This window comes from Amycolatopsis sp. lyj-23, assembly GCF_046549135.1.
Classification (GTDB): domain Bacteria; phylum Actinomycetota; class Actinomycetes; order Mycobacteriales; family Pseudonocardiaceae; genus Amycolatopsis.
In genome coordinates this window covers 230,110-287,780 of sequence record NZ_JAJPWN010000002.1, presented here as the reverse complement: position 1 = coordinate 287,780, position 57,671 = coordinate 230,110, and the positions used below count along the sequence as shown (strand labels likewise).

Here is a 57,671-nt window from a genome sequence, read left to right as displayed (position 1 = left end):
GCGAGCGAGTCCCGGTAGGTGGCGAACACGGCCGGGACGTCCGCATCCGGCGACAGGTAGTGCCCGACCGCCACCGCGAGCAACCCGACCGGCTGGGTCAGGTCCAGCAGTGCGCGGACTGGCTCGGAGCCCAGTACGACGCCGGGGAGGGTGACGTCGGCTTGCACCACGTCGGCGTGCGGATTGCCGGCCAGCAGGAGCCTGCTGTGGGTGACCGCGACCGGTTCGTAGTCGACGTAGACGACCCTGGCACTCTCGTCGACGTCTTGGGCCACTTCGTGGACGTTGCCGACGGTCGGAATGCCGGAGCCGAGGTCGAGGAACTGACGGACCCCGGCGTCGAGCATGAACCGCACAGCTCGGCGCAGGAACGCGCGGTTGCGTCGAGCGACCTGCGCTACCTGCGGCTGGATGGCACTCAGCCGGTCGGCCACCGCGCGATCGGCAGCCAGGTTGTGCGCACCGCCGAGCAGGTAGTCGTAGATTCGCGCGACTGAGGGGATGGCCCGGTCGACATCCGGCGGCAGCCAGCCCGCTTCGTCGATACCCGTCACCGTGGTCCTCCCTCCGCAGTTCGAACAGGATCCCACACCGCGTCGACGCCGTCCGCACCGGTGAAATCGCCGCGCGCCGAACCGTCATCCCGGCGGCTGGACCCGCGCCTTTCGCAGCGTCTGTCCGGCGCGGTCAGCGGCGACGAAGGCGGCGCACCATCACCGCCGATCGGCGGCGGGGATGTGGGCGGCGAGCACGACGACGTCGTCGTCGTCGTGCGGCGTACCCTGCCCCAGCATGCTGCGGATCGTGTTGTCGACGAACCGGGGGAGGTCGGCCGGGTCCGCGGCCGCGACGGTGTCCCGCAGGCGGCGGATGCCGACATCCAGGTTGCTGCGGCGGCGCTCGACCAGCCCGTCGGTGTAGAGCAGCACGGTGTCCCCCGGCCGCAGCCGGAACCGGTGGTCGGTGATCGGGGCCTTCCGCAGCTCGGGATAGCCGAACATCAGGTCCCCGCCCTCCAGGACCGTCGTGGTGCCGCCCTGGTGCCGCACGACCGGCGGGAGGTGCCCGGCGCAGGCCCACCGCATCAGCCAGCACCCCTCCGCCTCGGGGCGCAGGTGGGCCTGCAAGACGCTTCCGGTCGCTCCGACCCCCGTGGCGACGCAGGCTCGCTCGACCGCGGCGAGCACCGCCGAGGGCGGCCCGTCGGGCCGCTCCCAGGTCGCCTGCCTGCCCATGTTGCGCACCTGGCCCATCAGCGTGGTGGCGTGGATGTCGTGCCCGGTGATGTCGCCGACGACCAGGGCAAGAGCGTCGTGGCCGGCCCCGCCGGCCGCACTGAGATCGATCGCGTCGTACCAGTCGCCACCGACCCGCTCCAGGCGGCCGACGGGCAGGTACCGCGCAGCCAGGCGCACCCCGGGGAACTCCGGCAGCCGGGTCAGCATCGCTTCCTGCAGCTTCCGGGCGACCGCCACGCGACCTTCCAGGAAACGGGCCCGTTCCAGTGCGTGTCCCACGTAGCCGGCCAGCGTGGTGATCACGGCTTGCTCGTGGACGTCGACCTCGTGCGGGGTGTCCCACCCGAACAGCAGCACCCCGGCGACCCCGTCGGGCCCGGGCAGGGGGACGCAGGCGATCGAATGCAGGCCCAGCTCGGCGTAGCGGCGTTGTGCGGACTCGGGAAACGCCGCGGCGATCGCTTCGGGCTCGGTGAAGACCTGTAGGCTCCCCTCGCGCGCAGCGAGCGCGATCGGCGTGTCATCTTCGACGTGGGAGTGCGCGTCACCGGATTCGGGCCCGAGCGCCTGCAGGGGGTCGTCGATGCGGCGCAGGTTGCCGGCCCCCTCGGCGAGCGTGAGACCGATGTAGCCGGGTTTCAGGTCACCGGAGACCAGGTCGGTGACGATCTCCCGCAGCTGGGAGATGTCGTCGGCGTGGGCGAGGGCCTGCGACGCGGTCAGCAGCAGCTGGGAGCGGGCGAACGCTTCGCGCAGCATCGCCTCGGCCGAGCCGGTGCGGGCGCGTTCCCGCTGAGCGTCGCGCGTGGCGATGCGCAGGCGCAGGTCCAGCGAGCACGCGTGCGCGAGGTCGGCGAGCGCCGTCAGCTCCTCCGCGCGCCACCGGCGGGGGCGGTGATCGATCACGCACAGGCTGCCGAGGACGCGTTCCGATGCGTCGGTCAGCGGGAAGCCGGCGTAGGCGACGAGCGCGTTCTCCCGCGGCCGGGCATCAGCCGCCACGTCCTCGACGATCAGCGGCGCGCCCGTCACCACCTCGCGACGACCCCACGGCGACGAGAAGGACGCACGACGGGTACGCGCCCACGGCTCACCGAGACCCACCAGGCCGGGGAAGACCTGCTCTCGCTCGGTGACCAGCGAAACCAGCGCGATCGGCGTACCGAGGCGCCGGCTTGCGCGGGCGGCCAGCGCGTCGAGCGCCACATCGGGCGCGCCGCCCAGCCCGGTCTCGGCCAGTGCCGCCAGCCGGCCCGGATCGGCCAGCGCCGCCGTGTCGTCGTCTTCGGTCATCGCACAAGCCCCCGCACCGGCCCACTCCCGCCTCCGAGCTGTTGTCGAGGCCTAACTACCCAACGGTCGGCCCAGCCACCCACGAATCAGCCATCGCGCTCGGCACCAACCCGGCGGCCAACCGGACAACCAGCCGCTGGCGATCACGGCCCTGCGCGTCGGCGGCCTCGACCTGGTCCGTGAGCACGCCTCGTCCGGCCAGGTGCCGGTGCGGCGTGCCTGCTCGCCATCACACCCCCTGATCCCGTGCGGTCACTGAGGCGATCGGCGGTGACGCCGGCCGGCTTCCGGGCGGGGTGTCCTCGTGCTGGAGGTGGAGATCGGGGTGGATACCTGCCCGGGAAATCTCCACCGCGGTTCCCACCGCGAACCGACGACACACCCGGTCGGTGTTCGTAGCGTCGTCAGAAACGGTTGTGCCGTCCCGACAGTGACCATCGAAGGAGCATCACCCATGTTGATCGGATCCCTGCTGACCGCCGCCGGCCTGTTGTCCGGTCTGCCGACCGCGGTGTGGCTGACCGTGGCCGTCCTCGCCGTGGTGGGCGTGATGGCCTTCAAGGTGCGAAGGCGCCGACGGCGTTGACGACCGCTGTCGTTCTCGCTCGGTGCGCTGTGGCCGCTCGGGTTGAGGGACATCGGTCCGCCACGGCAGACGCAGACAAGGAGCAACGACGGTGGTGGCGACGGGGCCATGGGTGCCACGGCGATGGTGGCCGGCGCGGCTGGGTGCACGCCTGGCCGGACTCGGCGGCGCCGTCCCGGGGCCGCTTCAATCTCGCGAAGCGCAAGCAGCCGTGCGGTTCACCTACGCGTGCCCAGTGCGCCGTTGGCTTTCAGGGTCCGCTCCTCGCTACAGCACGACGTCGGGCCCGCCGGTCGACGACGGCCCCGCGGGGTAGTCGAGACCGGCGGACAGCAGGTCGAACGCCTGCCCGACCAGCTCGGACTCCGACTCCTGCCGGCCGGCTGCGCGCCAGGCGGCGACGGCCGGCTGGACCGCGCAGAGCGCCACCGAGGCCACCAGGTGCGGCCGCGGGTCCACGGTGGGGTCGACGCCCATCCGGGCGCCGATCAGGCTCGCCACCTCGTCGAACCGGGCGGTGGCGCGCTCGATCCGGGCCGCCGTCAGCGCCGGGCTGACCGAGATCAGGTTCTGCAGGTCGAGGAAGCGCGGGTCGCTCTCGTACGTCCGCATCACTTCGGTGGCCGCCGCCTGCAGCGCGGTCAGCACGGGCAAGCCGGCCGGTTGTGCGGCGAACGCCTCGAGCACCGCCGTGATCTGTTCGTCCGCGAGGGCCAGCGCGACGTCCTCTTTGGAGGCGAAGTACCGGAAGAACGTCCGTGTGGAGACTTCGACCGCTTCGGCGATCTGCTCGATCGTGGTGGCCTCGAAGCCGTGGGTGCAGAACAAGGCCCGAGCCGCGTCGATCAGGGCCTCTCGCGTGCGCTGTTTCTTGCGTTCCCGCAGGCCGAGCTTCTCCATGCCGGCCAGCATACGACCTTCGCGTCACCCTCGGACTCTTGTCAGTTGACGACACTTGTCACCAAGTGACACTATTGGGCTCATGCCCAAGCCTCCCCCGCCGACGTCCCGTTACTGGAAGTTCCAGCGACAGCTGACGCGGCTGAACACGTTCCTGTTCCGCAAAACCGGCGGCAAGGTGGGCGGGTCGTTCTTCGGCGGCGCGCCCGTGCTCCTGCTCCACCACGTCGGCCGCAAGTCCGGCGAGGCCCGGATCAGCCCCCTGATCTACCTCGACGACTCGCCGCGCCTGGTCGTCATCGCCTCGAAAGGCGGCATGGACGCCCATCCGGCGTGGTTCCACAACCTGACGGCCATGACGGCCACCGAGGTCGAGCTGCCGGGTGGCGAACGCCGACGGGTCCGCCCGCGCGTCGCCGACGGCGCGGAACGGGCGCGCTTGTGGGAGCGAGCAGTGGCGATCTACCGGCCGTACGCGGCCTACGCGAGCTACACCACGCGGGAGATTCCGGTGGTCGTCCTCGAACCCGCCGACGCCGCAGCGACCGAGTAGACGCGCGGTCGCTGCGGCGGCGGGCGCTCCTCAGGCGCGCGGACCCTGCCTCCGGCCGACCGAGCGGCCGATGAAGTAGCCGAGCAGCAGACCGACGACCAACCCGATCGCGATGAAGAAGACGACCGTGGCCGCGGCGATCTTGCCGACCGTGCCGAGGAAGCCCTTGGCTTCGAGCTCCTGCGCCGTCACCACGGCGTGGACGAGCAAGTGGTGCACCATGGCCCCAGCGTGGCAGGTCCGGCCGGACTGCGCACGGCAAAACCCGGCGACGGTCGCGATCGCCCCGACCCTCAGCTCCCGAGGATTTCCGCCACCGGTTGCCCCGGGTCGTACACGGCCCAGCCCGGATTACCGGTGCGGGCGAACGCGACCCAGGCGGTGTGCACCCGGGCCGCGAGCCCCTCCGGGACGGGGCCGGGGCCGAGCAGGCCGTTGTCCCCGTGCAGCCACGGCTCGCCGGCGACATCGAAGACGAAGGGCAGCTCGACGGTGTGGGCGGCGCCGAGGCGTCCGCCCAGGGCCGTCGAGCGGTGTCCGAACGAGTAGACGTGGGTGCGGCCGCCCGAGATCCGCGCGTGGGCGCGGGCCATGCGGGCCGTACCCGCTCCGAACAGGACCTCTCCGAGGATCGCCGAGCGCAGCTCGCCCGGTGTCGCCTTCGGCCGGGCCGCGCGGTGGGTGGCGATCGCCGTCTCCGGGTCGGGGTGCACCCGGGCGGCGAGCGCGCGCACGTCGGCCTCCGTCGTGGCCTCCAGGTTCCCCTGCGGTACGACGTAGAGGTGCCCTTCTTCGGTGTTGGTGCCGATGAGCAGGTCGACGTCGCCGGCCGGGCCGTCGGCCAGGTCGTCGGCGGGCTGGACCGGCAGGACCAGGCTGAACGGGCTGAGGCCGGCCAGCGGATCCGTGGCGGTGCCGGTACGCAGGTCGAGTCCCGCCAACGCGGGCAGGACCTCCAGGAAGCGCTCGTCCGGGATCGCCGCGAAGGCCGCGGCGGTCGGTTCGACGCCGAGGGCGGCGGCCGCCGCGATCGTGACCCGGTGGGCCTGTTCCGGGGTGAACGCGCCGGTGCCGCTGCCGCTCTGCATGATCGCCCGCCGGAACAGGCCGTCGGCCTCCGGCCGGGCGAGCAGCGCTCCGACCAGGGTGGCGCCCGCCGACTGGCCGAAGACCGTGACGTTGCCCGGGTCGCCGCCGAACGCCGCGATGGTGGCGCGCACCCAGCGCAGCGCGGCGAGCACGTCGAGCAGCCCGCGGTTCGGCGGCGCGCCCGCGAGGTCGAGGAAACCGGGAACGCCGAGGCGGTAGTTCACCGTCACCAGGACGATCCCGTCGCGGGCGAACGCGCTGCCGTCGTAGAGCGCGGCACGGGCCGAGCCGGTGACGAACCCGCCGCCGTGCACGAAGACCATGACGGGCCGCCTGCCGTCGTCGGCGGCCGGCGTCCGGACGTCGACGGTCAGGTACTCCGCACCCCGGACCCACCCCGGTCCGAAGTAGGGAGCCAGGTCCAGCCGGCCGAAGTCACGGGCCGGCTGGGGCGCGGTGGGCGGGGGTTGCGTGCCGTCGCGGACACCGGACCACCCCGGGTGCGGTGCGGGCGCGGTGAACCGGTCCGCGCCGAGCGGTGCCGCCGCGTAGGGGATGGCGCGGTAGAACTCCCCGGCGCCGTCGCGGACACCGCGTATGGCGCCCGCCGGGGTTTCGACGACCGGGTCTGCGTGGTGGGTCACGGGAGAACGTCCTTTCCGGGTCTCAGGAAATGCGCGAGAAGGGCGCCCACGCCTTGATCGCGAACTTCGTCCCCTGACGTTCGACTTCGGCGGCGCCGTGGCCGCCGAAGTGCGCGGGGAAGACGAGCGCGTTGCTCTCGGCGGCCTCGCCGAGCAGCCGGTGGCGGGTGGCCCGGGCCTCGGCCGGGTCCTCGCAGAAGCAGGAATTGGTCTCCGGCTCTGCGATCTGCAGCGGGGCGTGCACCAGGTCCCCGACGAACAGGGCCCGGTCGCCGCCGGAGTCCAGGCGCAGCACGGACGAGCCGGGGGTGTGCCCGGGCGCGAGGTCGAGCCGCAGGTTGCGGTCGATCCGGTAGGAGCCCTCCCACAGGTGGGTCAGGCCCGCCCGGTGGACCGGGGTGACGCTGTCTTCGAACACGTTCTGGTTGCCGCGGCCCAGCACGGGTTCGTGCTCGTTGGCCGGGTCCCAGAACTCGAAGTCCCGCCGCGTCATCAGGTACGTGGCGTTCGGGAAGGTCGGCACCCAGTCGCGGCCCGCCAGCCGGGTGTTCCAGCCGACGTGGTCGACGTGCAGGTGCGTGTTGACCACGACGTCGACGTCCTCGGGCCGCACCCCGGCGGCCGCGAGGTTGTCGAGGTAGCCGGTGTCCCGGCGGCTCCACACCGGCGCGTACGGCCGGTCCTTGTGGTTGCCGACGCCGGTGTCGACGAGGATCGTGCGTCCGTCGCTGCGCAGCAGCCACGACTGGATCGCCGAACGGCACTCGTCGGTCTCCGGGTCCCAGAAATCGGGCGCCAGCCAGCCGCGGTGCTCGTCCCACGAGCCGGCGGGACTGTCCGGGAAGAACCGGCTCGGGGTCAGTTCGACCGAACCGTAGTACTCCTTGACGCGGGTAACGGTGACGTCGCCCAGGGTGATCTGCTCGGGGTGCCGATCCATGTGGTCCGTCCTCGGTTCGGGGCAGGTGGCCGATCGACACCGAGCCTGGCCACGCGGACGGGCACGAACCACTCCCGCCTGGTCCTACCCCTCACAGGGGGTGGCTCGGCTCCGGGCGTCCCGCCGATACTGGGAAGATGGACGGACCTGGGCCGCTCGGCGACTTCCTGCAGGCCAGACGGGCGCTCCTGCGCCCGGAAGACGCCGGCCTGCGCCACCTCGGGCCCCGCCGGCGCGTCACGGGGCTCCGCCGCGAGGAACTGGCGCAGCTGGCGGGCGTCAGCGTTTCCTACTACACGAGGCTGGAACAGGGGCTGTCCCGCGGCGCCTCGGCCGAGGTGCTCGACGCGATCGCCCGCGCGCTGCGGCTCGACGACCACGAGCGCGAGCACCTCGACCGGCTCGCCGGCGCCGCCCGCCACACCCCCCGGCCCCGCCGCCCCCGGCCCGAAAAGCTCGCCGACGAAACGCGAGACCTCCTACGCGCCGTGGACGGCGTCCCGGCGCTGGTGCTCGGCCGCCGCACGGACGTGCTGGCGTGGAACACCCTCGGGCACGCCCTGCTGGCCGGCCACCTCGGCTTCGACGACCCCGCCGACCCGGCGCGGCGGCCGAACATGACCCGCCTGCTGTTCCTGGACCCGCACTGCCGGGAGCTGTACACCGACTGGAAGCGCAAGGCCCGCGCGGTCGTCGGCAACCTGCGGGTCACCGTCGGCCGGCACCCGGAGGACCCCCTGCTCGCGGAGCTGATCGGCGAACTGACGATGAAGAGCCCGGAGTTCGTCGCGCTCTGGGGCGATCACCGCGTGGCACCGTGCGACGCCGCGTCCTACGAACTGCACCACCCCGTCGTCGGCGCGGTGACCGTGACGCAGCAGACGCTGTCGATCGCCCGGTCACCGGAGCAGGTGCTGATCGTCTGCACGACCCGCGGCGCGTCCCCGTCCGAGGAAGCTCTCGCCCTGCTCCGGCAGACGACGTCCCCGGCGGACGACGTCGTGCTCCGCGGGAACCGCGCCGGTCAGGCGTAGACCTCCAGGCGGGCGAGCTGTCCCGCCGGCCAGCCGGTGTTCCCGGTGAACGTGAGCCGGACGTAACGCGTGCCGGTGGCGGGCACGCTCACCGTCACGCTGTTGTCGTGGGCCGGGTCGAACACGTACCCCGCCGGGCCCGCCAAAGTGCGGAACGTCGTCCCGTCGACCGATCCGGCGACCGCGATCGTCTGGGTCCGGGTGCTCCAGGCGGCCGCCGGCGGGAGGCCGAGCACCAGCCTGCTCACCGTCACCGCCGCGCCCAGGTCGACCTGGATCCACTGCGGGAACGCGTTGTTGGCGCTTTCCCAGTAGGTGCCCGGGTTTCCGTCGACGGCATTGCCGCCGACGTAGGCCTGCGTGTGGCTGCTGTCGGCGGTGGCCCTGCCCCGGGCCAGGTCGGTCGAGCCGCCGCCGGGGAGCACCGGCGGGGTCGGACGGGTCGCCGTCAGGGGCAGCTGGCCCTTGAGCATGCGGCCGCCGTCGGCCGTCAGGCGGAGGTAGTAGTCCGACGAGCACGCCGTCCCGTCTTCGTCGAGGGCGAGCAAGCCCGAGCCGACCGGGGTCATCGCGGCGTTCTCCGCGGTCTTCGCGATCTGGTTGCCTTCGCCGTACTCGTCGAACATCGAGATGTAGATGCCCTGGGCGCCGGCGCGAACCATGTTGTAGAACTGGCGCCACATGAAGTCGCCGTGGGCCCGCTGGCGCCCGGAGACGTCGCCGGGCAGCACGCACGGCTGGTAGTCGATGCCGTGGGCCGCGCAGTCGGCGGCGTCGGGCACGTTCATGTTCGCGTACATCCAGTCCGAGTCCGCCGCGGTGCCGATCGCGCCGACCATCCACGGCGAAAGCATGTCGAAGGCGTGGTAGACGCCGCCGAACCCCGGCCGCGACCCACCGTCGCTCGTCCGCCACTCCCGCGGCACACCGCCGATGAGGTAGCAGCCCTGCGCCTTGAACCAGTCGACGACGTCGAGGCAGGTGTTCGCGTCCCACGGGTGGTTGCCGTCGTTGTAGCCGAAACCCCAGATGCAGACGACGGGTTTGCCGTTCTGGCGGGCGTAGGCCGGTGACGCGACGTGGGCGGACATCTTCGCCGTCCAGTCGGTCTTGATCTCGGGCTGCATGGCCGTCCAGCCGGTGACGTCGTACATGATGTAGAACTTGCGCCCGTACGCCTCGGCGGCACTGCGCACCTTCGCGGCCATCGCGTCCCGCGTCGGCCCCTCGCTGCTGTTGGGGTTGAAGCGCTGCAGCGCGGCGGTGTCGCAGCCGTTCTGCTGCATCCACCGGAAGTGCGTGTCGACGGTCTGCTGGTCGTACGAGGAGAAGAGCGTCGCCGGTTCGCCGTTGCCCAGGTTGGCGTACGACGTTGGGTACTTGCGCGCGTATTCGCGCATGTCGGGCCAGGCCCTGATCACGTTGTTGCCGGGCGACGGCGTCCGGCTCCAGTCCTGGCCCCAGTGCCACCAGGCGTTGATGGGGGCACCGTCACCGGGGCAGGCGAACCAGCCCTGGTAGCCGACGGTGATCTTGCCGACGACGTCCCCCGGCGAGCTCGCCGCCGCAGCTCCGGGCGCACCGGCGAGAGAAAGCGCTCCCCAGGCCGACGCCGCGGCCGCCGAGCCGATGAAGGTCCTACGGGAGATTTCCATGACCGTTCCTCTCGCCCGGTGGCTGAGCACGTGGCGAGAAATGTAGGGCGCCGGACCATGGCTGGCAATAGACAGACAGATTTCTGAAATTTGCGTACATGTTCACGCAAGAGTGCCCAGGAAGCGGGCTTCAACCTGAGGGCCGTCGGGCGGATCGAGCAGCCACGACGCGGCCACGGCGGCGCCATCGGTCCGCATCGCGGCCGCGACCGCCCGAGCCCGGGCCGCGGTTTCCGGCGTCAGCGCCCGAGCGAGCGCGCTCGAAAGCGACTCCGCCGTCGGCGTCGGACCGTCGTGGGCCACCCCGATGCCCAGCTCCGCCACCCGCCCGGCCCAGTACGGCTGGTCCACCATCTGGGCGACCACCACCTGCGGCGCCCCGGCCCGCGCGGCCACCGTCGTCGTGCCGGCGCCGCCGTGGTGCACCACCGCGGCCGACCGCGCGAACAGGGCGTGCAGGTTGACCTCGCCGACCGCGCAGCAGTCCGGCCCGTCGTCGGTCAGCGACAGATCGGCCCAGCCGCGCCCGACGACCACCCGGCGCCCCTGGGCCCGGATCGCCTCGATGGCCACCTTGGCGACGTCGGCCGGGGCACGCATGCTGCCGAACCCCACGTACACCGGCGGGTCACCGGCGTCGAGGAACGCCGTGACCTCCTCGGGCAGCGGGCGGTCGTCCGGCAGGATCCACGAACCGGACTGCCCGACGTCGAGGTCCGACGAGCCGGGCCACGGCGCCAGCACCGGATCCGCGGCCAGCCAGGGCCGGTCGGTCAGCACGTGGCGGCGGACGTCGTCGACGGCGGGCAGGCCCAGCGCCGCCCGGTGGGCGTTGAGCGCGGCGCCGAACACCGCGTTGTAGTTGCGGGCGTCCAGCTCCCACCGCGCCTCGTGGCCGGTCGCCTCGGGCGGGAACGGCCGGTCCGCGAACGGCACCGGCGAATGGTGCGGCGAGGGCAGGATGATCGGGCAGTAGCTCGCGTACCGGTACCGCAGACCCAGCTTCTCGGCCACCGATCGGGCCGCGACCGGCATCAGCCCGGCCGCCACCAGCGCGTCACACCCGTGCGCCGCCGCGGCCAGCGCGTCGAACTGCGCGGCGATCAGCTCCGCGACGCGCTGGGCCCGGTCGCCGGCCGGCGGTGGCACCGCCCCGTGCAGCACCGGTCGCACCGGCCAGCCGACCGGGACCAGCTCCACGCCGACGCCGGCCAGGCGCTCCGCGAAATCGGGCGGCGCGCACACCCGCACCTGCGCGCCCCGTTCCCGCGCCCGCACGGCCAACCCGACCAGAGGCTCGACATCCCCGCGCGACCCGTAGGTCGACAACAACACGCGCACGTGGCCGCTCCCGTCTCCGGCCGCCATTCTGGCCACGGGAGCGGGGATCGCGGGTCCGCAGTTCTACCCACGACCCCCGCGCGCCGGGTGTTCAGGCGCCTGCCACGAGCAGGCTCACTGGTGCGCCCAGGTGACCGCGAAGTTCTGGCCGTTGCGGCTCGCGTCGCCGGTTGTCGCGTACGTCGTCGTCGCGTCCTGCTCCTGGATCTTGGTGCGCTGCCAGGTCGAACTCGCCGTCATCGAGCCGCTGTGGCCCGCGTCGTCGGTGGCGACCGTGTTGCCCATCAAAGCCCGGCCGTAGTTCGCCAGCGGGAAGAAGTCGCTGGTCCCGAACCGGCTCGGTACCTCGACGATCCACTCGGCGCTGGTGCGGGAGCAGACCAGACCGGCGGCGCACGTCTGGGTCGTGGTGAAGCTGGTGTGCTGGGTGGCGTCGGCGACCGTGATCGTGAACTGCCCGGTCGCCGCGCTGTAGCCGACGTCGGCGCTCACGGAGTCGCCCGGGTTGATCGTCAGGACCGGCTGGATCGCGTTGGTCGGGAACATCTCCCACCAGAGCTGGTAGACCGGCGTGCCGTCCACGCACCGGGCCGAACTGCCGCCCTGCTCGACCGTGCCGTTGGTCCACCCGTCGAAGCCGGCCCAGAACACCGCCCAGGCGTCCGCGGCCGGGCACGTCACCGGCTGCTGCGTCCACGACGCGTGCACATGGGTGAACGTGGCCGCGGGCGCGGACAACGAGGTGATGGCGTAGCCGGCCCAGTTCCGCGAGGTCGCGTTGACCAGTGGACCGGCGACCGAGGGAGCGTGCCCGGTGTGCCGGGCCGCGGTGGCGGCCGGGCTGCCGGCGTAGCCGGTGAGTGCGCTCGCGGGCGCCGCCGCGCCCGCGCCGACCACGACCGCCACCGCCGCGAGGGCGGTGAGCGGCAAAAGCCGTCGAAGTCTCATGGGAATTCCCCCCTGCGAGGATCGGTGTCCGCGGCCGACTCTGGCACCGGCCGCTGCGACCGCGCTGATGCCGCGCTGAAAACGCCAGGTCAGACCGCCAGCAGCCGGAGGGCGAGCGCGGACTCCTCCAGCACCGGGTCCTGCCGCAGGATCGCCGTCTCCAGGGCACGCAGCCGCTGGTGGGGATCGATGCCCAGGTTGTCCGCCAACGCCGCGCGCAGCCGGCGGTACACCCCGAGCGCGTCGGCCTGGCGTCCGGCGCGGTACAGCGCGAACATCAGCTGCGCGTGCACCTGCTCGTCGAACGGGCGCGCCGAGGCCAGCCGCTGCAGGTCCGGCTCGAGCCGGGCGTGCTCGCCGAGGGCCAGCCTCGCCCGGATCAGCGCCAGCTGGGCCCGCGTGCGCAACCGTTCCAGACCGGCGGCCTGCTCGTCCAGCCAGGCCACGCCGCCGACGTCGATCAGCGAACGGTCCCGCCACATGGCCAGCGCCGCACGCAGCGTCGACGCGCTCTGCGCCGGGTCGTCGCCGTCCGTACCCCGCTCGACCAGGCGCCGCGCCTCGGCCACGTCGGTCTCGCCGGTGCCGAGGTCGAGCAGGTAGCCCGGATCCCGGGCGAGGATCGCGGTCCGGTCGCCGAGCACGCGCCGGAGCGCGGACACGTGGCTTTGCAGGGTGTTGGGCGCCACCCCCTTCGCCCGGGCACCCCACACGGCCCGGATGAGCCGGTCGGTGCCGGCTATTCCTTCGCCGTGCAGGGCGAGGACCGCGAGCACCGCTCGGCGCCGCAGTCCGGACACCGGTACCGGCACACCGTCGACGACGGCGTCGACGGGGCCGAGCAGTCTGACGCGCATGGGACCTCCCGTCCATCGCGGGGACGTTCCGGTCCCCCCGATCGACGGTCGCACGGTCCGTCGACAATCCGTCGACAGTCCGGCGGCGGTGGCACCCCGGGCCACCCGTACGTGCCGACGATGATCGCCGGCTCGCCGCGGCCGTCGGAACCTGCGGGTGACGAGCGTGTGCAGCCCCTCCTCGACGGTCGTCACCGGCGAGCCCGCTCGTCCGTGGTGCGCCGGGTGGTTTCGGCGGGCCGGCCGGGCGCGGCGGGCGCCGGGCGGACGGGCTCGGGCGGTGTCCCGCCGCCGCGCGGGTTTTCGACCCAGCGCACGGTCACGACCGCCGCCGCGGGCCGGTGGCGGCGGTGGCGCGAAGACCGGACACGGATCCTCCCTCGGTTCGGTGCAGCGGACCAGCCTTCCCGAGCGGGCTCCGCCGCCGGATTCCCGCGGGAGGGGAGTTTTCGCCGGATTTTCCGCGGACTGCCACCGGCTGCGGTGATGCGCTACGGTGACCGACCGTCGGCGGTGGGATCGCTTGTCGGGAGCGGCGTCATGGGAACCAGCGGGGCGAAGCCCGGGAGCAAGCCCGAGCGCGAACGGCTGCGGCACCAGCTGCTCGCCGGCGGCTGCGAACCGGCGCGGATCGCCGCCGAAATGGCGCGGCGCTGGCAGTTCAACCCGCGCCAGGCCTGGCGCTACACCCACGGCCTGTCCCAGACCGCGGTCGCGGCGCGCTGCAACGACCTGCTCGGCGACGGCCGCGCCCCGATGACCGGCAAACGGATCAGCGAATACGAGGCGTGGCCGCGGCGGGGCACCCGGCCCACCGTGCACGTCCTCGCCCTGCTCGCCCGCGTCTACGGCACCGTGCCCCGCGTCCTGCTCGGCGACGACGAACTGCCGCTGCTGCCCGAGCCGGAACGGCTGGTGTTCGACCAGCTCCCGCCGGCCGAGCCGGCCACCGCCACCGCTCCCCCGGCCGCCGCCTCCGGGCCCCTCAGCGCCGCCGCGGTCCGCGCCGCCGCCCACGCGTCCGGCGCGCACGCCGAACGCGCCGAAGTCACCGAAGTCGGCGCCATCACCCTCGAACAGCTCGACCACGACGTCGTCCAGCTCGCCCGCACCTCGATCCGCGCCCGGCCCGCCGAGACCTTCGGCGAGCTCGTCCGCGTGCGCGACCGCGTCTACCAGCTGCTGGGGCGGCGCGCCCACCCCGCCCAGCAGTCGCACCTCTACCTGCTCGCCGGCCAGACGTGCGGGCTGCTGGCCAACGCCAGCATGGAGCTGGGCTGCTACGGCGCCGCCGCCGAACAGTCGCGCGCCGCCTGGGTCTACGCCGAGATCACCGGCCACAACGGACTCAAAGCCTGGCTGCGCGGCACCCAGGCGCTCATCGCGTTCTGGTCGGGCAACCCGCGGGAGGCGGCGAACCTGGCCCAGGCCGGTCGCGAGCTCCTGCGGCACGGCACCGGGTTCGTGCGGCTGTGCAACATCGAAAGCCGCGCCTGGGCCCACCTCGGCGACGTCCGCGAGACCCGGAAGGTCATCGGCATGGGCCACCGCGCCCGCGACCACGCCACCGAGCCCGAGCAGCTGCACGACCTCGTCGGCGGCGAGTTCGGGTTCGACGAGGCCCGGCAGTCCTTCTGCAACGCCGGCGCCTGGGTGCAGCTGGGCGAGCCGGCGCTGGCGATCGAAGCCGCCGAACGCGCACTGCGGCTGTACACCACCGACGCCGAACGCCACCGCCGCTACGGCGGCGAGGCCTCCACCCGGCTGGAGATGACCGACGGGTACCTGGCCGCGCGGGAACTGGACGCCGCCGACGTCGCACTCGACCCGGTGATCAGCACCGCCGCCACCGCCGGTGTCGCCCACTTGGCGACCCGGCTCTCCGGCATCTGCGCGACCCTCGACACCCCGCCCTACCGGAATTCCCGGGAAGCCAGGGAGCTCGCCGAACGGATCCGCGCCCACCCGGTGCTCACGGGGGCCTGAACGGCGACGCCGGGCGGCAGGCGGGTGCGGGTATCGCCATTCGCTCGTACGAGGACGCGGGACCTCCTACGCTCACTGGTGTGGACGGCATAGACAGCCTTCGGCACGCCATCAAGACCATTCCCATCCCCGGTGCTCCGCCCCGCCTGTCCCGGCAGGGGGCCGCCGTCGGGCTCGCGCTGCTGGACACCTCGCTGCGGCTCAACCACGTGCGCCGGCTGACCGAACGGCTGACCGTCGTCGAGCACGGCACCGCCCGGCGCAGCACCGAGGTCGACGTCAGCCTCAAACTGCTCGACGAAGGCCAGCGCCAGGCCGGCACGCAGCTGCAGGACCTCATCGGCCGCGAACACGGCGAGCGGGCCACCTCCAGACCGGACCGCCAGCGTTCCCTGTGGGTGCCGCTGGCCCGGCTGCCGCGCCGGGACGCCAGCCCCGTCGACGTGTTCGACAGCGCGGGGCAGAAACTGCCGCGGCTGACCCAGCACGAAGCGTCCCGGCTGGTCGCGGCCGGGCTCTACCGGCTGCTGCGCGGGATCCTGGCCGGCGACGAGAACGCCCAGACCGCCAAGCACGAGCTGAACATGTTCCTGTTCCAGGTGCACGAGCCGCGCTGGCTGGTCCAGCAGGCGCTGCTGACGCTGCTCACCGAGCGCAACCACCCGGACGAGGAGTTCGCGCTGGCCGGCGCCGACGGCACGGTGCATGGGTACGGGCGGCAGTGCCGGGAGCTGGCGCTGGACATCCTCGACGGCTGTGCCGGGCTGCTGGTCGAATACGCCTACCTGCTCAACGTCGCGGTCCGCGACTACATGCTCGTGGTGGCCCTGGACGACTCGGCCGAAGAACACCGGCTCAGCTACGAAACCCCGCTGCACGTCGACGCCCGGCAACCCGTCGCGAAAGAGCAGTGGCGGCGGCTCGCGGCCAGCCGCCGCGGCTACGTCGTCAGCTACGAAACCGTCATCCCGGCGACGCTGAAGTCCTACCACCTGGTCGCCCGGACGGCCCCGGAAGCCGAAATCTCCCGGATGTACCTCTCGACCGACGCCGACGAGCACCAGGTCGGCTGCCTCGCCGAAGACCTGGCTTCGCTGGCCGAACGCCAAGACGCCGCGCCGCTGCAGGAAACCGACGGCGGCCGGCACAAGATCCTCGAACTGCAGGCGCAGACCGTGCTGCGCCGCCTGGCGGACCTGCTGCGCCGCCGCAAGTGGGAGGCCGGCCAGTCGGGCGTGGAGCTGTCCGCGCGCAGCATGCCGGCCTGCCACCGGCTCGCCGCCGCGGCCACGACGGGCGAAGCGGTGCGGACGGACTCGGGCGAGCTGGACAACTCGCTGCGGCGGCACCCGGAGTTCACCGCCGCGAACCTGCGGGCGGCCGCGCGCGAACTGACCGACCGCGAGTTCGGCCAGGACCTCGTCCTGGTCAACGGCATCGCCGACAACGAGGCGCGGGCGTACTGGCGCCGGTCCGGCGGCCGCGACCCGCGCGGGGACCACGTCCGGGTGCGCGCGACGCTCGTGCTCAAGGACTCGACGAAGTCCGGGCCGCTCAACGTGACGTTCTACGCCCTCGCCGTCGCGGCGGTCTCGTTCGTGCTCGGCTGGCTGCTGGTCGGCCGGCCGTGGCCCTACGGCCGGGCCGCCACCGAAAGCCTCGGCCACATCGGCGACGGCCAGTCCGTGATCACCATGCTGCTGCTGTTGCCCGGTTTCCTCTACAGCCGCCTGTCCCTGCCGCCGCGGCGCACCGTGCTCGGGTACCTCGGCACGCTGCCGCAGGCGCTGGTCCAGCTGAGCATCGCCGCCGTCGCCGCGTTCGCCGCGGCCGTCGCGACGCAGAGCCGGGGCGAGGTCGTGCAGGCCACCCTCACGGTCGCGGTCGGGCTGCCGGTGCTCGCCGCGTTCGTGCTGCTCGGCCAGGCGTCGTGGCGCGAATCGGCGATCCCGCTCTCGCGCATCGGGGCACCGCGGTGGGCGGGCGCCGGGGCGTGGGACCGCCGCAGGCCGCTGGAAGCCGACGTCCGGTTCGACTCCTCCGGGGGGCGGTGAACGTGCGCGGTCAACGGATCTCCGTGCGGAACGTGGCCGACCTGGCCCGGGCCGGCTTCGAGATCGCGCGGCAGCCGATCACCGAAGTGGACTTCGAAGTCCACCACGCGATGGCCCGCCACGGCTACCTGCGCGACCTGGTGGCCGCCGACGCCGACCGCGCGGTCTTCCTGGAGACGCTGTGCTCGGCCACCAACGGCGCCGGCGTCGTGATCGGCACCCGCACCCGCCGGCCCCCGGACGGCACGGAACCGGCCGCGCCCGCCGCCGACCCACCGGCGGCGGTACGCCCGCACCAGAGCGACGGCGGCTGGGTGTTCCACCGGACGACCTCGCCCAACCCGACGTTCATCTACGAGTCCGCGCAGACGTTCGAAGGCCTGATCGCCGTCGACCCGGCGGCCGGCGAGGTCTGCGAATGGCACGGCCTGGCCGTGCGCGACCTGCTGCGGGAGATCGCCGACGCCGCGGCCTCGCTGGTCGGCGCGCCGCTGCTGTCCCTGCAGTGCCCGGTCCAGCTGCCGACGATCGTGAAGACCCGCAACCACGACCTGCGCACCCGCAAGGAGGTCGCGTCCCCGTGCGCGTCACTGGCCGTGCGATTCGCGATCGCGTTGCGGGACGCGTCCGCCGCCGCCCGGTTCGACCTGGCCGACCGGTTCCGCGAGCTGTGCGAAAAGCACGGCTACGCCTTCTGGCTCGCCGACACCCGGCCCGGTCACCGGCAGGGGAACTGGTTCGAGGTCTGCCACGCCGACGGCTCGTTCTCCCCGCTGTACCGCGGTGATCTGCGCTCCCGCCAGCGGATCGGCACGTGCCTGCCGGTGACGTTCGTCGGGCCGGCCCGGGTCGGCTCCACGCACGCCATCGTCTCCTTCCTGCAGCGGTACCCGCAGGTGGGCGTGGTGGGCTGCGCGGGAACGACGCTGTCGGACGTCGCGTTCGTCCACCTGCAGCTGGCGATCCACGGCGTGGCCGCCGACCGGCTCGGCCGCATCCTCGGCAAACTGCTCGCCGAGCCCTCGACCCCGGCCCGGCCGGACAAGCTGCTGCGCGAGCTGTTCAAACGGCTCGGCCTGCCGCCGGACCCCGAGGGCCCCGGCACGTCCCCGCAGGACCCCACCGGTGACTACCAGACCTTCGCGGGTCCGGCGTTCGCCTACCGCCCCGGCCAGATGCCCGACTCGCTGGCCGTGTGGGTGTCGTGGGAGATCGCCCGCCAGCACCAGGGCCTGGCCGCCCCGCTGGACTGCCTGTACCGCGCGCTGGACCAGATCGCGCCCGAGGTGCCCGGGGCGACGGCGGGTTCGGCGGTCCCGGCGGGCCGGCTGGCCACGGTCGAGTACCTCATCTGCCGCGCCACCGAGCAGTCGGTGCTGCGCGGCAAGGCGAAGCTGGCCCTCCCCCGTTCGGTCCTGCGCTGCTTCTCCGCGAGCGGCGGCGAACCACCCGCGTCGAAGCTGTGCGCGGCGCTGGAGGAGGCGTGGAAGGCCCACGTGGACCGGTCCGGTGTGGACGGTGTCAGCGAGCTGACGGTGGCGTGGCGCGAGTCGTGGCTCGGCCACTGGACCTACTCCTGAGGTGCCCGGACCGGCTGGGCCCGGCCGAGGCTTCGCTGCAGGCGTACGTGCCGGAACCGGTAGACCGCCCCTGCCTGCCGCAGCACGCCCCGGCGGTGGGCGTCGGCCAGGAACGCCATCGCGCGCCACGGGAGTTGCCCGGTCAGGGCGAGCCACGCGCGGGCGACGACCAGGCCGCCCCACGCCGAGCCGAGGCCGAGGGCGAGCACGCCGACGAGGCTGAAGGTGAGGCTGGACACGACGACGGTCCAGGCGGAACCGGCGGCTCCGATCGCGTACACGGCGCCGAACAGCGCACCGCCCAGTGAGCCGAGGAACAGGACGCCGAAGCGGTCTGCGCGAAGGACGGAACCGGGGTCGACCACCCGGGCGGTGTCGGCGGGCTGGGTGACGAGCCCGGCCAGGCCGACGGCCAAGCCGACACCCAGTCCACCGGCCAGCCCGGCACCGAACCCCGCCGCCAACCCGCTGACCAGCGCGGCCGCCGCGCCGGCCGAAACGATGATCACCAGCGCGGTCGCCGACCGGCGGACGTTGTGCCGGGCCGGCAGGTTCGCCCGCAACGGACCGGGCACCCCCCGGCGTTCGTCCAGCAGGGCGCCGGCGGCTCCGGCCACCAGCCCGACGGGCAGTCCGGGGCCGGTACCGAACATCATCGCGCCGGCCAGCCCGAAGACCAGCCCGGTCGGGAGACCGCCGGCGAGCTTCAGGACGAGCCACAGCGGGAAACTGGACACCAGGATGCAGCCGAAGACGAACCGCAAGCCGGCGGGACCGGGCAGCGACCCGCCGGCGAGCGCGCCGAGGACGCTGAACGTCAGGGCGGTGGACATCCGGGGCACCGCCTTGGCGAACTGCCACCAGGCCACCTCGTGCGAACCGTCGCGGTCCAGCCGACGGGCCAGTGCGCTGAGCCAGTGGTGCGCGCGGTCCGCCGGCCACCGGCCCGCATCCGCGGCGCGCCGCCGGTACAGGGAGGGCACGAAGACCGCCAGAAGGTGGTCCTCGATCTCCGCGGGTCCGGGGAACGAACCGGTGTCCAGCAGCTCGGCGGGATCGTTGCGGCGGTCGTCGCTGTAGATCGCCCGTGCGAGCCCGACCATCAAGGGGCTGGACAGCACCCGCAGCAGGTTCGCGGCCGCCGGGGTGGGCGGGTTCGCCCGCAGGGCCGCGATGATCGGGCTCCACGCCGTGCCGCCGTCGGCGGAGCGCGCCGTCCGGGGCAGGTAGTCGGCCAGGTCGTCGACGGTGGTGTCGCCCAGTTCGACCACCGCCGCCCCGGTCACGACGTCGGTCTCGGTGACCGCGGCCCGGAATTCGGCCGTTCGGCTGGTGAGCACGAACGGCAGGGTGCAGGCGTTCAGCATTTCGAGCGCCGCTCGCTGCCACCCGACGGCGATTTCGTCGAAGCCGTCCAGGACGGGCAGGATCCGCCGGGTGCTGAGCAGGTCGGCGGCGATCGTGGTCCCGTAGCGGCTGCTGTGGTCCATGCCGGTGTAGTTGCGCACGAGCCGGCTCTCCAGCCAGCGGGTCAGCGAGATCGCCTCCGGGTTCCAGGTGCCGAGGTCGAAGATGACCGGCACCGGCTCGGCGGGCGTGCGATGGGACAGCAGGTCCACGGTGAGTCGCATGGTGAGGACCGTTTTGCCCGCCCCCATCCGGCCGAGCACCACGAGCCTCCGGGAGGGGATCTGCCGGAAGACGTCCACGATCCGCTCGAGCCGCCCGGCCAGCGCCAGCGGCTCCGCGGCGGCGCCGGGCGGGACACCCCGGATGTTCGCCCAGTGGTCCATCACCTCCGGCCCGGCGACCTGCCAGCGGACGGCCAGCGGCAGCGGATCGTGCACCCGCCGGATGTCCTCCTCCTGTTGCCATTGGGCCAACACGGCGTGGGCCAGGCCGTCGGCGGCATCGTCGAGTTCGTCGGCACGCCGTCGCCGCCGCCACTCGTGGATGTGCAGCCCGCCGTGCACCTCGCCGGCCTGGACGACGGACTGCGCCGCCGAGCCGCTGATTTCGTTGCGGGGGTACCGGCTTTCGTGCTCCGCCACGGCAGGCGCCTACTCGGGTCCGTGCCGGAGGCCGCCGTCGAGGTGGCCGACCTGGATCGCCGTGCCGAAGCTCCCGCCGGTGATGAGGTTCGCCGCCCCGGTCGGCCGCGGGGTTTCCGCCCCGGCCGGCGCGGGGTCGTTGTCGGCGCCGAAGCCGTGGGTCAGCAGGTCGCCGCTCGGCCGGGGGACGTACAGGTGAACCGTGCCCGAGTACTCCTTGACCCCGACCCGGCGGGCCACCACCAAGGACGAGGGCAACCGCGCGTACTCCGTCTGCAGGACGTCCTCGAAGACGCGCTGCGACAACGCCACAGCCACGAAGGTCTGCCCGGGATCCGATCGGGTGAGCAGCTCGCGCACCTCGGGCGCGTCGAGCAGCCGGTGCGTGGTGACCACCGCGCCGCCGATCGCGGCCGCCGAGCCGGGCCCCGGCCCCGGCTCCAGGACCGGGCCCACGTTCAGGCTCGCCCGCATCCGCAGCCGCACGCGCCCCGCCGTGGCGGGCAGCCGGGCGTCCCGCTCGGCCAGCACGTCCTGCAGGGCGTCGAAGAACCGCATCACCACCGCGGGCAGGTGGCTGGTGCCGAAGCCGAGCCCGAAACCGTCACCGGTGCCGTGGGGGAACAACGCCTCGCGCCAGACGTGACCGAGACCCGCGCGGTCGAAGGCGAGCGCGAGGACGTCGGGGATGGCCTCCGCGAGCGTCGCCTGCCCGCGGTCGGACTGACCACCGAACTCCTTCGTGTCCACAACCAGTGCCGCACGGTACGGTGGCAATTTCTCCTCGCCCGTCATCCCACTCCCAGCCCGGATTTCGCGATGTCGCACGCTATCGTGACGACCTCGTCCGGTCGGAAATGTGACAGGTATTGTCAATCAATTGTCCGTTTCCCGCGAACGCGGGTCACGAAGTGACAGCCAGACCTTCCGGTTCGCTGCCCACGGGCACGGTCGCGATGACGGTGTCGTCGCGATGTCGATCACCGACATCGAGCCCGAGGCCGAGTTGGTGACGAAGACGTAACTGCTGTCCGGCGCCGCGGCCACGCCTTCGGGCTCGTTCTGCACCGGGATCGACACCGGCTGGTTGCGGCCCAGCACGGTCACCGTGCCGGAACCGGCGTTGGCGACGTAGACCTGGCCGCGCGGGGTGACCGCGATCCCCATCGGGACCTGCCCGACCGGCTGCGTCGTCATCAGCGTCGGCCCGGACGCGCTGATCGCGTTGACGCTGTTCGCGCCGGTCGCCGCCACGTAGACCCGGTCGCCCGCCGGGCTGACCGCGATCCCGGCCGGGAAGCGGCCCACCGGCAGCGTGGCCACGACCTGGTCCGAGGCGACGTCGATGACCGACACCGTGGCCGCGCCGTTGTCGGTCACGTACACCCGGCGCCTGTCCGGGCTGGCGGCCGGGCTGTGCGGGAAGCGGCCGACCGGGATCTCCCCCACGACGGTGTTCGCCGCGGTGTCGAGCACGGAGACGGTGTCGGCGCCGAAGTTCGTCACGTAGGCGTGCGAGCCGGCGACGGCGACCCCGAAGGGGTGCAGGCCCACCGGCACCGTGGCCACCGTGGAATACGTGTGGGCGTCGATCACCGAAACGGTGTCGGAGAGCTCGTTGGTCACGTAGACCCGGTCGCCGTCGGGTGCGGCGCCCACGCCCACCGGCGAGTGTCCGACCCGGACGGTCGCGACCACCTGCTGCATCCGGGTGTCGTACACCGTCACGTTGTCGGAACCGCTGTTCGCGACGAACACCTGCACCCGGGAGGGATAGGCGTGCGCCTCCGGGCACACGGACGCGAAAGCCAGCAGCAGCACCGCCAGCACCCGGCAGGCGCGGGGTGTTCCGGCCGATCGCCGGGCACGCGGAATCGTCTCCGCGTCATTGCCGAATGACATTTCCTTCTCCCCGTCGAGGAGCCAACCTGTCTTGCCCGGAATCGAAGGCCGTTCGGATGTGCTGATCGGACACCTTCGGGGAAGCCGGTCGGCGAAGCGCTTGTGGCGCGCCGTTTCCCCGGCCCGGATGACGCTAGCCGACGGATCGAGGAACCTGCCACCGGAACAAGATCATGATCGCCTTGACGAGTGAACACCGCGGCGGAGACGTTTTCCGCCGCATAAACCTTTTCGACCCGTCCGGGTGTCACCGAACGGCACGGACGAGATGGTCCGCGCCATTTCGGCGAAAAGGTTTCGCAAAAGAAGGGGAGCCCCAGCCGGTGGACGGCTGGGGCTCCCCTTCTTTTGCGGTCGTCGCGGATCCGGCTAGCGCTGCAGCGTCAGCAGGCCCGGCCGCCACGGCAGCTGGTCGTACGGTCCGCTGGCGTTGGGTGCTTTGCCCTGGTAGAGCAGCTGCAGGTTGCAGGGGTCGACGGTCATGGTCTGGTCCGGGTTGCTGCGGACCAGGTCACCGTGGCTGATGTCGTTGGTCCAGCTCGCGCCGCTGTTGGCCTTGCCCGCGAAGGGGTTGCTTTCGCTGGCGGCCTGGGGCGTCCACGAACCGCTCAGGCTGCTGGCGGTGAACGAGCGGAAGTACCGGCCGTTCGCGCCCATCGCCTCGACGATCATCAGGTACTGGTTCTGGCCCTGGACCTTGTAGACCTGGACGGCCTCGAAGAGGTTGGCCTGCGAGTCGCTCATGACCGTCGTGTAGTTCGAGCCGAAGCTGCCCGGGAAGTTCCCGATCGGCATGCTCGCCCGGTAGATCTTGCCGTTGTCCCCGGCGAAGAACAGGTACATGTTCTGCCCGTCACCGATCAGCGTCTGGTCGATCGGGCCGGTGCCGGAGCCGGAGATGCTGCCGGTGAACAGCGGCTGCGGCGCGGACCACCCGTTGGGGTTGGTCGGGTCGCTGGAGGTGCGGTAGATGAACGGCCAGGCACCCCACTGGTAGGCCAGCACCCAGATGTTCTTCGGGGCGAAGTAGAACAGCGTGGGCGCCACCGTCGAGGAGCTCATCCCGGTCTGGCCGGCCGAGGCCATGTCGGACCAGTTGGTGAAGGGGGTGAAGGCCATCGAGCCGTACGTCGATCCCGAGACGTTCGACGCGTAGACCAGGTGCTTGCCGTTGTAGACGACGTTGGTGAAGTCCTTGAGCGAGACCCACCCGTTCTTCGGCTGGGCCAGCGCGCCCGTCGACGACCAGTGGTAGGACGACGGGAGCGAGCAGCTGCCGCCGGGGCTCGTCGGGGTCGTCGGTGTGGTGGTCGGCGTGCCGGACAGGCCGGTCCACTGCTGGTTGCTGCCGCCGTTGCACGTCCAGATCTCGACCGCGGTGCCGTTGGCGGTGCCGGCTCCGGTGACGTCCAGGCAGAGGCCGGACTGCACGCCGACGATCGTGCCGTCGGCGTTGACCCGCCACTGCTGGTTGGCCCCGCCGTGGCAGGTCCAGATCTGCACGCGGGTCCCGGCGGTGGTCGCGCTGCCCGGGACGTCGAGGCACTTGCCGCCGAACACCGTCAGCAGGCCTGCGGACGTCGAGGTCCACTGCTGGCCGGCGCCGCCGGAGCAGTCGTAGATCTGCAGGGAGGTGCCGTCGGTCTGACTGGCGTTGGGGACATCCAGGCAGCGGCCCGAACCGGTACCGCGCAGGGCGCCGGTGGAGTCGGCTTGTGCGGCGCCGGCGCCCCACAACACCGTCACCGCGACCGTCGCCGCGGCGGCGAGGACGGCGATCAGGTGCCGGCTCCCGCGACTGAGACTTGCTCTTTTCATGACGACCTTCTCCCGGTCAGCTACCCGCCGTTGGACGGCCAGATCGGTTTCGCTGTTATCGCTAACATGCGTCGCGCAAGCCTGAACTTCCCGGGAAGGGGTTGTCAATGCGGCGGCACCGGCCCCGGCGACGTGGCCGCCGGGGCCGGGCACCTTGCCTCTTCACAGCACTACACGGAGTCCACACAGGACGGTGCGGCCGTGAAAGTTACACGGCGGACCGGACTCCGGCGGCGCCGGAACGCGGTCTGTGGTGCGCCTTCGAAACTTTCGCTCGATCACTTGCGGTGACACGGGTTGCGCGTCAGCGGCCGACCTTGCGGTTCGCCCAGTCGATCACGGCCCGGAAGTAGTCGGGCGCGTTGGGCGCGTAGTTGATCGCGTGCCCGTAGCCCCGCAGCGCATACGTCGTCAGGTCCACGCCGGGGCCGTAGTACGGCGTCTCGGAGGTCTTGATGCCGGCCGCGGACGAGCAGTCGGTGGCCAGCAGGCCGCAGAACACCGTGTCCTGGCCCAGCACGACCATGACCGGCCGGTCGATGAGCAGCGAATAGGGCGCCACGATCCCGACCGGGAACAGGTCGGCCGCCTGCTCGTAGGCCGAGGTGTCCTTCGTCGCCTCGTCGAACGCGATCACCCCGTCCACCTTCGGGCCCGGGGCGTGGAAGATCGCGTAGCGGCTGCCCGGCACCGTGGTCAGGTACCCCGGGTCGTAGCCGCCGGCGGCGAACCGCGGGTCGAGCAGGGCCGGGTAGGTGGCAGCGAACACCGCCGTCGTGCCCGTGACGTTCAGCCGGTGGGCCAGCCCGGTGACCAGCACGGCGTCGACGTCGTGGAAGGTGCCCGCTTCGATGCTCGCGGTGCCGGAGCCGAACGAGTGCCCGGCCAGGATCACCTTGCCGAAGCCCGGTCCCCGCGCGCCGGAGCGGACGGCCTGGATCACCTGGTGCACCACCGCGGCCTCGGTGATCGTCGTCAGCACCGCGCTCGGCGGCGTGGTGCTGCCTCCGGTCCCGAGGCGGTCGAGGGCGAGCGTGGCGTACCCCGCGTTGTTCATCGCCAGCCGGTAGGACCGGATCTCCGGCTGGTACCCGATGTCCCAGTACGAACTGTTGTACGTGCCGCCGGGGACGAGCACCTGGACCGTGCCCGCACCACCGGCCGGCACGCACAGGGTGCCGTGCATCGTCTGCGGCAGCGCCACGAGCGTCACCGGGAAGTACAGGTCCCGGCAGCTCGCGCCGTCCGCTCGGGCGGACACGGGCACCAGCAGGAAGCCGAGGGCGACCAGCACGAGCACGGTGGCCCGGTGACGGCGGGCGGCGGCGCGGTTCGCCGCAGCGAGGAATCCGAACACGGAAACAACCTCCGGGAGGTAGAGCGTCGATCAGGAAGGAGCTGGGCAGGCGGTCACCGGGTCCGCCGGGGAACGACCGTCATGGGCATCCGGTCGGGGTAGGCGGCCGAGGTGACCGTCACGCGCACCGGCACGCCCGGCACCGGCAGCAGCTCCCACCCGGCCAGCACGGTGGCCGCCACGAGCGTGATTTCCAGCTGCGCGAAGGCCTGCCCCAGGCACTGCCGGCCGCCCGCGCCGAACGGGATGTAGGCGCCCCTCGGCACGCGCGCCGCCCGGTCGGGCAGCCAGCGATCGGGGTCGAACCGGGCCGGGTCCTCGTGGAACCCCGGATCGAAGTGCAGCGCGAACGGGCTGAACATGACCTCCGTGCCGGCGGGCAGCCGGACCCCGCCGAGTTCGACGTCCCGCAGGGCGCGGCGCATGAGGAGCCAGATCGGGTACATCCGCAGGACCTCGCGGACGACCCGCTGCAGGTACCCCAGCTTGGCCACGTCCGGGAAGCTTGCTGTGCGGCCGGCCAGCACTTCGTCCACCTCCGCCCGCGCGCGCCGTTCGACCTCGGGGTGGCGGGCCAGTTCGTGGAAGAGCCAGGTCAGCGCGACGGCGCTGGTCTCGCTGCCCGCGGTGAGCAGCGTGCTCACCTCGTCGTGGACCTGGCTGTCGGTCATGCCCTCGCCGGTGTCCGGGTCCCGGGCCAGCAGCAGCGTGGACAGCAGGTCGCCGTGGTCCTCCCCGGTGGCGCGCCACCCGGTGACGACCTCCCCCACGACCTGCCGGAGCCGGTCGACCGCCCGGTCGAACCGCCGGTTGGCGGGCACGACCGGCAGGTGCTCGAGGAACCGGGGGGAGAGCGCCCGGACCATCCCCGCCTTGAGGACCACCGGGATCGACCGGCGCGCCTCGGCGACGGCCCGGCGCCCCAGTTCGGTGGCGAAGAGCGTCTCCCCGACGACGGTGATGGCCAGCCGCTGCAGGTCGACGTCCAGCCGGCGGACCTCGCCCGCGCTCCACGTGCCGGTCAGGTCCCCGGTGACCCGCACCATCGTGTCCGCGTAGGCGGCGAGCCGGGTGGTGTGGAACGCCGGCTGCACCAACCGGCGCTGCCGCCGGTGGAACGCGCCTTCGGACATGACGAGCCCGTTTCCCATGAACGGCCGGAAACGATCGAAGATGATCCCTTTCGAGAAGCTGTTCCCGGCGCCGACGAGGACTTCTTCGACCAGCTCGGGACTCGTCAGGAAATACGTCTCCAGCGGACCGAGGAACAGCCGCACGACATCGCCGTGCGCCCGCAGGGAAGACGTGAACGCCACCCGCTGCCGCAACAGCGACGGGGTGTGTCCCAGCAGGATCCGACGGCCGGGCGCGACCGGGACGTTCATGCCCTCTCCTTGGCTGCGCGGAAGAGGACTGCCACCTTAGGCCCATCCGGCGGCAGCCGACAGCACCCCATCGGCTGAAGCGGTGTCACACCGATGGGCCAATCAACGCGCCGCGCGGGTGAGTACATTCACCGTGCCGAAGCAGCGAGGAGCGCGCCGTGACACGACACCGGGAACAGGAATGGGTGCCGCCCGGGATCGACACGACGAAACCGAGCAGTTCCCGGACCTACGACTACCTGCTGGGCGGGGCGCACAATTTCCAGGCCGACCGCGACGCCGCGGAACAAGCGGAAAAGATCATGCCCGGTATCCGCGACGTCGCCCGGCTCAACCGCGCGTTCCTCGGCCGGGTCGTGCGGACGCTGATGGGTTCGGGCGTCCGGCAGTTCCTCGACATCGGCTCGGGCATCCCCACCGTCGGCAACGTGCACCAGGTCGCCGAGGAGATCGACCCGCGGTGCCGGGTGGTCTACGTCGACCGCGACCCGATCGCCGTCGCGCACAGCAGGATGCTGCTGGGCGCGAGCGAGCACGCCACGATCGTGCACGCGGACTTCGCGGACCCCGACGCGATCACCGGCGACCCGCAGGTACGCGGGCTGCTGGACTCCGGCGAACCGATCGGCCTGCTGATGGTGGCCATGCTGCACTGGATCCCGCCGGAGAGCGACCCGCACGGACTCCTCGCCCAGTACCGCGACCGCGTACCGACGGGCAGTTACCTGGCGATCTCGCACCTGGTCAGCGACCGGGACAGCGACCGGATCAACAGCGCGGTCGGCACGTTCAACCGCGCCAGGGGCCACGACCAGGCGACCACGCGCACCTACGGCGAAGTGGCGACGATGTTCGGGGACTTCGAGCTGATCGAACCGGGACTGGTCGGCTGCGCGCTGTGGCGCCCTGGCGGTCCCGGCGACATCTCCGACGACCCCCGCGCCAACACCCAGCTCTACGGCGGCGTGGCCCGGAAGACCGCCGCCTGACCGCCACTTTCGTCCACAGCGGACACTCCGGGGAACCGTCCGCCCGCGGCCGCCCGCACGTGGTCGCGGAACGCCGCCGGTGTCGTCCCGGTGCGGTGGTGGAAGTACTTCGAGAAGTTCGACGCGTCCTCGAACCCCAGCTCCGCGGCGATCCGGGCCACCGGGTCCGGCCCGTGGGCGAGCAGGCGCTTGGCCTCGAGCACGATCCGCTCGTCGATGAGCTGCTTCGCGCTCAACCCGGTGTTGTCCCGGGCGAGGCGGTTGAGCGTGCGGGTCGAGTAGCCCAGTCTGGCCGCGTAGGCCGCGACCTGGTGCCGGGTGCGGAACTCCTTCTCCAGCTCGTCGCGGAACCACACGAACGCCGGGTGCGTCGGCGCGCGGCGGCCGGGGCCCTCCGGAACCGCCAGCACCAGCAGCAACAACGTCGCCGCCAGCGCGCGGGCCAGCGCGGCGTCCCGCAGGCCCGTGACCGGGGCCGAAGCCGTGGCCAGCGCCGCCGGGAGCGCGGCCGCCGCGGGTGTGCCCGCGACCGTGGCCGCCGCCCAGTGGTTGGGGGTCGCCACGCCGGCGGCCCGGATCAGCTCCCACGTGCCCGGGTCGATCGCCGACGGCGTGAACAGGAACGCCGGTCCCTCGATGTCGGCGACGGCGCCCCACTGCTGGACCTGCCCGGCCCGCACCCACAGGACGTCACCCGGCGCCAGCGGATGGCCGGTGAAGTCGACGGTGTGCACCGCCCGGCCGGTCTCGACCGCGACCAGCAGGTCGAAACCCAGGCGCTGCGGGGCGTCGAACTCGCGCGGGCCTCCGCGGGCCCGCATCCGCGCCAGCGACGTGAGCTCGACCTCGCCGGTCACCCCCGGCGGTGGCTCGTACCGGACGGGCCGGATCGGTTGTCCCATTTTCACCATGATAGGTCCCGTCACGACCGTGAAACGCGCCGGTCAGCTTCCTACGCTGTGGTCATGACCGCGAAATCGACCACGAACCGCCTCGACTACCACGTCCTCGACGCCGCCGACACCTCGCTCAACAAGACCAGCGTGCTGGTCAGCGGCGAGACCGAAGCCGCCGTCGTCGACGCCGCGTTCACCCGCGCCGACGGCCACCGGATCGTCGCCGCCGTCCTCGACTCCGGCAAGCGCCTCACGACCGTGCTGATCACCGCCGGCGACCCGGACTTCCACTTCGGCGCCGAAGTCATCGCCGACGCCTTCCCCGAAGCCGTGTTCCTCGCCCCGGCCGACGTCATCGCGCACATCCGCGACTCCTACGAGGACAAGCTCGCCGCCTGGGCCCACCTCGGCGCCAACCTGCCCACCCGGCTCGTCACGATCGAGCCGCTGACCACGCCGTCGATCACCGTCGACGGCGTCACGCTCGACGTCCGTCGTGGCAGCACGGCACTCGGCGACCGCTCCTGGTACGTCTTCGAACCCGCCGCCCGCGCCCTGCTCGGCGGAGTCCTGCTCTTCGAAGGCCTGCACGTCTGGACCGCCGACACCGCGGGCCCCGACCAGCGCACCGAATGGCTCCGCGTCCTCGACGACCTCGAAGCCCTCGAACCGGCGCTCGTCATCGCCGGCCACCGGACCGCCGGCGCACCGACCGACCTGACAGCCATCCGGCACACCGCCGAGTACCTGCGCTCCTTCGAGAAGACGCTCGCCGAGAGCGCCGACGCCGCGGCGGCCGAGGAGCGGCTGCTGGCCGCCTACCCCGACGCCGGGCTGCAGATCGCGGCGTCGCTCGGCACGAAGGTGGCCAAGGGCGAGCTCACCTGGGGCTGAGGCGGGCCGTGGCCGGGTGGCCCCACCCGGCTCACTCCCCCGTCAGCACCGCCGCGAGCACCGCCGCCTGGCTGATCGCCGGGGATCCGCTCGCCGTCAGCAACGTCACCGGGCCGGTGCCGGCCAGTTCGCGCAGGCGCTGCAAGGCCGCCAGCCGGTCGGGCTCGCGCAGCTCCGCCCGGTAGCGCTCGGCGAACTCCGCGAACCGCTCCGGGTCGTGGCCGTACCAGGTGCGCAGCTCGTCCGACGGGGCCAGGCCGCGGTACCAGCCGTCGAGCACGACCGCGGTGCGGGCCGTGCCGCGTGGCCACAGCCGTTCGACGAGCACGCGGACGCCGTCGGCGGGCCCGGCCGGGTCGGCCAGGCGCGCCACCCGGACGACCGTCGGCTGCATGCGCGCATTCTGCGTCGAGCGGGGACGAGCCGCCACCGGAACCGTCACCGGCCGTGCTCCCCGCGCGGCGGGCGGCGAGCGCGATGAGCAGGAAGGGCAGCCCGCCGGTGGCGCCGGCCAGCATGGTGACAGCGGACAGCGTCGGCCCGGTGCCCGGCGTCCAGCCGAGGCCGAAGACGGCCCGAGCAGCGGGACGTGGTGCGAGCGCTGCAGGCCGGGGAGCCAGCCGCGGAACGCCGGTGCCGAGCAGGTCCCCGCGCGGGAGGAAGGACCGCGCGGGGCTACCGCGGGCGGCAGCAGCTGCACCGGGCAGCGACCCGGCACAAGGGCCACCACGGCGACCGTGGAGGGGCCGCCGTGGTGGTCCTACCCCCAGCTCGTGCCGCCCGTGGAGCGGCAGCCGAATCCGCCGGTACCACCCGGCGGCCGAGCCGGCCGCGGACATCGCCGGGAAACGTGCCCCGCGGCTCCGTCAGGATGGCGGACCGGGGCCGCCCCACACTTGCAGTACGCTTGCACACCCGATCGGGGGAACGGAGGTGACCGGGTGGAGTTCCGCGTCCTCGGCGCCGTCGAGGCGGCCGCGGACGGTGCCCCGGTCGACCTCGGCTCCCGCAAGCAGCGCCTGGTCCTCGCCGTCCTGCTGCTGGAGACGCCCCGCCCGGTCACCCTGGACCACCTCGTCGACCTGCTCTGGCCCGACGATCCCCCGGCCAGCGCGCGCAACACCGTCCAGGCGCTGGTTTCGCGGCTGCGCGCGGTGTTCCGCGCCGCGGGCGGACCCGAGCTCGTCACCGAAGGGCACGGGTACGTCCTGCGCGCCGACCCGGACACGATCGACGCCCACCGCTTCACCGCCCTGACCCACCGCGCCCGCGCCGCGAGCGACGAGACCGCCGTCGAGCTGTTCGACGAGGCCCTCGCGCTGTGGCGGGGCGACGCGCTCGCCGGGGCCGCGTCCGCCGACGTCGCCGGACTGCTGCTGGCCGGGCTGAACGAGGCCCGCTGGAGCGCGCTGGAAGACCGCATCGACGCGCAGCTGCGGCTCGGCCGGGGCCGGGAGGTGCTCGCCGAGCTGACGACGCTGGTCGCGGCGCACCCGCTGCGGCAGCGGTTCGTCGGCCAGCTGATGCTCGCCCTGCACCGCGAAGGCCGCACCGACGCCGCCCTGGCCGCCTTCCGCGGCCTGCGCGCCCGGCTCGTCACCGAACTGGGGCTCGACCCGGCGCCCGAGCTGACCCGTCTCGAGTCCGCGATCCTCGCCGCCGACCCGGCGCTGGAGCCCGCGCCGGAACGGGCGCCCGAGCCGGTGCGCCCGGCCCAGCTGCCCCACGACGTCCGCGGCTTCACCGGCCGCGCCGCGGAGCTGGCCCGGCTCGACACCCCGGCGGATCCCGGTCCCGGGGCGGACATCCGCGTGGTCACCGGCACCGCGGGCGTCGGCAAGACCGCGCTCGCCGTCCGCTGGGCGCACCGCGTCCGCGACCGGTTCCCCGACGGCCAGCTCTACCTCGACCTGCGCGGGTTCGATCCCGACCACGAGCCGCTCACCCCGGCCGGCGCGGCCGGGCAGCTGCTGCGCGCGCTGGGCACCGACCCGCGGGCGATCCCGCCGGACCCGGACGGTCGCACGGCGCTCTGGCGCTCGCTGCTGGCCGACCGGCAGGTGCTGGTGGTGCTCGACAACGCCCGTGACAGCGCCCAGGTGACGCCGTTGCTGCCGCCGTCGGGCACGGTGCTGGTGACCAGCCGCCAGCGGCTCGGTGACCTCATCGCCCGCACCGGCGCGCGGGCGGTACCGCTGCCGGTGCTGCCGGCCGAGGATTCCCGGCAGCTGCTGGAAACCGTGCTCGGCCCGCCGGCGGTCGCCGCCGAACCCGCGGCCGCGGCGGAGCTGGCGCGGCTGTGCGGGCACCTCCCGCTGGCCCTGCGGCTGGCCGCGGCGAACCTCGGCGCCGGCGAAGCGTCCGGGATCGCCGAGCTGGCCCGCGAACTCGCCGACGGCGATCCCCTCGCCGGGCTGAGCGTGGACGGCGCCGAGGAAAGCGCCGTCACGACGGCGTTCTCGGTGTCCTACCGGGCGCTGCCCGCCGAGCACCGCCTGCTGTTCCGGCGGCTGGCGCTCGTGCCCGGACAGACGTTCACCGCGCCGGTGGCCGCGCAGCTCGCCGCGGTCCCCGAAGGGCGGGCGGGCCGGCAGCTCAAGGCCCTCGCCGCGGCCAACCTCGTCGAGCGGCACCTGCCCGGTCGCTACCGCTTCCACGACCTGCTGCGCAGCTACGCCGGCGGGCGCGCCACCGCCGACGACCCCGCCGCCGAACGGGACGCGGTCCGGCGCCGGCTGTTCGACCACTACCTCGCACTGGCCGACGCGGCGGGGCGGCTGCTGATCCCGCACTTCCTCCGGCTGCCGCGGCCCGAACCGGAGCAGCCGTTCGACGGCACCGAGGACGCACTGGCCTGGCTGGACACCGAATGGCCGAACCTCGCCGCCGCCGTCGAACACGCGGCGGCGCACGGCCCGCGCGAGCACGCGTGGCACCTCGCCGACGCGCTGCGGGCGTTCTTCCACCACCGCGGCCACCACACGGAGTGGATCGACACGGCCACCACGGCGCTGGCGGCCGCCCGGGCCGCCGGTGACCACCGGGCGCAGGCGGCGATGCGGCTGTCCATCGCGCTCGCCGGGGTCAACAGCGGCCGCTACACCGAAGCCCGCGCCCACCTGACGACGGTCCTGGCCGACGGGCTGGCGGCGGCGTGGCCGGCCGGGCGCGCCGCGGCGCTCAACAACCTCAGCGCCGTGCACCAGCGCCTCGGCGACGCGCACGAGGCGATCGCGTGCGGCCTGGAAGCCTTGCGGCTGTGCGAAGAATCGGCGCTGCCGGGCATCACGATGGCGCTGGCCAACCTCGGGTTCGCCTGCGGCCAGGTCGGCGACTTCGACGCCGCGCTCGGCCATTTCGGCCGCGCGCTGGAGATCGCCGAACGCGATGGCGCGCGGTTCGGCGTGGCGGTGCTGCTGGTCGATCTCGGGCACGTCCACCGCGACCTCGGGAACGCGGTCGCGGCCGAGTTCTACGAACGGGCGCTGACCGCCAACCGGGAACTCGGTTACCAGTACGGCGAAGCGGCGGCCCTGTCGGGCCGGGCGGTCCTGGAGGCCCGGGCGGGCGACGGCACCCGCGCGCTCACCGACGCGGCCGAAGGGGTGGCGCTCACCCGCCGCATCGGCGACCGCGGCACGGAAGCGTCGGCGCTGGCCGCGCTCGGCGAAGTCTGCCTCCGCTTGGGCCGCCCGGCGGAGGCGGTCGAGCACTTGGCCGCAGCACTGGACATCGCCCGCGAAACCAGCTTCACGTGGTGTGAGGCCGCGGCGCTGACCGGACTCGCCGAAGCCGCTCTCGCCTCGGGTGACCCGGATTCCGCACGCACCCACGGCGAAGCCGCGGCCAAGCTCGCCGCCCAAGCGGGCTACCGGCCACTGGAGACCCGGGCGGCACGGACCTTGGCCGCCTCGGCCGGCGGCGGGCCCGCGGCGGAGTAGCAGTCGTCCTTCTCCTGCTGCGCAGGCAACTTCGCAAGGCGGCATAACCGACGAAAGGGTCACCCGCGTCCCGTACCGGCCGATGGAACCCGACTCATGGCGGGTTCCGCCCGTCTGGGACGCAGAGGACGCTTTGCGTGGCTCCCAGGGGCGGAGCCGGGAAAGGACGACCTCCATGAGATCGAGGGTGCTTTCTGCTGCGCTCGCCGTGGCCACCGGCCTGCTGGGCACAGTCGCCGTCGCCGCACCGGCCGAGGCCGCCGCGGTGTGCGGCGACCAGCTCATCGGCAACGGCGGGTTCGAAAGCGGCACTGCGCCGTGGACCCAGACCAGCGGGGTCATCTCCGCCGCCACCACCGCGGAACCCGCGCACGGCGGGACGATGGTCGCCTGGCTGGACGGCTACGGCAGCACGCACACCGACACCCTGTCGCAGTCGCTGACCCTCCCCGCGGGCTGCGCGTCGGCGACGCTCTCGTGGTGGACGCACATCGACACCAAGGAGACATCGACCACCACCGCCTACGACAAGCTGGTGGTGCAGGCGGGTTCGGACACCCTGGCCGGCTATTCCAACCTGGACAAGAACACCGGCTACGTCCAGCGGAGCGTGGACGTCTCCCGCTACCTCGGCCAGACGGTGACGCTGAAGCTCACCGGCACCGAGGATTCGAGCCTGGCCACCAACTTCGTCCTCGACGACTTCTCGCTGTCCACGACCGGGACGAGCAACCCGCAGTCCCCGGTCGTCACCTCGCCGGGCGCGCAGACCGGCGTCGTCGGACAGGCCGCGTCGCTGCAGATCCAGGCGAGCGACCCGCAGGGCGACACGCTCACCTACAGCGCCACCGGCCTGCCCGCGGGCCTGTCGATCGGCTCGGGCACCGGCAAGATCACCGGCACGCCGACGACCGCAGGCACCTCCTCGGTGACCGTGACGGCGAAGGACCCGGCCGGCAACAGCGGCAGTGCCACCTTCACGTGGACGATCACCGCGGCGCCCGCCGACTCGACGCGCACGCCGATCAACCCGGCCTACACGGTGAACCTGACGTCGAACACCGCGGGCGACACCTGGACCGGGCACCAGAGCGTCAGCTTCACCAACGGTTCGGCGACCGCGCTGCCCGAGGTGTACCTGCGGCTCTGGGACAACTACCACGGCAGCTGCCCGAGCACGCCGATCACCGTCACGAACGTCACCGGCGGCACGCCGTCCGCGCTGAGCGTGAACTGCACGGCGCTGAAGATCACCCTGCCCGCGCCGCTGGCCCAGGGCCAGTCGGCGACCATCGGGTTCGACCTGAGCATCGTCGTGCCCAGCGGCGCCGACCGGTTCGGTCACGACGGCGCGTTCAACATGATCGGCAACGCCCTGCCGGTGCTCGCCGTCCGCGACGGTGCGGGCTGGCACCTGGACCCGTACACGAACAACGGCGAGGCGTTCTACACGGTGATCAGCGACTTCGACGTCACGCTCGTGCACCCGACGTCGCTGCTGACCCCGGCCACCGGCACCTCGACCGAGACGACCAGCGGCAGCACGACCACCACGCACGCGGTGGCGCCGAAGGTCCGCGACTTCGCGTGGGGCGCCGGGCCGTTCGCGAAGATCAGCACGACTTCGGGCAAGGGCGTGCGGGTCAACGTCTATTCGGTCAGCGGGATCTCCACCAGCAGCGCCAACCAGATGCTGACGCTGGCCGCCGACGCCATCGACGTCCACTCGGGCCGCTTCGGCGACTACCCGTACGGCGAGGTGGACGTGGTGCTGGACAACAACTTCTGGTTCGGCGGCATGGAGTACCCGGGCTTCGTGATGGACCTCGTCTCGACCACGGCGCTGCCCCACGAGCTGGCGCACCAGTGGTGGTACGGGATCGTCGGTGACGACGAGTACAACTCGCCGTGGCTGGACGAAAGCTTCACCGACTACGCCACCGACCTCTACCGCGGCATCGACGGCAGCGGCTGCGGCATCACGTGGCAGTCGAGCGCGGAGAAGCTGACCAACTCGATGGCCTACTGGGATGCCCACTCGTCCCGGTACTCCACAGTGGTCTACAACTACGGCAAGTGCACGCTGCACGACCTGCGGCGGCTGATCGGCACCACGGCGATGGCGAACCTGCTGAAGTCCTACGCCCAGTCGCACTGGTACGGCGTGTCGACCACGGCGGAGTTCAAGGCCGCGGCGCAGGCGGCGGCCGGCTCGACCGACCTGACGTCGTTCTGGGCTTCGCACCGCGTGGAGGGCTGAAAAACCGGTTGGAGTTCCCCGTCCGCGTCCGCCACTGTGGGGACGTGGACGGGGAACGGCTCTTTTGCGGCACCGCTCTGGCCGAGCGCATCGAACGGGCGGAGGCGCGGTTCGTCGCGGCCTGCAGCGACGCGGCCCGGCTGCGGCTCGGCGATGGTCGCGGCTTCACCCGCCCGCTCGCCGGGGGTGTCGCGACCTTCGCCGAGGCGGGCTCGCCGTTCAACAAGGTCGCGGGCCTCGGTTTCGCCGGCTTGCCGGACCCCGCGCAGCTCGGCGAAGTGGAAGCGGCGTTCGCCGAGCTGGAGGCGCCGGTGCAGGTCGAGCTTTCCCAGCTCGCCGACCCGTCGGTCGGCGCGTTCCTGACCGCGCGCGGCTACCGGCTGGAGTCCTACGAGAACGTGCTGGGGCGGCGGGTCGCGGGCGGCTCGGTTCCCGGCGACGTCCGTGCTTGCCGCGAGGACGAGCTGGAGACCTGGCTGTCCGTCGTGGCCGGAGCGTCTCTCGTGGCCGACGGGCAAGGCCTGCCCTCGACCGAACACTTCCCCCGCGAGCTGCTCGTGAACGCCCTGCGGGACATGGACGGCGTCCGGCGGTACCTCGCCGAACGCGACGGCGAGTTCGCCGGCGGCGCGAGCTTCCGCGTCACCGGCGGGATCGCGCAGTTCACCGGCGCGGCGACTGTGCCCGCGCACCGGCGCCGCGGCGTCCAGACGGCGTTGCTGCGGGCCCGGCTCGCCGCGGCCGCCGCAGCCGGGTGCGACATCGCCGTCGTCACGACCCAGCCGGGGTCGAAGTCGCAGCAGAACGTGCAGCGGCAGGGGTTCGACCTGCTCTACGCGCGGGCGATCCTGGTGAAGGGCACCTCGGCGACGAGTTCCTCCGGGGCCGAGAGCCGCCAAGCCTCGTAGAGGAGCTCGGCGAGCTCGTCGGCGTCGACGCCGTCGAGGTACACGACCACCCAGCCGAAGCCGCCGGCGGTGAACTGGACCTCGAACACGTCCGGCCGTTCGGAAACCAGCGCCAGCTGCTCGGACACGGTCTGCTTGAGGCCGACGGTCCGGGTCCGCGGCCAGAAGTAGCCGAACCGCTTGCCGCGCACGCTGAACGACGAGTAGTCGCGCGCCTCCGAGCGCTGGACCTCCGCCAGCGTCCCGAGCAGCCGTTCGAGTTCCCGGACCTGCACCGTCACCGTGTTCCCCCTGTCTCCGGCGACCACCGTAGCGCGCCGGTACCGTGCGGGACATGAGCGACGTCCGCGAAGCCGTTCTCGACGACGGCCGCGAGGTGGTGGTCAAGCGGGGTCACGCGCCCGGCGCGACGGCGGCCGAGGCGGCGGGCCTGCGCTGGCTGGCCGCGGCGGGCACGGTGCCGGTGCCCGCGGTGCACAGCCACGACGGGGACCGGCTGGTCATCGACCGCGTCCCGGCCGGGCGTCCGACGGCCGCGGCGGCGGAACGCTTCGGCCGCGGGCTCGCCGGCCTGCACAGCGCGGGCGCACCGGCGTTCGGCGCGCCACCACCGGACGGACCGGCGCAGGCGTGGATCGGCCGGGCGCCGATGGCCAACGTGCCGGCGGCGGACTGGGCGTCCTGGTACGCGGCCGACCGCGTGCTGCCCTACGTCCGGACGGCGGTGGACGCGGGGACGTTCAGCCCGGCCGAAGCGGCGGTGTTCGAGCGGGCGTGCGCCCGGATCCCGCCCTCGGCCGAGCCGCCGGCGCGGCTGCACGGCGACCTGTGGAACGGCAACGTCCTGTGGGACGGCCACGACGTCTGGCTGATCGACCCGGCCGCGCACGGTGGCCACCGCGAGACGGACTTGGCGATGCTGCACCTGTTCGGCTGCCCGCACCTCGACCGCGTCCTGGCCGCCTACGACGAGGCGACCCCACTGGCGGACGGCCGGCGCGACCGGATCGGGCTGCACCAGCTGTTCCCGCTGCTGGTGCACACCGTCCTGTTCGGACGGTCCTACGCCGCGCGGGCGCTGGTGGCGGCGCGCTCGTTCTAGCAGTGGCCGAGCATGGTCTCCAGCGCGGTCTTCTCGGGGACGGTGATCGTCAGGCCGTAGTTGCGCTTGACGACGATCCAGTCGGTGGCGTAGGTGCACCAGTAGGAGACCAGCGGCGGCTTCCAGGCGTCCGGTGCCTTGTCGCTCTTCTGCACGTTGAGGTTGTCGGTGACCGCCTTGAGCTGCGGGCGGACGAGGTCGTTGGCGAACTGTTCACGCCGTTCGCGCGTCCACGACTTGGCGCCGCTGATCCAGGCCTGCCCGAGCGGTACCACGTGGTCGATGTCCACATCGGACGCCTTGTGCCAGGTCTGCCCGTCGTAGGGGCTGACCCAGGTGCCGGACTTCGGGGCGCACTGCGCGTCGGTCTTGACGTCCTTGCCGTCGCGCTTGAGCACCTGCTCGCGGACGTCGCAGTTGGCGTCGACCTTGTCCCAGTGCGGGAACTCGTCCCGGCTGTAGCCGTCCATGGTGCCGCGCACGGCGATCTTCAGCGCGGCCAGCTCGGTCTTCGCTTCGGCGGGCGAAACCGGCGGGGCGGCGGTGGTCGCGGGCGCCTGGGTGAGGGACCCGCCGGAGGCGAGGCCGTCGGGGACCTTGCAGCTGGTGAGGGCGGAACCCGCGAGGACGGCGAGAAGGACAAGCGCTCGGGTGCGCGGCATCGTGAACCCCTTTCACGTCTACCGGGAGGTGCCCAGCGGGCGCGCCGGAGAAACGGTGCAACGGGCGGACTTGACGCGAAAAGATCGTTGCAGGTCAGGAGCCGTGGAAGACCTGCCCGACGAACACGGCGGCCACGATTCCCACGGTGACGAGCACGGTGAGGACGAACAGCAGACCCCATGGGATTTGCCGGATCGGCCGCGGCCGCGGGAAGACGGCCGAGGCGGACCCGCGCGCGGGCGGGATCCACGGGTCGTCGTCCGGGACCGGTGGCGGTGGCGGTGACGGTGGCAGGTCCACGGGGATGACGGCGGGCAGTTCCGGCAGCCGGGAGAGGACGGGCAGCCGTGCGGGGAACCCGTCGGCGATCAGTGCGGAGCGGGGCGGGGCGAGGTGGGCCAGGGAGAGGGCGTAGCAGGCGTCGAGGACGTCGTCGGCCGACCAGACGGTGCGCCAGCGGTTGTGCTGGGCGATGATCCGCCGCAGGCCACGCGGATCGGCGAGGACGACCGCGACGCCGGGCACGGGGTGCGGATCGGGCCAGTGGAGGGCCGGTGGGTCGAGGCGGGGTGGGGGCGCCGGGAATGCCTGGGGTGCCTGGGCTGCCTGGGCTGCCGGCGGGGTGATTCCGCGGGCGGCTGGTATTTGGTCGTGCTCCGGCTTTTGCGGGCTTCCACCGCCTTCTCCCCCGCGCGCGGGTGTTGAGGGCTCGCTGGTTGGCGCGGCCGGGGCTTGCGGGCCGCGTGGCTGAGCCATCCTCGACTCTTGCGGCGGCCCATCCGGCGCCATACCGGGCTCGCTGGCTCGCGCGGCCCAGCCTTCGATTCGGTCCGGCCGAGCCAACTCCGGCTCGTACGGCCACCCGTCCGGCACCATCTCCGGCCCGCCGGTCGGCGCGGCCAGGGCTTGCGGGCCGCGTGGCGGAGCGACCCTCGACTCGTGCCGCGGCCCATCCGGCGCCACACCGGGCCCGCCGGTTGGCGCAGCCGGGGCTTGCGGGCCGCCCGGGCGAGCCGGCTCCGGCGCCTGCGCCCGCAAGCCGGACGCGTGCAGGCCGGGCGCGTGCAGGACCATTTCGGGCTCACGAACTTGCCCAGCCGAGTCTTCCGCCCCACCCGGCCGAGCCGGATCCTGCGCGCCCCGCACCGTTCCGGGCGCAGCCGCCGCCGGGGGGACCACCGCGACCAGGCCCGTCACGTGCCTGCCGCCCTCGTGCCCGGCCAATGCCCCCTTCGCCGCCGCCACCGCGGCTCCCGTGCGGTCGCCCGGGCCCGGCCACTGGGCCGGGCCGGGTTCGTGTGCCGCGATCACCACCACTCCGCAGCGGGTGAACACCAGTGCGTCCACCGATCTCGGGCCCAGGCGGGTCGGGAGGGTGATGCCGGCCAGTGCCAGGCCCGTCAGGTGGTCCGGACCGGGGCCCCACGAACGCAGCAACGCCACCAGATGCTCGGCTGCCGCGGGGAGCGGCCGGTCTTCGCCGGTGCGCTGGAGGGTCACGAGCACGCCGGTCACCCCCTCCCACGACGCCAACCGCGAGCACCCCCTCGACGGTAGGAGGCAACCCCGCCGCTACCCCAGCAGCCGAACGAGTGGTCGATCACCACGGTGGGTAGCCGGGGCATCCTGGAGCGGCACCCGCCCACCGACCAGGGAGACCGCCGATGGCTTCACCCCCAGCCGCGTACCAGGGACCCGCCCTCGACGTCGACCGGCCCTTCTACCGGCGGCTCGCCGGCGAAGCGGGCCGGGAGCTCGTCGAGGCGTTCGAGGTCCCGATCCGCTCGGGACGCGCGTGGCGAGTGCCGCGCGGGCACCTGTGCCGCCTGCGGACCGTCGAGGGCCCCCAGGTCGGCGACCTCAACCTGTGGCACGCCGCCGACCCGCGCGAGCGGTTCTGGGCCGCGCGCACCCGCCAGCTGCAGCGCGCCCACGTCAGCACCTTCGACCGGCTGTGGTCGACGCTGCCGTTCCTGCGCCCGCTGGCCACGATCACCGCCGACACACTCGCCGGCCACGGCGAGGACGGCGACGGCGGCCGCGTCCACGACCTGCTCGGCACCCGGTGCGACCCGTACGTGAACCGGATGCTGACCGGTGAGGACTTCGACTTCCACTGCCACTCGAACCTGGTCCGCGCGGTCGCGCCCTTCGGGCTCACCGAGTTCGACGTGCACGACGTGCTGAACGTCTTCCAGTGCACCGGCCTCAACGACGAAGACCGCTACTTCATGAAGGCCAGCCCCGCCCGGCCGGGCGACCACTTCGAATTCTTCGCCGAGGTGGACCTGCTCTGCGCGCTGTCCACCTGCCCGGGCGGCGACCTGTCGGTGCCGCTGTGGGGACCGGACGCCCGCGACCCGATCGGCACGTGCCACCCGATCGGCGTGGAGGTCTTCCGGCCGCGGCCGGAGCTGCTCGCGGACTGGCGGCCGCCGGAGCGCGCGGCCTACCGCGGCCTGCACGGCATCCGGCTGCCGGACCGCAACGGTGAAACCGCGTCTTGACGGCGACGGGTCGCGGTCCACTGTGGACTGCGGCCCGCTTTTCCCTACGGTCGCGGGGTGTTGCGGAGGTTGGTGCGGGCCAGGTCGACCATCTTGCCGACACCGCCGTTGAGCACCGTCTTCGTCGCGCCCAGTGCGAACCCGCGGACCATCTCGCCGGTGATGCGCGGCGGGATCGACAGCGCGTTCGGGTCGGTCACCACCTCGACGACGGCCGGGCCGGGGTGGGCGAACGCCTTCTCCAGCGCGCCGCGCACGTCGGCCGGGTCCTCGACCCGCACGGAGAACACGCCGCAGGCGGCCGCGATCGCCGCGAAGTTCACCGGGGCGTGGTCGGTGCCGAAGTCCGGGAGGCCGTCGACGAGCATCTCCAGCTTCACCATGCCCAGCGTGGCGTTGTTGAACACCACGACCTTCACCGGCACGTCGTAGGCGGGCAGCGTCAGCAGGTCGCCCATCAGCATCGCGAGCCCGCCGTCGCCCGACAGCGACACGACCTGGCGGCCCGGCTGGGACAGCTGCGCGCCGATCGCGTGCGGGAGCGCGTTCGCCATGCTGCCGTGCCGGAACGAGCCGAGGACGCGGCGGCGGCCGTTCGGCGTCAGGTAGCGCGCGGCCCAGACGTTGCCCATGCCGGTGTCGACGGTGAACACGGCGTCGTCGGCGGCGACGTCGTCGAGCACCGAGGCGACGTACTCCGGGTGGACCGGGCGGCGGTGCTCGATCTTCGTCGTGTAGGCGCCGACGACCTTTTCCAGCTTCCGCACGTGCTCGCGCAGCATCCGGTCGAGGAACGCGCGGTCGGTGCGGGGCCGCAGCAGCGGGAGCAGCGCCTGCAGGGTCTCCTTGACGTCGCCGTGCACGGCCAGGTCCAGCGGGGTGCGCCGGCCGAGGCGGGAGGCGTCGTGGTCGAGCTGGATCGTGCGGGCCTGCGGGAGGAAGTTGTCGTACGGGAAGTCCGTGCCGAGCAGCACGATCCGGTCGGCTTCGTGCATCGCGTCGTAGCAGGCGCCGTAGCCGAGCAGGCCGCTCATGCCGACGTCGAACGGGTTGTCGTACTGGATCCACTCCTTGCCGCCGAGCGAGTGCCCGACCGGCGCGGCGAGCTTCTCGGCCAGCGCCATGACTTCGTCGTGTGCGCCGCGGACGCCCGCGCCGGCGAAGAGCATGACCTTCTCGCCGGAGTTCAGCAGGTCGGCGAGCTCCTGGACGGTCTCGGGAGCCGGCACGGCGGGCGAGGGTGCCACCAGCGGGAGGCGTTCGGTGAGCGGGCCGGTGGCCTTGCGGTCGGCGAGGTCGCCGGGGATGGTCAGCACGGCGACGCCGCCCTTGCCGACGGCGGCCTGGGTGGCGATCCGCAGCAGGCGCGGCAGCTGGGCGGGGTCGGCGACGACCTCGCTGAAGTGGCTGCATTCGGTGAAGAGCCGGTCCGGGTGGGTTTCCTGGAAGAAGCCGGTGCCGATCTGGTTCGACGGGATGTGCGAGGCGATGGCCAGCACCGGCGCGCCGGAGCGGTGGGCGTCGAACAGGCCGTTGATGAGGTGCAGGTTGCCGGGCCCGCAGCTGCCCGCGCAGACGGCGAGCTTGCCGGTGACCTGTGCTTCGGCCGCGGCGGCGAAGGCGGCGGTCTCTTCGTGGCGGACGTGCACCCAGTCGATGCCGTCGGTGCGGCGCACGGCGTCGACGATGGGGTTGAGGCTGTCGCCGACGATGCCGTAGATGCGCTCGACGCCCGCGTCGCGCAGGGTCCTGACCAGTTGTTCTGCCACGGTAGCCATGCCTCCAGCGTGGCCCGGAATGATCGATGCGTCCAATGCCTGATCGGGCGAAATTCCATACACTGGTGGCATGGACGTGCAGACGTTGCGGCTGTTCCGCGAAGTCGCCGCCGGCGCGACGGTTACCGAGACCGCCGCGCGCGGGCACCTCACCCAACCCGCGCTGTCGCGAGCGCTGCGGCGGCTGGAGCACGACGCCGGCGCCGAGCTGTTCCGCCGGTCCGGGCGGGTGCTGCGGCTGACCCCGGCCGGGCACGCCTTCAAGCGGCACGTCGACCTCGCGCTCGACCAGCTCGACCAGGGCCTGCGCGAGGTCGGCGAGATCGTCGCGCCGGGCACCGGTGTCGTGCCGCTGGCGTTCCTGCACACGTTCGGGACCTGGCTCGTACCCGCCGTGCTGCGCGGTTTCCTGCGCGAGCACCCCGGCACCCGGTTCGAGCTGCGGCAGCACGGCGAGGCCGGGCTCGAGGCGGAGCTGCTGGCGGGCACCGCGGACCTGGTCATCACCAGCGGCGACCCCGGGCACCCGCAGCTGCACTGGTCCCGGCTGCTCGTCGAGCCGCTGCGGCTGGCCGTGCCGCCGCAGCACCGGCTCGCCGGCCGGCGGCGGGTGCGCCTCGCCGACCTCGCGGACGAGACGTTCATCCTGCTGCGGCCCGGCTACGCCCTGCGCGAGACGACCGAGCGGCTGTGCGGCGAGGCCGGGTTCACCCCGCGCATCGGGTTCGAGGGCGACGAAGTCGAGACGCTGCGCGGGCTCGTCACCGCGGGGCTCGGCGTGTCCGTGCTGCCGCTGCCGCACACGGCGGCGTTCCCGGCGCCGCACCTGCGTCTGACCGATGTGGACGCTGCGCGTGACATCGGGCTCGCGTGGGCGGCCGGGCGGAACCTCCCGCCGCCCAGCGAAACCTTCCGGCGGCACGTCCTCGCCACCGTGCCCGCCGAATTCGACCGTCCACATCGGACGATGTCGGAAATGTGAGAATTCTTGTACCGGCACGCACCGTGACCGGTGGTGTGCGACGCTGGGGGTATGGTCGCCGCGCTGAGATCCTTCCTGCTGTCCTGGACCTCCGTCACCCCGGTGCTCGGCGTGCTCGTGCTCGCGCTGGCCTGGGGCCGCGACCTCGGCCCGGTCTTCGTGGCGGTCGTGGCCGTCGCGCTGGGGGCGACCGTGCTGGCGGCGGTGCACCACGCCGAGGTCGTCGCCCACCGGGTGGGTGAACCGTTCGGCTCGCTGGTGCTGGCGGTGGCGGTCACCGTCATCGAGGTCGCGCTGATCGTCACGATGATGGTGTCCGGCGGCCCGGAGGCGGGCTCGCTGGCGCGGGACACGGTGTTCGCCGCCGTCATGATCACGACCAACGGCATCGTCGGGATCTCGCTGCTCGTCGGCGCCCGCCGCTACGGTTCGACGTTGTTCAACTCCGAAGGCAGCGGGGCGGCGCTGGCGACGGTCGCGACGCTGGCCACGCTGAGCCTGGTGCTGCCGGCGTTCACCTCCAGCACGCCCGGACCGGTGTTCTCGACCACGCAGCTGACGTTCGCGGCGCTGGCGTCGCTGGTGCTGTACGGCACGTTCGTGCTGACGCAGACGGTCCGCCACCGCGACTTCTTCCTCCCGGTGGCGGCCGACGGCGCGGTCAAGGAGGACGAGCACGCCGAGCCGCCGTCCACCCGCGCGGCGCTGGGCAGCCTGGCGCTGCTGCTGGTGGCGCTGATCGCGGTGGTGGGGCTGGCGAAGGTGGAGTCACCGGCGATCGAGGCGGGCGTGCGGGCCGCCGGGTTCCCGCAGTCGTTCGTCGGTGTGGTGATCGCGCTGCTGGTGCTGCTGCCGGAGACGCTGGCGGCGGTCCGCGCGGCCCAGCGCGACCGGATGCAGATCAGCCTCAACCTCGCCTACGGCTCGGCGATCGCGAGCATCGGCCTGACGATCCCGGCGATCGCGCTGGCGTCGGTGTGGCTGCCGACCCAGCTCCTGCTCGGCCTGGGTCCCACCCAGATCGTCCTGCTGGCCCTGACGGTGGTGGTGAGCGTCCTGACGGTCGTCCCAGGCCGCGCGACCCGCCTGCAGGGCGGCGTCCACCTGGTCCTGCTGGCGGGGTTCCTGGTCCTGGCGATCAACCCGTGATGCCCTTTCCATCACGCGTGATGCCCTCCCAAGCACGCATGAAGCCCCGCGGGTCACGTGTGATGCCCGTTTCGGCCCACCGCTGGGCTCGGGCCAAGCCCGGGCCCGTGATTGGAGAGGCATCAGCCGTGACTGGAGAGGCATCACGGGTGATCAGCGGGGCATCACGTGTGATTGGAGGGGCATCACGGGTCAGGCGGTGGTGACTTCGATGCCGACTACGCAGGTGTCGTCGTCGGTGTCGGCGGTGCTGTAGGTCAGGAGGGTGTCCAGCTGGTGCTCCAGGCCGCCGTCGTGGCCGTGGACCAGGGTGACCAGGCGGGACACCGAATCCTGGACCGGGCGGTCGCGGCGCTCGATCAGGCCGTCGGTGTAGATCAGCAGGATGTCGCCCTCAGCCAGCTGGAGCTCGTCCTCCTCGTAGGTGACGTCGCGGACCGCGCCGAGCAGGGAGCCGCGGATCAGGGGCAGCGTCGTCGCCGTTCCGTCGCCGTGGCGGACGATCGGGGGCAGGTGGCCCGCCCGGGCCCAGCGCAGCTTCCGGTGCGCCGGGTCGTACACCGCCGCCACCGCCGTCGCCGTGACGTGGTCGGTCAGGTGGTAGGCCACCAGGTTGAGCCACGTGAGCAGCTGCGCGGGCCCGGCTCCGGTCGCCGCGAGGCCGCGCAGGGCGTTGCGGAGGCTCACCATGCCCGTCGCCGCGTCGATGCCGTGGCCGGCGACGTCGCCGACGCAGAGCAGGACTTCGCCGGTCGGCAACGCGACCGCGTCGTACCAGTCGCCGCCGACCAGGTGTTCCTTCTCCGCCGGCCGGTAGCGGACCGCCGCGCGCAGGCCCGGCATGTCGATCGGGCCCTTGGCCGGCGGCATGATGGCGTGCTGCAGCTGCAGCGCGAGCCGGTTGCGCTCGATCGCCTGCTGTTCGGACTCGGCCAGCCTGTCCCGCGTCGCGGCCAGCGCCACCTCGGTCCAGTGCTGCGAGGAAACGTCCTGGTAGGCGCCGCGGACCGCGACCAGATCGCCGCGGGCGTCGACGACCGGTTCGGCGACCACCCGGATGTGCCGGGCGACGCCGTCGGAGCGCTGCAGCCGGAACGCCGTCGACGACGGGCGCTTGTGGTGCAGCACGGCCCGCAGGAACCGGCCGATCGCCGGGGCGTCGTCGGGGTGGGCGTGCGTGGCCAGTTCGTTCAGCGACAGCGGCGCGGCCGTCGGCGGCAGGCCGTACAACGAGAACAGCTCGGTGTTCCAGGTGATCGCCCCGGTGACGACGTTCTCTTCGAAGCCGCCGATCCGCCCGAGCCGCTGGGCGTGCTGCAGCAGCACGGCGAGCTTGGCCGCGTCGTCCTGGATGCGCAGGATCAGCAGCACGTTCCCGGCGAACCGGGTCACGCTGACGTCGGTCAGCACGGTCAGCGGCACCTGGTCGACCAGCGTGGTGACCGCCATGCTTTCGGCCCGGAACGGCTCGCCGGTCGCGTAGACGCGCTGGATCTTGTCCAGCAGCCCGCTCTCCTCGGCCGCGAGCGGGTACGACTCCAGCAGCCGGGTGCCGACGATCCGGCTGCGCGGCCGCCCGCCGGGGTCGGTGAACCGGACGTTGGCGTGGTGGATGCGGAAGTCGCTGAGCCGGCCGCCGCCGTCGACGCACGGCGAGAGCAGCACGGCCGGGTCGTGCAGGCCGTCGATGAAGTCGACCAGCTCGCCGAGGAAGTCACCGGAACCGTCGGCGGCGACCGGCGGGACGACGCCGTCCCACGTGTCGAGGGTGTGCGCGCACAGCTCGGCCAATGCCTCCAGCTGACGGCGCTGCCGGCCCGGTTCCGCGGGCAGCGGCTCCGGCCAGCACATCTCGACGACGCCGATGATCCGGCCGCCGGTGCCGGTGGGCACCGTCACCCGGCCGCCGGCCGACAGCGTGTGCTGCCCGATCGACGGCAGCCCGGCGCCGGCGAGCGTGGGCAGCCAGACGGTGTCGCGCTCGAGCAGCGCGCTGCGCGCCGGGGTCGCCACGCCGGGCGGGACGTAGCACCAGCGGGCCGCCTCCTCGGCGGAGAACCCGGCCGAGCCGGCCAGCGTCAGCGACCCGTCCGGGCCGGCCAGCCACACCGCGACGGCGGTGGCGCCGAGCGGCCGCAGCGCGTGCTCCAGAATGGACTCCGCGACGCGCTGGGTGTCCCCGGCCGCGAGCACGCCGCTCTCGGCCGTGCGCAGCCGCACCGCGACGGACTCTTCGCCTTCGGCACGGGCCAGGAACTCCTGCGTCACTTCGCTGATGCGGTCCTCGGCCGCCTCGCCGACGACTTCCGCGGCGAACTCCAGCGGTGTCATCCCCGAGCGCTCGGCGAGGCTCTCCAGCTGCTTCGCCGCGTCCGGCGGCGTGCACTGCAGGCGTTCCATCAGCACGCCCTTGGCCAGCTCGATCAAGCCGCGGCCGTCGGCGACGGCGTGGGCGTGCTCGACCTCGCCGCGCAGGCGCGCGACGGTGTCGGCGAGCCGGGCGAGGTTGGCCGACACCTCCGCCGGTGAGAGCAGGACGGGCAGGGCCAGCTCTTCGGTGGGCAACCGGTCGTCGTCGATCACGCGGTCACGTGCCGCTTGATGCGGGTGATGAGGTCGTCGGCGTCCACCGGTTTCGTCACGTAGTCGGTCGCGCCCGAGGCCAGGCTCTTCTCCCGGTCGCCGGGCATCGCCTTGGCCGTCACCGCGACGATCGGGATCCCGGCGTGCTCGGGCATCGCGCGGATCTTGGCGGTCGCGGTGTAGCCGTCCATCTCCGGCATCATCACGTCCATCAGGATCAGGTCGATGCCCGGGTGCGACGCGACCGTCTCGACGCCCTTGCGGCCGTCCTCGGCGTGCAGCACGTGCATCCCGTGCAGCTCCAGGATCCCGGTCAGCGCGTAGACGTTGCGCGGGTCGTCGTCGACGATCAGCACCGTCCGCCCGGCCAGGGTCGTGTCGACGTCGGCCGCCCGCACCGGCGCCGCCGGCTCGTCCGGGCGGACCAGCGGCAGCACCGCGCCGGGTTCCTCCGCTGACAGGTGCAGCGCGATCCGTTCGCGCAGCTCGTCGAGCCCGGACAGCACCTCGAGGGACTGCACGTCGGCGCGGGACTGCACGAGCTGCTCGAGTTCGCCGTCGAGCCGGCGGCTGTTGTGCGCGAGCACCGGGACCAGCCGCAGCGCGCTGTCGCCCTGCATCGCGTCGAGGAAGGTGAACGCGGTCCGGTCCGGCAGGTCCAGGTCGAGGACCACGCAGTGGTAGGCGTCGGTGGCCAGTGCCGCGGCCGCCTCCTGGGTGCCGACGGCGGTGACGACCTCGACGTCGGCGGGCGAGAGGCCGATGTCCCGGCTGTCGGCCAGGTCCGCCGCCGCGCTCTCGGCGACGAGGGTCAGCAGCCCGTGCTGGCGTTCCTCGACGACCAGCAGCCGCCGGTGCGCCCGCGGCCCCGACACGGCGAGGACGGCACCGGGCTCGGTGGTCACGACGGCGGTGCCGGGGTGCTCACCGGCGGGCAGCGGCGCGAAGTCCGGGCGCGCGACCGGCAGCGTGAAGGTGAACGTGCTGCCCTCGCCGAGCGTGCTGTCGGCGGTGATCACGCCGCCGAGCAGCTGCGCGATTTCGCGGCTGATCGACAGGCCGAGGCCGGTGCCGCCGTACTTGCGGCTGGTCGTGCCGTCGGCCTGCTGGAACGCGCCGAAGATCGATTCCAGCTGGTGCTCGGCGATCCCGATGCCGGTGTCGGTGACGCGGAAGGCGACCGCGGGCCCGTGCACCCGCAGCGGCCGCGGCAGGGTGTCCGGGTCGACCGCCTCGATGTGCAGCTCGATCCCGCCGACCTCGGTGAACTTGACCGCGTTGGACAGCAGGTTGCGCAGCACCTGCCGCAGCCGCGAGTCGTCGGTGAGCAGTTCGACGGGCGAGCCGGGGGCGACGGTGATCCGGAAGTCCAGGTTGCGCTGGGAGGTCATCGGCCGGAACGTCGCCTCGACGTAGTCGATGAGCTGGCGCAGCGACACCTGCTCGGGGGTGACGTCCATCTTCCCGGCCTCGACCTTCGACAGGTCGAGGATGTCGTTGATCAGCTGCAGCAGGTCCGAGCCCGCGGAGTGGATGATGCCCGCGTACTCGACCTGCTTGGCGGTGAGGTTGCGGGTGGGGTTCTGCGCGAGCAGCTGGGCGAGGATCAGCAGGCTGTTGAGCGGGGTGCGCAGCTCGTGGCTCATGTTGGCCAGGAACTCCGACTTGTACTTCGACGCCAGCGTCAGCTGCTGGGCGCGGGCCTCCAGCTCCTGGCGGGCCTGCTCGATCTCCAGGTTCTTCGTTTCGATGTCGCGGTTCTGCGTGACCAGCAGCGCCGCTTTCTCCTCCAGTTCGGCGTTGGAGGACTGGAGTTCCTCCTGCCGGGCCTGCAGCTCCTCCGAGCGGGCCTGCAGTTCCGCGGTCAGCCGCTGCGACTCGCCGAGCAGCTCGTCGGTGCGGGCGTTGGCGACGATGCTGTTGACGTTGACGCCGATCTGTTCCATCAGCAGCTCGAGGAACGCCCGGTGCACCATGGTGAAGCCGTGCACCGACGCCAGCTCGATGACGCCGAGCACCTGGTCCTCCACCACGATCGGCAGCACGATCAGGCTGGCCGGCGTGGTGCTGCCGAGGCCGGAGGAGATGGTGGCGTAGCCGGGCGGGACGTCGTCGACCGCGATCGCCTTGCGGCTGCGGGCGGCCTGCCCGACCAGCGACTGGCCCACGCGGAACCGGACCGCGGGGCCGTCTCCGTCGTCCGGGTGGCCGTACGCGCCGACCAGCCGCAGCTCGGGGACTTCGGCGGTGTCGTCGGCCAGGTAGAACGCGCCGTACTGGGCGTTGACCAGCGGGACGAGCTCGTCCATCACCGCGGCCGCGACGACGGCGAGGTCGCGGCGGCCCTGCATCAGCCCGGTGATGGTGGCCAGGTTGGACTTCAGCCAGTCTTGCTCCTGGTTCGCCCGCGTGGTCTCGCGCAGGGACTCCACCATCGAGTTGATGTTGTCCTTCAGCTCGGCGACCTCGCCGGAGGCGTCGACGGTGATCGAACGGGTCAGGTCGCCCTCGGCGACCGCGCTGGTGACCTCGGCGATCGCGCGGACCTGCCGGGTGAGGTTTCCGGCCAGCTCGTTGACGTTCTCGGTCAGCCGCTTCCAGGTGCCCGAGACGCCTTCGACCTCGGCCTGGCCGCCGAGGCGGCCTTCGCTGCCGACCTCCCGCGCCACGCGCGTGACTTCCGCCGCGAACGCGGAAAGCTGGTCGACCATCGTGTTGATCGTGGTCTTGAGCTCGAGGATCTCGCCGCGGGCGTCGACGTCGATCTTGCGGGTCAGGTCGCCCTGGGCGACGGCGGTGGTCACCTGGGCGATGTTGCGGACCTGCCCGGTGAGGTTGTTCGCCATCGAGTTGACGTTGTCGGTGAGGTCCTTCCAGGTGCCGGCGACGTTCGGCACCCGGGCCTGGCCGCCGAGCATGCCTTCGGTGCCGACCTCGCGGGCCACGCGGGTGACTTCGTCCGCGAACGCGGACAGCGTGTCGACCATCGTGTTGATGACGTCGGCGAGGGCCGCGACCTCGCCCTTGGCCTCGACGGTGATCTTGCCCGACAGGTCACCGCGCGCGACCGCGGTGGCGACCTGCGCGATCGAACGCACCTGGCCGGTCAAGTTCGACGCCATGACGTTGACGTTGTCGGTGAGGTTCTTCCACGTCCCGGACACGCCGCGGACGGTGGCCTGGCCGCCGAGGTTGCCCTCGGTGCCGACTTCGCGGGCCACGCGGGTGACTTCGTCGGCGAACGCGGACAGCTGATCCACCATCGTGTTGATGGTGTCCTTGAGCTCGAGGATCTCGCCGCGGGCGTCCACGCGGATCTTCTGGGACAGGTCGCCGCGGGCGACCGCGGTGGTGACCTGCGCGATCGACCGGACCTGCGCGGTGAGGTTGTCGGCCATGACGTTGACCGACTCGGTGAGGTCCTTCCAGGTGCCGGAGACGCCCTTGACGTCCGCCTGGCCGCCGAGGCGCCCTTCGGTGCCGACCTCGCGCGCCACCCGGGTGACCTCGTCGGCGAACGCGGACAGCTGATCCACCATCGTGTTCAGCGTGTCCTTGAGCTCGAGGACCTCGCCGCGGGCGGTGACGTTGATCTTCTGCGACAGGTCGCCGCTCGCGACCGCGGTGGCGACCTGGGCGATGTTGCGGACCTGGTCGGTCAGGTTGCCGGCCATGAAGTTCACCGAGTCGGTGAGGTCGCGCCAGGTGCCCGAGACGCCCTTGACGTCGGCCTGGCCGCCCAGCCGGCCCTCGGTGCCGACTTCTCGCGCGACGCGGGTGACTTCGTCCGCGAACGAGGACAGCTGGTCCACCATCGTGTTGATGGTGTTCTTGAGTTCGAGGATTTCGCCGCGGGCGTCGACGGTGATCTTCTGGGACAGGTCGCCCTTCGCGACCGCCGTCGTCACCTGGGCGATGTTGCGGACCTGGTCGGTCAGGTTGCCCGCCATGAAGTTCACCGAATCGGTGAGGTCGCGCCACACGCCGCCGACGCCGGGCACCTGGGCCTGCCCGCCGAGGCGGCCTTCGCTGCCGACCTCGCGGGCGACGCGGGTGACTTCGTCGGCGAAGGACGACAGCTGGTCCACCATCGTGTTGACGGTGTCCTTCAGCTCCAGGATCTCGCCGCGGGCGTCGACGTCGATCTTCTGCGACAGGTCGCCCTTCGCCACCGCGGTGGCGACCTGCGCGATGTCGCGGACCTGGGTGGTGAGGTTGCCGGCCATGGCGTTCACCGAATCGGTGAGGTCCTTCCACGTGCCGGAGACGCCGGGGACCTTCGCCTGCCCCCCGAGCTGCCCCTCGCTGCCGACCTCGCGGGCCACGCGGGTGACCTCGGAGGTGAACAGCGAGAGCTGGTCGGCCATGCCGTTGAACACCGTGGCGATCTCGCCGAGCAGGCCGTCGGCCCCGCCGGGCAGCCGGATGCCGAAGTCGCCGTCGCGGACGGCGGTCAGGCCGGCCAGCAGCCGGCGAAGCTCCTGCTCGCCGGCTTCGCCCACGCCCGAAGCGTCCGCCCCCGCACCCGGGCGCGTCCCTTCGACCATTGCCCCGCTCATCCGCCACCCGTTTCTCCGGTTGTCCCGCTGCAGGCACAGCGGATGGCTCAGCATAGTGCAGCTGCACTATGCTGAGCGGCAACGGTTGAGCAACCAGCCGCGCCCGTGTCCGCGCGTGCTCCCCGAGGCGGCTCCCGAAGCCTTTTTCTTACCTGCCAGGCCAATCCGGCCGCGCCGGCCGTTCGGCTGAATGGCGGCACCGGATCCGCCGACGCGCGTCCCGGGCGTCGGCGGGCTTCGGCGCGCCCGCGTTCCGGACGTCCGGAGTGGACACTCCACTGTGGAGCCGCGGGCTCAGAGCCAGTCCTTCTTCTTGAACAACCCGTACAGCCCGAACGAGAGCACCAGCACCACGATCGTCGAGGTCCAGAACCCGGCCGGCGTCCCGTTCCCCGGGTACGGCACGTTCTGGCCGTAGAACCCGGTCACCGCGGTCGGCACCGCGATCACCGCCGCCCACCCGGTGACCTTCTTCATGATCAGGTTGAGCCGGTTGCTCTGCAGGTTCAGCTGCGTTTCGCGGATCGTGTTGACCAGCTCCCGCAGCGACTCGGTCTGCTCCGCCGCCTGCCGGGCGTGGTCGTGGACGTCTTCGAAGTACGGCCGGGTCAGCTCGTCGGCCAGGTGCAGGTCCGGGCGCATCAGCGAGCTGATCACCTCGCGCATCGGCAGCACCACCTTGCGCAGCCGGGTCAGGCTTTTGCGCAGCCGGAACGAGCGGCGCTGCAGCACCGACTGGTCCGGCCGGTCGTCGAAGACGAGGTCTTCCAGGCCTTCGACCTCTTCGTCCAGCGCCTGCACGGCCTCGTACTGCCCGTCCACGACGAAGTCGAGCAGGCCGTGGACCAGGAACGGCACGCCGGACCCGGCGAGTTCGGTGCTTTCGTCCCAGCGGCGCACCACCGCCTCGATGTCGAACCCGTCGTCCTTGCGGACGGTCACCAGCGCCTGCCGCGTGAGGAACGCCGCCAGTTCGGCCGTCGCGAGGTCGCCGGTGGCCGCGTCGAACCGGACCGCGTAGGCGGTGAGGAAGGCGTGCTCGGCGTAGCGGTCGAGCTTCGGCCGCTGGCGCTCCCCGGCGGCGTCCTCCACCGCCAGCCGGTGCAGCCCCAGTTCGGCGGCGAGCTCGGCCAGGTCCGCTTCCGACGGCTCGCACAGGTCGACCCACACGGCGGTGCCCGCTTCGGCCAGGAAGTCGGACACGTCCGCGACGGGGAAGTCTTCCTTGTGCAGCACGCCGTCGCGGTAGGCCCGGGTTCTCGTCATGCCGGCGGGGTGCCCGATCGGGCTGCGCTTCACACGGAGCGGGGCATTGTCGCCGTAGATCGTATCGCTTATCGTATACGACGCCGTGCCCTCCCACCGCTGCGAGGTGACCCCGTGCCCGCCCCGACGACCCTCATCGCCCGTGATTTCACCGAGTTCCGCGCCGCCGTGTCCCAGTCCTTCGTGCCCCTGCACGTGACCGCGGGCGGTGACGGCTTCCGCGGCCGGATCCGCTCGTCGGCGGCCGACGACGTGCAGGTTTCCGAGATCACCGCTTCGCCCCACGTCGTCGAGCGCACGCCGGAGCTGATCGCGCGCGGCGAGCGCCGCTACTACAAGCTCAGCCTGATCCTGGCCGGCACCGGGCTGCTGGTGCAGGACGACCGCCAGGCCGTGCTGCGCCCCGGCGACGTCGCCCTCTACGACACGCACCGGCCGTACTCGCTGGTGTTCGAAGAGGACTTCCGGACGCTGGTGGTGATGTTCCCGCAGCGGCTGATCGACCTGCCCGCCGAGCTGGTCGGGCGGCTGACCGCGGTGAAGATGTCGGGCAAGGAAGGTGTCGGCAACGTCGTCGTGCCGTTCCTCGCCCAGCTCGGCGGCAACCTCGAGCAGCTGGCCGGCCCGGCGGGCGCGCGGCTGGCGCACAGCGCGGTCGACCTGCTGTCCACCCTGGTCGCCACCGAGCTGGACCTCGCGCGCGCGAACGCCGATCCGCACCACGAGCTGATGCGCCGGATCCGCGCCCACATCGACGCGAACCTGCAGTCGGCCGACCTCAACCCGGCGCGGATCGCCGCCGAGCACTTCATCTCCACCCGGCACCTGCACGGGCTGTTCCAGGAGCAGGGCACCACTGTCTCCGGCTGGATCCGCACGCGGCGGCTCGAGCACTGCCGCCGCGACCTGCTCGACCCGGTGCACGCCGGCCGCCCGGTCGCGGCCATCGCCGCGCGGTGGGGGTTCGTCGACGCCGCGCACTTCAGCCGCGTGTTCAAGAGCGCGTTCGGGCGGGCGCCGAGCGAGGTGCGCCGGGAGTTGACCGTCAGCGTCCGGTAGTTGCCCGCCAGCGCGTGACCGCTCGCCCACGGCGCCGGGCCACCCGACGATGAGGCCATGCCCGAAGCCCCCACCGACGGCTGGCGCACCTACGACGAGTTCGCCGCCGGGATCGCCACCTACCGCCTGCCGAACGCCGACCTCACCGGGCGGGACGTCACGCTCACCCTCGACGACGGCGAAACCCTGGCCCTGACGTTCACCGACGCCGGGCACGTCGTGTGCAACGGCGTCGAAGACCCGTACGACGCGGTCGCCGTCCGCGAGGACGTCTTCTTCGTGAACCTGCCGCGCACCAGCGTCGAGGGCGAAGCGCTGACCGTCGTGTACTCGACGGCGACCCACCGCGCGCTCGCCGTCCGCTCGGTGATCGGCGCCGAGGACGTCGACGGCGTTCCCCGCGTCTCGCAGGAGTTCCGGGCGGGCGTCACCGACGGCGGGCAGCCGTCGGGGGATGTGCCGGGGCCCTCGCGCGATCTGATCGGCAAGCGGAACCTCTACCGCTACAGCCCCGACCACCTCTACGAGCACGTCTACGTCTCCTCGCAGCGCTACGCCTGGCAGTGCCTGGAAGGCGTGCAGCGCGGGCACGGCGACATGGACCTGTCGACGGTGTGGAAGTTCGCCGACGGGCTCTACCTGTTCTGCTTCCGCGAGTTCCGGATCGCCGTGGCCAGCGTGTGGCTGCACGACCTCGGCTACGCCCTGCGCACCACCGGCGTGTTCCTCGGCCTGACCGGCGACGGGCGGTCCGAGCACTCCCGCGCCGGCGGCCACATCTACCCGCTGGGCGCGGTGGCCTACCCCGACGCCCAGCCCGTCTGAAGGAGCCCGACGTGTCCCACGTGCCCGACGTGTCCAACGTGGATGTCATCCGCGCGCACTACGCCGCCAGCGACCGGGGCGACCTGCCCGGCATGCTCGCCCCGCTCGGCCCGGAGACGACGTGGACCGAGGCCGCCGGGTTCCCCTACGCCGGCACCTACACCGGCCCCGAGGAGGTGCGCGAACACGTCTTCGAGGCGATCGGCCGGGACTGGGACGGCTACCGCTTCACCCTCGGCGACCTCTTCGACGCCGGCAACACGGTGATCGGCGTCGGCACCTACACCGGCACCCACCGCCGGACCGGCGGGTCGTTCACCGCCCGCGTCGCGCACCTGTGGCGCTTCGACGGCGGCGCACTCGCCTCCTTCGAGCAGATCGTCGACTCCGCGCCCGTCGTGGCCGCAACCCGGGAGCAGCAATGAGAAAAACCCTGCCCACGCTCGCCGTCGCCGTGCTCATGGCCACCGCGGGCTGCGCCGGTTCGGACGCGGGCGCGAACGGCCCGATCGTCGTCGGTTCGGTCAACGCCCTCTCCGGCGCCGCGACCTTCCCGGAGGCGTCACAGGCCGCGAAGGCCGTGTTCGACGCGGCCAACGCGGCCGGCGGCGTCAACGGCCGCAAGATCGAGTACAAGGCGATCGACGACAAGGGCGACCCGGCCGCGGCCGCGGCGGCCGCCCGCGAGGTGGTCGGCGGCGACCGGGCCGTCGCACTCGTCGGGTCCTCCAGCCTCATCGAATGCGAAATCAACGAGAAGTACTACGAGCAGCAGAAGATCCTGTCGATCCCGGGCATCGGCGTCGACCCGGCGTGCTTCTCCAGCCCGAACATCGCGCCGGCCAACGTCGGCCCGTTCCACGACATGACACTCACCCTGCTCTACGGCTCGGAAGTGCTGAAGCAGGACGACATCTGCGCGCTGCTGGAAATCGCCGGCAACACCCTCCCGGCCTACCAGGCGGCCATCGCGGAGTGGACGAAGATCACCGGCAAGAAGCTGAAGTACGTCGACTCGACCGTGCCCTACGGCGGCTCGGACTACACGCCCTACATCGTCAAGGCGCGCGCGGCGGGCTGCAAGGCGATCACCGTCAACCCGGTGGAGCCGGACTCGATCGGCCAGCTCAAGGCCGCACAGGCCCAGGGCTGGACCGACGTCACCTGGCTGCTGCTGACCAGCGTCTACAGCGAGAACTACGCCAAGGCGATCTCCAACGCGGGCGCCGGCGTCTACGTGCCGGCGGAGTTCTACCCGTTCACCGACGCCGCCGCCCCGGCCAACAAGGACTGGCGGGACCTGATGACCCAGCACAAGATCCCGCTGACGTCGTTCAGCCAGGGCGGCTACCTGGCGGCGAAGTACTTCCTCGCCGTGCTGCGCGGCATGAAGGGCGACATCACGCGCGAGACCGTGTCGAAAGCCCTGCGCGAGATGAAGCCGATCACCGACCCGATGGTCGGGACGCCGTACGTGTTCGGCCCGGGCCAGGCCCACCACGACAACACCGCGGGCTGGCCGATCAAGCTCGCCACCGGCGCCGGCAAGTGGGAACTGGCCGCGCAGGACTGGCTCCGGATCCCGCGGTCCTAGGAGGACGTTCATGCTGCAGGGCGCTCTGGCCGGTCTCGCCGCCGGCGGGCTCTACGCGGTGCTCGCCGTGTGCCTGACCCTGATGTCACGGCTGGTGCGGGTGGTCAACTTCGCCCAGTCCGCGACCGGGATGTTCGGCTGCTACGTCGCCGTCTTCCTCGCCGCCCACCTCGGCTTCCCGTCGTGGGTGGCGACCCCGGCGGGCATCCTGCTCGGCGGCGCGCTGAGCGCGGTGCTGGGCTGGATCGTCTCCACGTGGCTGGCCGAGGCGGACACGGGCACGCGCTCGGCGGCGACCGTCGCGGTGCTCCTGCTGCTGATCTCGCTGGCGTTCATCCTGTTCGGGAACAAGCCGCAGCCGTTCCGCCCGCTGCTGGCCGGGCCGGCGTTCACCGCCGGCGGCGTGGTGGTCAGCCAGGTCACGGTGGTGACGGTCGCGCTGGCGGTGCTGGTCGCGCTCGGCTGCCGGGCGGTGCTGACCCGGACGTCGCTGGGCGTCCGCCTG

The 57,671-nt window shown here is 72.6% G+C and carries 45 protein-coding genes (2 of these 45 only partly in view); 20 read left to right on the top strand and 25 right to left on the bottom strand.

What is annotated here, in order from left to right:
- Positions 1-554, bottom strand: the 5' portion of a protein-coding gene (locus ACLJPY_RS04225) for an SAM-dependent methyltransferase (protein WP_410586673.1). The gene continues 259 nt to the left of window position 1, outside the view; 554 of the gene's 813 nt are visible here — the first part of the coding sequence; the start codon lies at positions 552-554; the stop codon falls past the left edge of the window.
- A 159-nt stretch (positions 555-713) separates the two neighbouring features.
- Positions 714-2,531: a GAF domain-containing SpoIIE family protein phosphatase gene (locus tag ACLJPY_RS04220; RefSeq protein ID WP_410586672.1), complete on the bottom strand. Its 1,818-nt coding sequence runs from the start codon at positions 2,529-2,531 to the stop codon at positions 714-716.
- A 454-nt stretch (positions 2,532-2,985) separates the two neighbouring features.
- Between ACLJPY_RS04220 and ACLJPY_RS04215 the strand changes: the two genes are divergently transcribed.
- Positions 2,986-3,117: a hypothetical protein gene (locus tag ACLJPY_RS04215; RefSeq protein ID WP_410586671.1), complete on the top strand. Its 132-nt coding sequence runs from the start codon at positions 2,986-2,988 to the stop codon at positions 3,115-3,117.
- A gap of 267 nt (positions 3,118-3,384) precedes the next feature.
- Here ACLJPY_RS04215 and ACLJPY_RS04210 read toward each other — a convergent pair whose 3' ends face one another.
- Positions 3,385-4,017, bottom strand: a complete 633-nt coding sequence (locus ACLJPY_RS04210) for a TetR family transcriptional regulator (RefSeq protein ID WP_410586670.1) — start codon at positions 4,015-4,017, stop codon at positions 3,385-3,387.
- Positions 4,018-4,099: 82 nt separating this feature from the next.
- Here ACLJPY_RS04210 and ACLJPY_RS04205 point away from each other — a divergent pair, with 82 nt between their 5' ends.
- Positions 4,100-4,570, top strand: coding sequence for a nitroreductase/quinone reductase family protein (locus ACLJPY_RS04205; protein WP_410586669.1), 471 nt, complete (start codon positions 4,100-4,102; stop codon positions 4,568-4,570).
- Between the two features lie 30 nt (positions 4,571-4,600).
- On the opposite strand, the gene ACLJPY_RS04200 is transcribed toward ACLJPY_RS04205, so the two are convergent.
- The 3 genes from ACLJPY_RS04200 to ACLJPY_RS04190 all read right to left on the bottom strand — a co-directional run bounded on the left by ACLJPY_RS04200 (position 4,601) and on the right by ACLJPY_RS04190 (position 7,243).
- Positions 4,601-4,792, bottom strand: a complete 192-nt coding sequence (locus tag ACLJPY_RS04200) for a hypothetical protein (protein WP_410586668.1) — start codon at positions 4,790-4,792, stop codon at positions 4,601-4,603.
- 71 nt (positions 4,793-4,863) lie between these two features.
- Positions 4,864-6,303 (bottom strand): carboxylesterase/lipase family protein, encoded by a 1,440-nt coding sequence (locus ACLJPY_RS04195; RefSeq protein ID WP_410586667.1) that lies wholly within the window; start codon positions 6,301-6,303, stop codon positions 4,864-4,866.
- A 22-nt stretch (positions 6,304-6,325) separates the two neighbouring features.
- A complete protein-coding gene (locus ACLJPY_RS04190) occupies positions 6,326-7,243 on the bottom strand; it encodes an MBL fold metallo-hydrolase (protein ID WP_410586666.1) in 918 nt (305 codons plus the stop codon).
- Positions 7,244-7,380: 137 nt separating this feature from the next.
- Between ACLJPY_RS04190 and ACLJPY_RS04185 the strand changes: the two genes are divergently transcribed.
- Positions 7,381-8,277, top strand: coding sequence for a helix-turn-helix transcriptional regulator (locus tag ACLJPY_RS04185; RefSeq protein ID WP_410586665.1), 897 nt, complete (start codon positions 7,381-7,383; stop codon positions 8,275-8,277).
- On the opposite strand, the gene ACLJPY_RS04180 is transcribed toward ACLJPY_RS04185, so the two are convergent.
- The 4 genes from ACLJPY_RS04180 to ACLJPY_RS04165 all read right to left on the bottom strand — a co-directional run bounded on the left by ACLJPY_RS04180 (position 8,268) and on the right by ACLJPY_RS04165 (position 13,078).
- Complete coding sequence (locus ACLJPY_RS04180) at positions 8,268-9,932, bottom strand: discoidin domain-containing protein (RefSeq protein WP_410586664.1); 1,665 nt, start codon at positions 9,930-9,932, stop codon at positions 8,268-8,270. The two genes, ACLJPY_RS04185 and ACLJPY_RS04180, sit on opposite strands and share 10 nt — an antisense overlap.
- A 102-nt stretch (positions 9,933-10,034) precedes the next feature.
- Entirely contained in the window at positions 10,035-11,273 is a 1,239-nt protein-coding gene (locus ACLJPY_RS04175) for a glycosyltransferase (protein ID WP_410586663.1), read from the bottom strand.
- Positions 11,274-11,387: 114 nt separating this feature from the next.
- Complete coding sequence (locus ACLJPY_RS04170) at positions 11,388-12,221, bottom strand: G1 family glutamic endopeptidase (RefSeq protein ID WP_410586662.1); 834 nt, start codon at positions 12,219-12,221, stop codon at positions 11,388-11,390.
- An 89-nt stretch (positions 12,222-12,310) separates the two neighbouring features.
- Entirely contained in the window at positions 12,311-13,078 is a 768-nt protein-coding gene (locus ACLJPY_RS04165; protein ID WP_410586661.1) for an AfsR/SARP family transcriptional regulator, read from the bottom strand.
- Between the two features lie 540 nt (positions 13,079-13,618).
- Between ACLJPY_RS04165 and ACLJPY_RS04160 the strand changes: the two genes are divergently transcribed.
- From ACLJPY_RS04160 to ACLJPY_RS04150, 3 genes are all read left to right on the top strand, one after another.
- A complete protein-coding gene (locus tag ACLJPY_RS04160) occupies positions 13,619-15,064 on the top strand; it encodes a hypothetical protein (protein WP_410586660.1) in 1,446 nt (481 codons plus the stop codon).
- Positions 15,065-15,144: 80 nt separating this feature from the next.
- A complete protein-coding gene (locus ACLJPY_RS04155; RefSeq protein ID WP_410586659.1) occupies positions 15,145-17,118 on the top strand; it encodes a hypothetical protein in 1,974 nt (657 codons plus the stop codon).
- A gap of 23 nt (positions 17,119-17,141) precedes the next feature.
- Complete coding sequence (locus ACLJPY_RS04150; protein ID WP_410586658.1) at positions 17,142-18,698, top strand: hypothetical protein; 1,557 nt, start codon at positions 17,142-17,144, stop codon at positions 18,696-18,698.
- Here the strand turns inward: ACLJPY_RS04150 and ACLJPY_RS04145 are convergent.
- From ACLJPY_RS04145 to ACLJPY_RS04120, 6 genes are all read right to left on the bottom strand, one after another.
- On the bottom strand, positions 18,689-20,749 hold the full coding sequence (locus ACLJPY_RS04145; RefSeq protein ID WP_410586657.1) for an NTPase: 2,061 nt from the start codon (positions 20,747-20,749) through the stop codon (positions 18,689-18,691). The two genes, ACLJPY_RS04150 and ACLJPY_RS04145, sit on opposite strands and share 10 nt — an antisense overlap.
- Positions 20,750-20,758: 9 nt before the next feature.
- Positions 20,759-21,499 (bottom strand): hypothetical protein, encoded by a 741-nt coding sequence (locus ACLJPY_RS04140; protein WP_410586656.1) that lies wholly within the window; start codon positions 21,497-21,499, stop codon positions 20,759-20,761.
- 126 nt (positions 21,500-21,625) lie between these two features.
- The gene (locus tag ACLJPY_RS04135; RefSeq protein WP_410586655.1) at positions 21,626-22,651 is read right to left on the bottom strand and encodes a beta-propeller fold lactonase family protein; all 1,026 of its coding nucleotides are present in this window, start codon (positions 22,649-22,651) and stop codon (positions 21,626-21,628) included.
- 369 nt (positions 22,652-23,020) lie between these two features.
- Complete coding sequence (locus tag ACLJPY_RS04130) at positions 23,021-24,469, bottom strand: non-reducing end alpha-L-arabinofuranosidase family hydrolase (protein ID WP_410586654.1); 1,449 nt, start codon at positions 24,467-24,469, stop codon at positions 23,021-23,023.
- A gap of 304 nt (positions 24,470-24,773) precedes the next feature.
- Entirely contained in the window at positions 24,774-25,826 is a 1,053-nt protein-coding gene (locus tag ACLJPY_RS04125; protein ID WP_410586653.1) for an alpha/beta hydrolase, read from the bottom strand.
- Between the two features lie 53 nt (positions 25,827-25,879).
- Positions 25,880-27,211, bottom strand: coding sequence for a cytochrome P450 (locus tag ACLJPY_RS04120; RefSeq protein ID WP_410586652.1), 1,332 nt, complete (start codon positions 27,209-27,211; stop codon positions 25,880-25,882).
- A 158-nt stretch (positions 27,212-27,369) separates the two neighbouring features.
- On the opposite strand from ACLJPY_RS04120, the gene ACLJPY_RS04115 reads away from it, so the two are divergent.
- Positions 27,370-28,200, top strand: a complete 831-nt coding sequence (locus tag ACLJPY_RS04115; RefSeq protein WP_410586651.1) for an SAM-dependent methyltransferase — start codon at positions 27,370-27,372, stop codon at positions 28,198-28,200.
- Here the strand turns inward: ACLJPY_RS04115 and ACLJPY_RS04110 are convergent.
- Positions 28,167-29,102, bottom strand: coding sequence for a helix-turn-helix domain-containing protein (locus ACLJPY_RS04110; RefSeq protein WP_410586650.1), 936 nt, complete (start codon positions 29,100-29,102; stop codon positions 28,167-28,169). The two genes, ACLJPY_RS04115 and ACLJPY_RS04110, sit on opposite strands and share 34 nt — an antisense overlap.
- 63 nt (positions 29,103-29,165) lie before the next feature.
- Between ACLJPY_RS04110 and ACLJPY_RS04105 the strand changes: the two genes are divergently transcribed.
- A complete protein-coding gene (locus ACLJPY_RS04105; protein WP_410586649.1) occupies positions 29,166-29,990 on the top strand; it encodes an MBL fold metallo-hydrolase in 825 nt (274 codons plus the stop codon).
- 31 nt (positions 29,991-30,021) lie between these two features.
- On the opposite strand, the gene ACLJPY_RS04100 is transcribed toward ACLJPY_RS04105, so the two are convergent.
- The gene (locus tag ACLJPY_RS04100) at positions 30,022-30,384 is read right to left on the bottom strand and encodes a DUF488 domain-containing protein (protein WP_410586648.1); all 363 of its coding nucleotides are present in this window, start codon (positions 30,382-30,384) and stop codon (positions 30,022-30,024) included.
- 547 nt (positions 30,385-30,931) lie between these two features.
- Here ACLJPY_RS04100 and ACLJPY_RS04095 point away from each other — a divergent pair.
- From ACLJPY_RS04095 to ACLJPY_RS04085, 3 genes are all read left to right on the top strand, one after another.
- A complete protein-coding gene (locus tag ACLJPY_RS04095; RefSeq protein WP_410586647.1) occupies positions 30,932-33,931 on the top strand; it encodes a BTAD domain-containing putative transcriptional regulator in 3,000 nt (999 codons plus the stop codon).
- Between the two features lie 187 nt (positions 33,932-34,118).
- Positions 34,119-36,191 carry a putative Ig domain-containing protein gene (locus ACLJPY_RS04090; protein WP_410587003.1) on the top strand — a complete coding sequence of 691 codons (2,073 nt, stop codon included), beginning with the start codon at positions 34,119-34,121 and terminating at the stop codon, positions 36,189-36,191.
- Positions 36,192-36,235: 44 nt separating this feature from the next.
- A complete protein-coding gene (locus ACLJPY_RS04085; protein WP_410586646.1) occupies positions 36,236-37,099 on the top strand; it encodes a GNAT family N-acetyltransferase in 864 nt (287 codons plus the stop codon).
- On the opposite strand, the gene ACLJPY_RS04080 is transcribed toward ACLJPY_RS04085, so the two are convergent.
- Complete coding sequence (locus tag ACLJPY_RS04080) at positions 37,024-37,380, bottom strand: MmcQ/YjbR family DNA-binding protein (protein WP_410586645.1); 357 nt, start codon at positions 37,378-37,380, stop codon at positions 37,024-37,026. The genes ACLJPY_RS04085 and ACLJPY_RS04080 overlap by 76 nt on opposite strands.
- A gap of 53 nt (positions 37,381-37,433) precedes the next feature.
- On the opposite strand from ACLJPY_RS04080, the gene ACLJPY_RS04075 reads away from it, so the two are divergent.
- The gene (locus tag ACLJPY_RS04075) at positions 37,434-38,201 is read left to right on the top strand and encodes a fructosamine kinase family protein (protein ID WP_410586644.1); all 768 of its coding nucleotides are present in this window, start codon (positions 37,434-37,436) and stop codon (positions 38,199-38,201) included.
- Here the strand turns inward: ACLJPY_RS04075 and ACLJPY_RS04070 are convergent.
- Together ACLJPY_RS04070 and ACLJPY_RS04065 are read right to left on the bottom strand one after the other, a co-directional pair.
- Positions 38,198-38,863: an HNH endonuclease family protein gene (locus ACLJPY_RS04070; protein WP_410586643.1), complete on the bottom strand. Its 666-nt coding sequence runs from the start codon at positions 38,861-38,863 to the stop codon at positions 38,198-38,200. The two genes, ACLJPY_RS04075 and ACLJPY_RS04070, sit on opposite strands and share 4 nt — an antisense overlap.
- Positions 38,864-38,957: 94 nt before the next feature.
- Positions 38,958-39,389 (bottom strand): hypothetical protein, encoded by a 432-nt coding sequence (locus ACLJPY_RS04065; RefSeq protein WP_410586642.1) that lies wholly within the window; start codon positions 39,387-39,389, stop codon positions 38,958-38,960.
- Between the two features lie 1,139 nt (positions 39,390-40,528).
- Between ACLJPY_RS04065 and ACLJPY_RS04060 the strand changes: the two genes are divergently transcribed.
- Positions 40,529-41,371: an urea carboxylase-associated family protein gene (locus ACLJPY_RS04060; protein WP_410586641.1), complete on the top strand. Its 843-nt coding sequence runs from the start codon at positions 40,529-40,531 to the stop codon at positions 41,369-41,371.
- A gap of 44 nt (positions 41,372-41,415) precedes the next feature.
- Here ACLJPY_RS04060 and ACLJPY_RS04055 read toward each other — a convergent pair whose 3' ends face one another.
- A complete protein-coding gene (locus ACLJPY_RS04055; protein WP_410586640.1) occupies positions 41,416-43,149 on the bottom strand; it encodes a pyruvate dehydrogenase in 1,734 nt (577 codons plus the stop codon).
- 70 nt (positions 43,150-43,219) lie between these two features.
- Between ACLJPY_RS04055 and ACLJPY_RS04050 the strand changes: the two genes are divergently transcribed.
- Together ACLJPY_RS04050 and ACLJPY_RS04045 are read left to right on the top strand one after the other, a co-directional pair.
- Positions 43,220-44,131: a LysR family transcriptional regulator gene (locus ACLJPY_RS04050; protein ID WP_410586639.1), complete on the top strand. Its 912-nt coding sequence runs from the start codon at positions 43,220-43,222 to the stop codon at positions 44,129-44,131.
- A 51-nt stretch (positions 44,132-44,182) separates the two neighbouring features.
- Complete coding sequence (locus ACLJPY_RS04045; RefSeq protein WP_410586638.1) at positions 44,183-45,280, top strand: calcium:proton antiporter; 1,098 nt, start codon at positions 44,183-44,185, stop codon at positions 45,278-45,280.
- Positions 45,281-45,472: 192 nt separating this feature from the next.
- Here the strand turns inward: ACLJPY_RS04045 and ACLJPY_RS04040 are convergent, their stop codons facing one another.
- The 3 genes from ACLJPY_RS04040 to ACLJPY_RS04030 form a co-directional block, all read right to left on the bottom strand.
- Positions 45,473-47,863 (bottom strand): SpoIIE family protein phosphatase, encoded by a 2,391-nt coding sequence (locus ACLJPY_RS04040; protein ID WP_410586637.1) that lies wholly within the window; start codon positions 47,861-47,863, stop codon positions 45,473-45,475.
- The gene (locus ACLJPY_RS04035; RefSeq protein ID WP_410587002.1) at positions 47,860-52,410 is read right to left on the bottom strand and encodes a HAMP domain-containing protein; all 4,551 of its coding nucleotides are present in this window, start codon (positions 52,408-52,410) and stop codon (positions 47,860-47,862) included. The genes ACLJPY_RS04040 and ACLJPY_RS04035 overlap by 4 nt, the downstream gene beginning before the upstream one ends.
- Before the next feature lie 306 nt (positions 52,411-52,716).
- On the bottom strand, positions 52,717-53,688 hold the full coding sequence (locus tag ACLJPY_RS04030; RefSeq protein ID WP_410586636.1) for a magnesium transporter CorA family protein: 972 nt from the start codon (positions 53,686-53,688) through the stop codon (positions 52,717-52,719).
- A gap of 114 nt (positions 53,689-53,802) precedes the next feature.
- Here ACLJPY_RS04030 and ACLJPY_RS04025 point away from each other — a divergent pair, with 114 nt between their 5' ends.
- The 5 genes in view from ACLJPY_RS04025 to ACLJPY_RS04005 are tightly spaced (at most 57 nt apart) and all read left to right on the top strand, a layout consistent with a single transcriptional unit that may run on beyond the window.
- Positions 53,803-54,747: a helix-turn-helix domain-containing protein gene (locus ACLJPY_RS04025; protein ID WP_410586635.1), complete on the top strand. Its 945-nt coding sequence runs from the start codon at positions 53,803-53,805 to the stop codon at positions 54,745-54,747.
- Positions 54,748-54,804: 57 nt separating this feature from the next.
- Entirely contained in the window at positions 54,805-55,572 is a 768-nt protein-coding gene (locus ACLJPY_RS04020) for a MoaF C-terminal domain-containing protein (protein ID WP_410586634.1), read from the top strand.
- 29 nt (positions 55,573-55,601) lie between these two features.
- On the top strand, positions 55,602-55,997 hold the full coding sequence (locus tag ACLJPY_RS04015) for a nuclear transport factor 2 family protein (RefSeq protein ID WP_410587001.1): 396 nt from the start codon (positions 55,602-55,604) through the stop codon (positions 55,995-55,997).
- Positions 55,994-57,166, top strand: coding sequence for an ABC transporter substrate-binding protein (locus ACLJPY_RS04010; protein WP_410586633.1), 1,173 nt, complete (start codon positions 55,994-55,996; stop codon positions 57,164-57,166). The genes ACLJPY_RS04015 and ACLJPY_RS04010 overlap by 4 nt, the downstream gene beginning before the upstream one ends.
- Before the next feature lie 10 nt (positions 57,167-57,176).
- Positions 57,177-57,671, top strand: partial view of a branched-chain amino acid ABC transporter permease gene (locus ACLJPY_RS04005; RefSeq protein ID WP_410586632.1) — the 5' portion only. Its footprint extends 366 nt past the window's final position; only the first 495 of its 861 coding nucleotides appear in the window; its start codon is at positions 57,177-57,179; the stop codon falls past the right edge of the window.

What these genes read in the sequence shown, in the direction of transcription:
- ACLJPY_RS04170 (WP_410586662.1), bottom strand. Translation starts at nt 12,221, where the DNA reads ATGAGACTTCGACGGCTTTTGCCGCTCACCGCCCTCGCGGCGGTGGCG.
- ACLJPY_RS04105 (WP_410586649.1), top strand. Translation starts at nt 29,166, where the DNA reads ATGACCGCGAAATCGACCACGAACCGCCTCGACTACCACGTCCTCGAC.
- ACLJPY_RS04055 (WP_410586640.1), bottom strand. Translation starts at nt 43,149, where the DNA reads ATGGCTACCGTGGCAGAACAACTGGTCAGGACCCTGCGCGACGCGGGC.
- ACLJPY_RS04110 (WP_410586650.1), bottom strand. Translation starts at nt 29,102, where the DNA reads ATGGGACAACCGATCCGGCCCGTCCGGTACGAGCCACCGCCGGGGGTG.
- ACLJPY_RS04100 (WP_410586648.1), bottom strand. Translation starts at nt 30,384, where the DNA reads ATGCAGCCGACGGTCGTCCGGGTGGCGCGCCTGGCCGACCCGGCCGGG.
- ACLJPY_RS04210 (WP_410586670.1), bottom strand. Translation starts at nt 4,017, where the DNA reads ATGGAGAAGCTCGGCCTGCGGGAACGCAAGAAACAGCGCACGCGAGAG.
- ACLJPY_RS04120 (WP_410586652.1), bottom strand. Translation starts at nt 27,211, where the DNA reads ATGAACGTCCCGGTCGCGCCCGGCCGTCGGATCCTGCTGGGACACACC.
- ACLJPY_RS04035 (WP_410587002.1), bottom strand. Translation starts at nt 52,410, where the DNA reads ATGGTCGAAGGGACGCGCCCGGGTGCGGGGGCGGACGCTTCGGGCGTG.
- ACLJPY_RS04165 (WP_410586661.1), bottom strand. Translation starts at nt 13,078, where the DNA reads ATGCGCGTCAGACTGCTCGGCCCCGTCGACGCCGTCGTCGACGGTGTG.
- ACLJPY_RS04030 (WP_410586636.1), bottom strand. Translation starts at nt 53,688, where the DNA reads ATGACGAGAACCCGGGCCTACCGCGACGGCGTGCTGCACAAGGAAGAC.
- ACLJPY_RS04020 (WP_410586634.1), top strand. Translation starts at nt 54,805, where the DNA reads ATGCCCGAAGCCCCCACCGACGGCTGGCGCACCTACGACGAGTTCGCC.
- ACLJPY_RS04160 (WP_410586660.1), top strand. Translation starts at nt 13,619, where the DNA reads ATGGGAACCAGCGGGGCGAAGCCCGGGAGCAAGCCCGAGCGCGAACGG.
- ACLJPY_RS04180 (WP_410586664.1), bottom strand. Translation starts at nt 9,932, where the DNA reads ATGGAAATCTCCCGTAGGACCTTCATCGGCTCGGCGGCCGCGGCGTCG.
- ACLJPY_RS04075 (WP_410586644.1), top strand. Translation starts at nt 37,434, where the DNA reads ATGAGCGACGTCCGCGAAGCCGTTCTCGACGACGGCCGCGAGGTGGTG.
- ACLJPY_RS04215 (WP_410586671.1), top strand. Translation starts at nt 2,986, where the DNA reads ATGTTGATCGGATCCCTGCTGACCGCCGCCGGCCTGTTGTCCGGTCTG.
- ACLJPY_RS04010 (WP_410586633.1), top strand. Translation starts at nt 55,994, where the DNA reads ATGAGAAAAACCCTGCCCACGCTCGCCGTCGCCGTGCTCATGGCCACC.
- ACLJPY_RS04185 (WP_410586665.1), top strand. Translation starts at nt 7,381, where the DNA reads ATGGACGGACCTGGGCCGCTCGGCGACTTCCTGCAGGCCAGACGGGCG.
- ACLJPY_RS04045 (WP_410586638.1), top strand. Translation starts at nt 44,183, where the DNA reads ATGGTCGCCGCGCTGAGATCCTTCCTGCTGTCCTGGACCTCCGTCACC.
- ACLJPY_RS04050 (WP_410586639.1), top strand. Translation starts at nt 43,220, where the DNA reads ATGGACGTGCAGACGTTGCGGCTGTTCCGCGAAGTCGCCGCCGGCGCG.
- ACLJPY_RS04200 (WP_410586668.1), bottom strand. Translation starts at nt 4,792, where the DNA reads ATGGTGCACCACTTGCTCGTCCACGCCGTGGTGACGGCGCAGGAGCTC.
- ACLJPY_RS04135 (WP_410586655.1), bottom strand. Translation starts at nt 22,651, where the DNA reads ATGTCATTCGGCAATGACGCGGAGACGATTCCGCGTGCCCGGCGATCG.
- ACLJPY_RS04190 (WP_410586666.1), bottom strand. Translation starts at nt 7,243, where the DNA reads ATGGATCGGCACCCCGAGCAGATCACCCTGGGCGACGTCACCGTTACC.
- ACLJPY_RS04220 (WP_410586672.1), bottom strand. Translation starts at nt 2,531, where the DNA reads ATGACCGAAGACGACGACACGGCGGCGCTGGCCGATCCGGGCCGGCTG.
- ACLJPY_RS04130 (WP_410586654.1), bottom strand. Translation starts at nt 24,469, where the DNA reads ATGAAAAGAGCAAGTCTCAGTCGCGGGAGCCGGCACCTGATCGCCGTC.
- ACLJPY_RS04060 (WP_410586641.1), top strand. Translation starts at nt 40,529, where the DNA reads ATGGCTTCACCCCCAGCCGCGTACCAGGGACCCGCCCTCGACGTCGAC.
- ACLJPY_RS04070 (WP_410586643.1), bottom strand. Translation starts at nt 38,863, where the DNA reads ATGCCGCGCACCCGAGCGCTTGTCCTTCTCGCCGTCCTCGCGGGTTCC.
- ACLJPY_RS04205 (WP_410586669.1), top strand. Translation starts at nt 4,100, where the DNA reads ATGCCCAAGCCTCCCCCGCCGACGTCCCGTTACTGGAAGTTCCAGCGA.